Raw genomic sequence first — 57,671 nt, 5'->3', positions numbered from 1 at the left:
AGCTTGAAGCTTCTCACCCAATATCATTAAACTTAGGATAATCATTAAAAAAAGTTGTTGTTTTTATCATTCCGACGATGGAGGACTCTAGGGTTTACCCGAACAGGCGACGCAATCTCTACAAATGAGCGCAACAAACAAAGTTTCTGCCACCGTGAGAATGACAAAGTTGGAGCGCTAAAAGCTTAATTTAATGACATTAACTACTTGCCTAAATTCGACAATAATTTTTAGAGGATTTACTAAAAAATCAATAAGTATTAATTAATAATTCAATGTAGAAAAACCGGTAATTCAATTATCGGAAAGTATTATTTTTTCTAACAGGAATATTTTGAACTTCACGAATTTCTAAAAATTAATCTGTTAAAATTAGTGTCACCGTGTCTAATGACAGCATGTTGATCAATACCTTATTTTTCAACCAAATCACAAAACCAAAATCCGAAATCAAAGACATCGGGAGTATCGCTGTCACAAACTGTGTTTGAAGATTCTTCTTGTTTTGGTCTTTCATATTTTCTATATATAATTTGGCCGATTTCAAATAGTATCGGTTTTGAAAAAATGGGCCCATCAAAAGTAAAAGTATGAAATTCGCCGTTTTCACCGCACACGTCTACGTTTTCTGGTAAATCAGTGATAAATTGGTGGTCTATGATTCTTCCGACAAAACTTTTATCTAAAAACTGTTCGTTTACGCAAACCACAATGGTTTTAAATCCTAAGTCGATAAACTCCTGAATCAACTCTTTTGTGGGCGTTTTCCAGAGTGGAAATATCGCCTTGATTCCAAATTTTTTTAATTGACCTTCTCTATATTCTCGTAAATCTTCCAGAAAAATATCTCCAAAAACAGAATGCGTGTTTCCCTGATTTTTTAGTTTAGTCAAAGTTTCATTCATTACACTTTCATAAGCTTCCATTGAGGGCATTTCAGGAATTTGCATGATTTGAAGTGGCAATCCAATATTTTGAGCTTGTTGTTTTAATAGCGCTACACGCACACCATGCATGGAAACACGCTGAAATTCTTCATTCACGCTAGTTAATAAGCAAGTGATTTCAAATTCTTGATTTTGCTGAATTTTAAATAAAGCTAAAGCAGAATCTTTTCCACTACTCCAGCTAAATAAGGCTTTTGTTTTCAATGGGATTTTATTGTAGTTTTCTCACTGTAAACTTAGACAATTCATTCTGTTTTTAAACTATTGATTGTAACTTTGAGTTTTTAGTATAAAACAATAGCAATGAAATATCTCTTCTTTTTAATTATAACCTCATTCGTATTTGCTCAACAATCAAAATTTGTTGATTTTAAAAGCGTTTATGGAAAAATTAGCGTAAATCCAACTTTTAAAACAGTAACGGGATATGTACATTACGATTTCCAAGTACTCACAAATGTCGATACTATCAAAATTGATGCGCAAAACATGATATTTTCCGATTTGAAATTGAATGGTAAAACAATTAATTTTTTAAATACTCAAAAACAGTTGCAAATCATTTTTCCATTTAAAAAGGGAAAAAACACCTTGACTTTTCAATATTCCTCGACGCCGAAACAAACAATGTATTTTATTGGTTCAACAGAAAAAGACAATTTACAAATTTGGACGCAAGGTCAAGGAAAATACACAAGCCATTGGTTTCCTAGCTTTGATGATGTCAATGAAAAAGTCGTTTTTAATTTGGATATTTCATTCAACAAAGAATACGAAATTATTTCGAATGGAAAATTAGTCTCTAAATCGGAACTCAATGGACAATCCCTTTGGAAGTATCGAATGCAAAAACCCATGAGTTCCTACCTATTGATGATTGCCATTGGGAAATATAAAAAGCAAACTCAATTTTCGACATCAGGAATTCCTTTAGAAATGTATTATGAACCACAAGACGAAGCTAAGTTCGAACCTACTTATCGCTATTCAAAGGTCATGTTTGATTTTTTAGAAAAAGAAATAGGAGTGAAGTATCCATGGGAGATTTATAAGCAAATCCCAGTTCGTGATTTTTTATATGCCGGAATGGAAAACACATCGGCGACAGTATTTTCATCGAGATATATGATTGATTCGGTTGGTTTTGAAGATCGAAGTTACACTAATGTAAATGCACATGAATTGGCGCATCAATGGTTTGGTAATTTAATTACTGCCGAAAGTGGTAAACACCATTGGTTACAAGAAGGTTTTGCGACCTATTATGCATTATTAGCGGAGAAAGAAGTGTATGGTGACGATTACTTTTATTCGAAATTATATGAATCAGCTCAACAACTAAAGTTTGCCTCAAGAACTGATACTGTTCCTGTTTTGAATGCCAAAGCAAGTTCACTGACTTTTTATCAAAAAGGCGCTTGGGCATTATTTGTTTTACAAGAATCAATAGGGGAGAAAAAATTTAAGAAAGCAGTACAATCCTATTTGAAAAAAAATGCTTTTAAGTCTGTGAGTACGCTGGACTTCTTTGCTGAAATTAGAAAAGTTTCTTCTTTTGATTTAGATACATACAGTAAAGTTTGGCTTGAATCAACTGCTTTTAATACGCTAAAAGCGAATGATTTATTAAGTAAAAATAAGTCGATGACTGTGTTTTTAAAAGTTGATCAATTACGTAATAAACCAATTTTAGATAAAAAGGTTTTTTTTATCGAAGTTATGCAAGCAGACGTTTATTATACTGTTAAAGAAGCCATTCTTAATCAAATTAAAAATGAGAAATGGGAGGATAAAAAGCAACTTTTACTGCTTGCTTTACAAATAAATAATTTACAAATTCGCCAAGCAGTTGCTAGTAATTTTAGTAAAATCCCAGCGGATTTTAGAATACAATATGAAAGTTTACTAGATGATAAATCCTATCAAACTCGAGAAATTACTTTGTATAATTTGTGGAATAATTTCCCAGCGAGCCGTTTTGAATATTTAGAAAAAAGTAAAACTTGGATTGGATTTAACGATTATAACTTAAGAAATTTATGGTTGTCTTTAGCGTTGAATACACCACATTACCTTCAAAATAAAGAGCAATACATAAATGAGTTGATTGAATATTCATCAAGTAATTACGAAGCGACTACGCGCCAAAATGCTTTACAAAATTTAATTTCTTTTCAATTAATTGATGATCTAGTTTTAAGAAATTTGGTACATGCTACAACAAGTCATATTTGGCAATTCTCCAAATTTGGACGAGACAACATTAGGAATCTATTGAAAAACGATAAAATGAGACTTTCATTTGAACGAATTAGTGCTGATTTAAATGAAAAGGAAAAATTTCAATTGAATCGTTTATTGAAAGAATAAACTTTTATTCTAAATTTGGATAAAAGTAAACTATAATTAATGAGGGCATTGGTAATTTCAGGTGGTGGCAGTAAAGGAGCATTTGCTGGTGGCGTGGCTCAATATCTTTTAGAAATAGAAAAAAACGAATATGATATTTTTATTGGTACTTCAACGGGAAGCTTACTGATTCCTCATTTGGCATTAGGAAATGTTGTTAAAATTGAAAGTATTTATACTAATGTTGACATGTCAAAAATTTTCGATGTCAATCCGTTTTTGGTAAAAAATAAAAATGGAACTGATATTGTCACCATCAATCACCTTAATGTTATTTGGCAATTTTTAAAGGGGAAACGTACCTTTGGCGAAAGCAAAAAATTACTGTTTTACATCAAAAGAAACTTTACTAAATCTGATTTTGAAAAATTAAAGGCTATGCAAACGGATGTTGTTATTACAGTCACTAATCTTTCCAGAAACGAAGCAGAATACAAATCGATTCACGATTGCACATACGCTGAATTTTGTGAATGGATATGGATTTCAAGTAATTATATTCCATTTATGAGTTTAGTTACTAAAAATAATGATGAGTACGGCGATGGAGGATTTTCAAGTTTAGTACCCATTCGAGAGGCGATTAATCGCGGTGCGACTGAAATTGACGTGGTAATACTTGAGACAGAAATTAATTTAGAGAAAGCAGTCGTAGGAAAAAATCCGTTTTCACTAATGATTGATTTATTTAGGATTGCCATGAATCAAGTCGAAAAACATGATATTGCAATAGGTAAATTAATGGCTAATAATAAAAATGTTAAACTTAATTTGTATTACACGCCAACAAAATTAACGAACAACGCACTTATTTTTAATAAAAAAGAGATGAAAGAATGGTGGCAACAAGGTTATGAATATGCCCTTAATAAGTCGGAAATTATGAGTGATAACCGGTAGGATTTTAATCTAAGTAAATATTAGAAATCAATGTGGTTATTTTTAACCATATAAGCCATTTAAGTTTTTTAGCGAGTTAAGGCAACTTGAGAGTAAACGATAATTCTTTATTGTCAAATAAAGAACAGATAAGTAAATAAGTGATAAAAGATAAAGGCGTCAATAAAATTTTTCCCGTTCTATATAAATAATTACTACTACCTTTTTTTAAAATTTTAACTCTTACCTAAAGCAAATATGAATTCATTTCAAAAAGTAACTATTTTTTTAACCTGCGCATTGCTTTATAATTGTGGTACAAAAAAAGATCTTTTAAAAACTACACTGGCATCAGATAATTCTAATATAAAGAGGGTTATGGACAATGCCGCGCTACACGAAATACAAATTATATACACCCAGATTTTAAGAGATAAAAACGGGAAAGTTTCTTTTAAAGACTACGGTTATAATCTAGATTCTAATAATTATTTTTATCCAGCAAGCACCGTAAAATTTCCAATTGCTATTTTGGCATTAGAAAAATTGAATGCAATTGCTAATACTTCTGTAAATACTGAGTATAAAATAGAAGGCAATGATACTAAACTAAAATTCTCAGAAGAGATTTCAAAAGTTTTTGCGGTAAGCGATAATGAAGCGAGCACTAATTTATTTGAATTCATGGGATTTGACTATATCAATCAAAAAATGGAGGAGAAAGGGTTGTTGCCGTTTCGATTAAGCCACAGACTTTCGGGAGCTGACTCAAGTAATCCATTAGTTAAATCGACAATAATCTTTAAAAATGACAATACAACAGAAGTTTTTCCATCTAAAGCCGATCTAGAACCGAAAAAATTACAGCTGAATAGTCTGCAAAAAGGAACTGGATATTTAGCAGCTGGAAACAAGTTAATAAACGAGCCATTTGATTTTTCTAAAAGAAATTATTATCCATTAGAAACACTTCATAACACATTAAAACGGATTGTATTTCCAGAATATTTCAAAGAAAGTGAAACATTTAAAATAACCGAAAAAGATAGAGAATTCATTCTTTTCTCGATGCAAAATCTTCCTAAAAATGCGGGTTACGACCCTAAAGAATATTATGATGGATATTGCAAATTTTTTATGTTTGGCGACACTAAAGAAAATATTCCTTCATCTGTAAAAATTTATAATAAAGTTGGAAATGCATACGGCACTATGATTGACTGCGCTTATATTGTAGATACGGAAAATAAAGTCGAATTTATGCTATCGGCCACCATTTTAGCTAATAAAAATGGCATTTACAATGATAATATTTACGAATATGATGAAATTAGTCTGCCTTTTTTAGCAGAATTAGGAAGGCAATTATATCTTAAAAACAAAAAATAAAGACTACCACAATTGTCCCACTTCATTCTTAAGAAATGATAAAGCGGCGCTACTTGGAGTTGGCTTTTCTATAAAATCACCAACTATAAATGCTCGTAAACTATCAGCATCGGTAACTTTATCGTTTTGTGTTGCCACGCGAATTAATTGGATTGTAGCATTTTTAGCCGTCATAATTATAGTCCAGCACTCTTCCGAAACGTAAATTTGTTGCGATAAATTATGTTCAAATTCTTGATCTATTTGTGCTATTACTAAATTTTGATAATCAGCTTTATCTGTTGTTAATGGAGTTACTCGCACCATCATTTGAGACGGATTGATTCGCTCCATCAATAATGTCAAACGTTCATACGCTTGCAATCGAAGTGGCAAAATGGCTGGTTGAGAATCTTTTTGTAATAACCAGCGACGAGTGTTTTGCTGATCCTTAAAATAAGAATTAAATAAAAAGAAGGCCACCCCGCCAGTTATAAGAGAAGGCAATGAATAAGCGAGTATTTCAATGATTTTGATAGAATCCATTTTATTGTAAATTTTGAAAAGCAAAAATATACTTTTTTGAGTTCAAATCAGCTTGATTTAATTAGCAATAACTCAATGTGAATAGTATTTTTGCCATTTTACAAAAAAGAATTTAATGTTGATAATTGAAATGGAAACGTATATACTAGTTTTACTTTGTATCGCCGCCTTTGCCGCTGGATTTATAGATGCAATTGTTGGCGGCGGCGGCTTGATACAAACCCCATTGGGATTAATATTACTGCCTAATCTGCCAGTTTCAACAGTGATTGGAACATTAAAAGTTCCCGCATTCAGCGGCACTTCATTCGCCGCGTATCAATACCTTAAAAAAGTAGATATGAACTGGAAACTACTCAGTATCATGATGCTCCTAGCGTTTCCATCGGCATTTTTAGGCTCTACTTTATTGACTTATGTGAGCAACGATTTTATGAAACCGCTATTGTTAGTCGTGCTATCATTTTTAGTTATTTATACCTACGCAAAAAAGAATTTTGGACAGCATATAGAAAAGGATCATTCTGTTAGAACACAAATTTTTAACGCAATAGCAATTAGCTTTATCGTAGGATTATATGATGGATTTATTGGTCCTGGTACTGGTAGTTTCCTTGTTGTAGCATTTATCGCTATAATGGGTTTTGATTTCTTGCACGCTTCCGCAAATGCGAAGATGGTCAATCTGTCAACTAATTTTGGTTCTATTTGCCTATTTATTTTGAAAGGTAAAATAATATGGGCAGTTGCCATTCCGATGGCTTTTAGTAATGCATTTGGTGGTTGGCTTGGCGCCAAATTAGCCATAAATAAAGGAAATAGTTTTATACGCATATTCTTCTTGGTAGTTGTGATAGCTACATTACTTCGTTTTGGTTATGATGTTTTTTATAATTAGACATTTATAATTTCCTTTTTCAAATAGATGCGCTCTAAACTAGTCTATTGTTACTTACAGATGTTTATAACCTCGCTCAAATTCGCTATTTTTGTATTCTTAAAATTTAAAATTTCTTATGCATAAATATATTGATCAACTAAACGAAGCACAACGTGAACCCGTTCTACAAAAAGAGGGGCCTATGATAATTATTGCAGGAGCTGGTTCGGGCAAAACTCGTGTGTTGACTATTAGAATTGCGTATTTGATGCATCAGGGAGTTGATGCATTTAGTATTTTGTCACTAACTTTTACCAATAAAGCGGCACGCGAAATGAAAAAGCGTATCTCTGATATTGTAGGCGCGGGCGAAGCTAAAAATCTTTGGATGGGGACATTTCACTCAGTGTTTGCTCGAATATTACGCTCAGAGGCTGAACATTTAGGCTATCCATCGAACTTTACCATTTATGATTCCCAAGATTCACTTCGTGCAATTTCTGGAATTATCAAAGAGATGCAGTTGGATAGAGATGTTTACAAACCGAAACAGGTTTTAAGCCGAATTTCCAATTTTAAAAATAGTTTGATTACTGTAAAAGCATATTTTAATGATCCTGATTTGCAGGAAGCAGACGCAATGTCTAAGAAACCTCGCATGGGCGAAATCTATCAGAATTACGTAGATCGTTGTTTCAAATCAGGAGCGATGGATTTTGACGATTTGTTATTGAAAACTAACGAACTTCTAACGCGTTTTCCTGAGGTATTGGCTAAATATCAAAACCGTTTTCGCTATATATTAGTAGATGAGTACCAAGATACCAATCACTCTCAGTATTTAATTGTCCGGGCTTTGTCTGATAAGTTCCAAAATATTTGTGTGGTAGGTGATGATGCGCAAAGTATTTATGCTTTCCGTGGTGCTAATATTAATAATATTTTGAATTTTCAGAAGGATTATGAAGGCGTAAAAACATATCGATTAGAACAGAATTACCGTTCGACAAAAAATATTGTGGAAGCGGCAAATACTATTATTGATAAGAATAAAGTAAAACTAGATAAAGTCGTTTGGACAGCCAATGATTTTGGCGCTAAAATTAAAGTGCACCGCAGTATAACAGATAATGAAGAGGGTCGTTTTGTGGCGAGCACTATTTGGGAACAAAAAATGCAAAATCAGTTGCATAATGGCGCTTTTGCTATTTTATATCGCACCAATGCGCAATCTCGTGCAATGGAAGATGCTTTACGCAAACGAGATATTCCGTATCGCATTTATGGTGGACTTTCATTTTATCAAAGAAAAGAAGTTAAGGATGTATTGTGTTATTTGCGATTAGTAATTAATCCAAAAGATGAGGAAGCATTAATGCGCGTCATTAATTATCCGGCTCGTGGAATTGGAAATACAACCATAGAAAAATTAACAATTGCCGCTAATCATTACAAACGATCTATGTTTGAAGTGATGCAAAATATCGAACGTATCGATTTAAAACTGAATGCAGGTACTAAACAGAAACTATTGGATTTTGTAACAATGATTCAAAGTTTTCAAGCAATAAACGAAAATCAAGATGCATTTTATGTTGCTGATCATGTGGCAAAAAAAACAGGATTAGTGCAAGAATTAAAGAAAGATGCCACGCCTGAGGGAATGGGGAAAATTCAAAATATTGAAGAATTACTAAATGGTATAAAGGATTTCACTGAAGGGCAAGTTGAAGTGGATGGCGCAAGAGGAGCGCTATCTGAGTTTATGGAAGATGTGGCATTAGCTACAGATTTAGACAAAGACACCAGTGACGAAGATCGTGTGGCATTGATGACAATTCACCTAGCAAAAGGATTAGAATTCCCTCATGTATTTGTGGTAGGAATGGAAGAAGATCTTTTTCCAAGTGCGATGAGTATGAGTACAAGAAGCGAATTAGAGGAAGAACGTCGCTTGTTTTATGTTGCGCTCACACGTGCAGAACATCAAGCGTATTTGACTTACGCTCAGTCCCGATATCGCTGGGGAAAATTAACAGATAGTGAGCCTTCGCGTTTTATTGAGGAAATAGACAGTCAATATTTAGAATATATTACGCCGCCAGAAAACAACTATCGCTATAAACCAATGATTGATAGTGATATTTTTGGAGATGTCGATAAATCTAAATTACGTTTAGCAAAACCAGTAGGAGGAACACCACCCAGTACCACAACCACTGACGGCGGTTCACAATCTAATGTTTCTATTCGTAAATTAAAACCTGTGTCCACAAATGCAGTTTCTGGTAATGCTAATTTATTTGATAATAACTTAACTGCTGGAAATATTGTCATGCACGAGCGTTTTGGCAAAGGTCAAGTCATAAATCTTGAAGGAGTAGGCGCCGATAAAAAAGCAGAAATCAAATTTGAAGTTGGCGGTATTAAAAAATTATTACTGCGATTTGCAAAATTGGACATCATTGGATAGTACTCAGTAAATAGTGCTTAGTTTACAATTTTAGTTTCAAATCAAGAAATCAAAAATCGTTAATCAAAAATCAAAAATCTTATGGCTCATTTTATAAAAATATACGAGGATAAACCTAACGAAGCGGCTATAGCTAAAGTAGTTAAGGTTTTAAGAGACGGTGGATTAATTATTTACCCAACAGATACTGTTTATGGGTTAGGCTGTGATATAACCAATACAAAAGCGCTGGAACGAATCGCCAAGATAAAAGGAATTAAGCTAGAAAAAGCACATTTCTCTTTTATATGTAATGATCTTAGCAATATATCTGATTATGTAAGACAAATTGATACAACTACTTTTAAGATATTAAAAAGAGCTTTGCCAGGGCCATACACTTTTATTTTGCCAGGAAATAACAATTTACCTAAGGAATTTAAAAAGAAAACAACCGTGGGTATTAGAGTGCCTAATAACGCTATTGCTTTAGAAATTGTCAAAATTTTAGGAAATCCTATTGTTTCTACTTCAATACGTGATGATGATGATGTAATTGAATATACAACTGATCCTGAACTTATTTTCGAAAAATGGCAAAACCTTGTTGACTTAGTTATCGATGGTGGTTATGGTGATAATGTAGCTTCTACTATTATTGATCTATCAGGTGATGAACCTATAGTGGTTAGAGAAGGAAAAGGGAGTTTGGATATATTGTAAAAAATGAAATAAGTTGGCAGGATTTTTGACACTTTAAAAATATTTGTCTATGTTTGTAATGATACTTAGTGAGAAAAAAATAGCATGCTATTCTTAATTATATTTAATTGGTTGTTAAAGAAAAATTGAGAATACATAAAAGCAGGCCAAATGGCCTGCTTTTTTTGTACTTTATGCAAAAAGTTTTGAGCAAATAATTATATCTATATTGCCATTAGTATATATAAGTTTTAATAATAATCCACTATTTGTAAACCAAGTGAATAAAAGCTATAGAATTATAATTTCACAATTTTAATAAATTTAAAAATTATATTTAATTGTGTACATTGTCAAGATCAAAGCTACATTTATCTGATGACATTAATTTAATAAACATCTTAGAAAACAATTTTTGCAATTAAACAAAAAAAGCACCTCATTTCTGAGACGCTTTTTATTTATAAAAACAAAGACTAAGGACTAATCACTTAAAAACTTACTTTGTTTGTTTTTTCATTTCTTTTTCAACCATTTCGTAAAACTGATCGATTTTAGGCAATACAATTATACGTGTTCTTCTGTTACGTGATCTATTTTCAGCTGTATCATTCGCAACTAAAGGTACATAAGAGCTTCTTCCTGCAGCAATCAATTGCTCTGGTTTAACACCTAGTTGATTTGTTAATACACGAATGATAGAAGTAGAACGTTTAACACTTAAATCCCAGTTATCCATAATAATTCCAGAACCATTGTAAGGTACATTATCAGTATGTCCTTCAACCATACATTCAAAATCAGGTTTGTCATTTACTACTTTCGCCACTTTAGCTAAAACACCTTTAGCTTTGTCACTCACATCATAACTTCCAGTTTTAAATAATAATTTGTCTGCAATAGAAATAAAAACTACTCCTTTTTCAACATTTATTTCAATATCTGGATCAGACATTCCAACTGCTCTTTTTAAACTAGTAACAACAGCAAGAGTTACACTATCTTTTTTAGTCAAAGCATCTTGCATTCTGCTTATTTTTAAATCTTTCTCTCTTATTGATTCTAAAGCTTTCTCAACATTTTGAGCTCCTTTAGCTGTCAATATTGTCATATCTTTGGATGTAGTAATCAAGTTTTCATTGTATTCTTTTAAACCGTCAACTCTAGCTAATAGTCCCGCTTTTTCCTCTAAACAAGCATTTAACTTTACCGTAGCAGTATTTAATAAATCTTGAGTTTCTTTGTTTCTAGATTCTAAATCCGTGTATTTCTTTTTAGAAACACATGAAGTAAGAAGAGCCATTACTGATAAGGCCATTACTATTTTTTTCATAATTTTTGTAAATTTAGATTAAAGTGTTAATCGCAAATTTATGATTTAATTCTTATTAATTTCTAAATAAATCGTTAAATACTCTAATTTTGTTAACATAATAAGCGTACACAATACTTTTCACATGATAATAGTTGAGTTTCTGAGCCTTATCTCTTTTTTTATAATAAATTCTAAAAAAACCATAAAATGACCAATGAGCTTTTAAAATAGCTAAAAAATGTTTTGGTTTTCCTTGTACCAAAAATTGTAATGCTGCGACACCATCTAAAATCATTCGAATGAAAAGAATCTTAAATAATTGCCTATCGGGAAGATTTTTGGTGAGCATCAATAATGAATTTCTAAAATTCAAAAATGTCTTTGTCGGATTTCCTTGTTGTAAAGTAGCGCCGCCAACATGGTAAACCACACTGTTTGAATTATACTTTATGCGGTAGCCTTGATTGATGGCACGCCAGCATAAATCTATTTCTTCTTGATGTGCAAAAAATTCACCATCAAAACCATTTAATTTTTTGTACACTTCACTTCTAATAAAAAAACAAGCACCTGAAGCCCAAAATATTGTTGATTCATCATTATATTGGCCTTGATCTTTCTCTAAACTGTCAAATATTCGGCCGCGACAAAAAGGATATCCAAACGCATCGATAAAACCTCCGGCCGCGCCAGCATATTCAAAATAATCTTTGCGATTATAATCTAAAATTTTAGGTTGTATAATCGCCGTTTCTGGTTGGTTTTCAAAAGTTTTTATAATTGGCTGTAGCCAATTTTCTGTCACTTCTATATCTGAATTTACCAATGCATATAGGTCAGCGTTAACACTTTTTAAGGCTTCATTATAACCCCCGGCAAAACCTAAATTACTTTCATTTATTATAACTTTTACAGCAGGAAAAAATGTTTTAAGATAGGAGATAGAATCGTCTGTCGAAGCATTATCAGCAATATAAATGGATGCCTCAGGTGAATATTTAGCTATCGAAGGTAGAAACTTTTCCAGCAATAGCATTCCATTCCAATTTAATATAACAACTGCTATTTTCATGTAAAAATGTAATTAACGGATCTGATAGAGCGGCAAATTAATAAGAAAATTATATTTCTCATTTTCATAATCCATTTGGCAAAAGTAATGATTCAATCCGTTAGTTACCATTAAATATTGAGCTTTCATCGTCATATTGTAACGCGCTATTTGATCAAAAGTGAGTTGAGAAATTTTAATTTCAGGAGCTTTGCATTCCACTAATATGAAAATAGAACCATCAGAATTATATACAACAATATCATATCTTTTGCGTAAGCCATTGACTCTTAAAACTTTTTCAACATTAATCAAAGATTTTGGATATTTTTTTTCCTCTATTAAAAACTGAACCACATGCTGTCTCACCCATTCCTCTGGGGTAAGGATTATAAATTTTTTCCTTATTTCATCAAAAATAGAGACTTTATTTTCGCTATTTTTGAATCGAAATAGATAAGGTGGAAAATTGAGATGCCGCATATAGCAAATGTATTAAATAAGTTTAAAGATTATAGTTTTCAATTTTAAAGTTGAAAATTGTATTTAAAATATCATAAAAATCGATGGACGAATTCTTAAAAATTGTAAATGACATTAAAGCAGGTAATATAAAGCCAATCTATTTTTTGATGGGAGAAGAGCCTTATTACATTGATAAGTTATCTGATTATATTGAGAAAAATATTCTTTCGGAGGAGGAGAAGGGATTTAATCAAACAGTTTTATACGGTCGAGATGTTACAATTGAAGACATAATAGCTACTGCTAAACGTTATCCTATGATGGCCGAGCGCCAAGTTGTAATCGTTAAAGAAGCTCAAGATTTAATAAAAACGATAGAAAAATTGGAAAGTTATGCTGATAATCCTATGCCTTCAACGGTTTTAGTTTTTTGTTACAAATACAAAACGCTTGATAAAAGAAAGAAAGTCACAAAAAACATAGCCAAAAATGGGGTAGTATATGAAAGTAAAAAACTATACGAAAATCAAGTTGGTGAGTGGATCAAGCGAGTTTTAGCTGGAAAGAAATACACTATTGAACCAAAAGCCACTGCAATGTTAGTGGAGTTTTTAGGAACAGATTTGAGCAAAATTAATAATGAACTTGAAAAATTACAAATCGTATTAGCTGTTGGTAGTAGTATAACACCAAAAGATATTGAAGAAAATATAGGATTTAGCAAAGACTTTAATGTTTTTGAATTGCGAAAATCACTTGGTGAACGAAATCAATTAAAAGCATATACCATTGCGGAAAATTTTGCACAAAATCCTAAAGATAATCCTATGGTTGTAACGACAAGTTTAGTGTTTGGTTTTTTTATCCAACTATTAAAATACCATGGATTAAAAGATAAAAATCCTAAAAATGTTGCTTCAGTTTTAGGTATAAATCCATTTTTTCTAAAAGAGTATGACCTTGCTTTAAAAAATTATCCAATGAAAAAAGTAAGTCAAATTATTGCTGCACTTAGAGATATTGATGTAAAAAGTAAAGGTGTGGGTGCCAATGCACTTTCACAATCTGATCTATTACGAGAAATGCTTTATAAAATATTTAATTAAAGGGTAAAAATTACCGACATTTGCATTTACTAAAAAATCCAATAATATGGGAATGAATAAGAATACCATTTTAGGCTGGGCGACATTAATCATGATATTAATGGGATTACTGCTTATTGGCTTAGGTGCTTTCCGATATCGAGATGTTTCTGGTTGGGGTTTTGCCGCTGTTGGTGTTGGCTTTTTAGCCAATGCATGGGTATTTAGTTCGCTCAAGGGCCGACTATAAAATATGAATTCAATTAATAATAGTAAAATTTAAAAACAATAATAATGGCAGACGATAAGAAAGTGATATTCTCAATGTCCAAATTGAGCAAGACATATCAAGGTGCTGATAAACCAGTACTTAAAAATATATATTTGAGTTTCTTTTACGGAGCTAAAATTGGAATTTTGGGTTTAAATGGTTCTGGAAAATCATCTTTACTAAAAATTATAGCGGGTGTTGACAAAAATTATCAAGGTGATGTTGTTTTTGCACCTAATTATACAGTAGGCTATTTAGAGCAAGAACCTATACTAGATGATTCTAAAACAGTTATTGAAATCGTGCGAGAAGGAGTTGCTGAAACGATGGCAGTTTTAGAAGAATATAATAAAATCAACGATTCATTTGGTCTCGAAGAAAACTATTCTGATCCAGATAAAATGGATAAGTTAATGGATCGTCAAGCTACTTTACAGGACAAAATTGACGCTCTTGGTGCTTGGGAAATTGATACTAAATTAGAAATTGCCATGGATGCTTTGCGCACTCCTGAAGGTGATACTCCAATAAAAAACTTATCAGGTGGAGAGCGTCGTCGCGTAGCATTATGTAGATTGCTATTACAACAACCTGATGTTTTATTATTGGATGAGCCTACGAATCACTTGGATGCCGAAAGCGTTTTATGGTTAGAACAGCATTTAGCGCAATACGCTGGAACTGTAATTGCCGTAACGCACGATAGATATTTCTTAGATAATGTGGCTGGCTGGATTCTCGAATTAGACAGAGGTGAAGGTATTCCTTGGAAAGGTAACTACAGTTCTTGGTTAGATCAAAAATCAAGCAGAATGGCACTTGAAGAAAAAGTAGCTTCAAAACGTAGAAAAAACTTAGAACGAGAGCTGGACTGGGTTCGTCAGGGTGCTAAAGGTCGCCAAACCAAACAAAAAGCACGTTTGCAAAATTATGATAAGCTTTTAAACGAAGATCAAAAACAACTAGATGAAAATCTGGAAATTTACATTCCAAATGGTCCACGTTTAGGGACTAATGTAATTGAAGCTAAAAATGTTGCTAAAGGTTTTGGAGATAAATTATTATATGATAATTTAAATTTTACTTTGCCACAAGCGGGAATTGTTGGAATCATCGGGCCTAATGGAGCTGGTAAATCAACTATTTTTAAAATGATAATGGGTGAAGAGAAGCCTGATTCTGGTGAATTTTCAATTGGTGACACTGTAAAAATCGCATACGTCGATCAAGCACATTCCAATATAAATCCTGACAAGTCAATTTGGGAGAATTTTGCTGATGGCCAAGAACTTATTATGATGGGAGGAAAGCAAGTAAACTCAAGAGCTTATTTATCACGATTTAATTTTGGTGGAGGAGAGCAAAACAAGAAAGTATCTGCGCTTTCTGGTGGAGAACGCAATCGCTTGCACCTTGCAATGACTTTGAAAGAAGAAGGAAACGTTTTGTTACTGGATGAGCCTACAAATGATTTAGATATAAATACATTACGCGCGCTGGAGGAAGGCTTAGAGAGTTTTGCTGGTTGTGCGGTGGTAATTTCTCATGATCGATGGTTCTTAGATAGAATATGTACTCATATTTTAGCCTTTGAAGGAAACTCCGAAGTATATTGCTTTGAAGGCGGTTTCTCTGAATACGAAGAAAACAAAAAGAAACGCTTAGGTGGTGATTTAACCCCAAAAAGATTGAAATACAGAAAATTAATTAGAAGTTAATTTTCTATTGCTTTTGAAAAGTAAAAGAGGATGTCCAGTTATGGTCATCCTCTTTTTTTGCGTTATTTTTTTATTTTTTTATCAGTATTCATCATAATAAAAACTGTGGCAACAAGTCCCACAATAACTAATCCAAAAACGACAACCATTATAAAAGTTCCGTTATCCATTGTAAAAAGTGTAGTGTCTTTCATATTTAATTCCATTTTAAGATTGAACAAATATAAACTTGTTACTTTTTATAAGATATGATATTTATCATAAGTCATAGTTTTAGACTAAAAATTTATCTTGTAATTCTGGAGTTGGAATCATACAATTGTCTTTTTTTCCGTACCATTTGTATCTGTTTCGTGCTATATAGTCATATATAGAATTGTTAAAAGAAACGGGTAAAATAGAGAATAAAGACACAAAATAAAAGATACCACCTAAGTCTTTTGTAATTTCTAATGCTGCTTCGGATTTATAAAAGTAGGCAAAACCAGGCTGATAAAGAATAATGCTATCTGTTTTTTGAGTATCAATTCCAAGATGTTTAATTACTCTCTGACCTAAATCAGACTGTAAAGCGACAAATCTAAACATGTCTTTTTTATCGTGCTTAATTATCAACTGAACCGCAGAATCACAAAGATTGCAAACGCCATCAAATAGTATTATTTTTTTGTCCTTTGGTAATTTTTCCATTTTTTTTATTTTACAAACTATTATTAAGTTGTTATCGCTAACAATTTAGCTATTTCACCCCTCTGTCATTGCGAGGAAGAAAGCAATCTTATTATGTTGCTCACTTATGTTGCTTGCGTTACTCGGTCAAAATTGTTGTTCAATGTTCTAACTCAATTTAATTGCTAATTTTTATTGCTCGATTAGCGTTTATCGTACTGCGATTGCTTCGTTGCTCACAAAGACGGTATGAGGTGTTTACAGTAATGCGAATCTTTCCTCCTAATGGCATTAGTGCGTCATTATGTCTTTTATCTCGTCAAACAAATCCTTCCAAATAGGATTCAGCGAACGTATTAAATTATTTTTAGACCCCTTGAAGCTGCTTTTATTTGTTTCTCTCTTGCAATAGCATCACCGATATATTGAAATTGCTCAAAGTAAACTAAAATATTCACATTATCTCGCAAAAAACGATTTTGGATTTCTAGTTTCTTTGTGTTCCATAATTCTTCGCGGCAAGTTGGATGTGACACTTGTGTAAACTACGGTTTAGTATTTATTTATGATGAAGTAAATAAATCCAGATTTCATTATTTTTATTTTAGAGGTTTATTGTGAAGTAATATAATATGTTAGTTAGTTGTGTTATTTATTGATAATGCTTTTTGTTATGTTCATTAGCTGATTTGCTCATCTGGGGTTTATTTTATTGCAATTACTTAGTTCCTCGCCATGACTGCGTGAGGAACTATTAAACGCAATAAATAAAACTACTTCTTACCAGCTTCTACAAACTCTAACGCTTCTAAACTTACTTTGGAAGTAAAAACACCATAATTAACTGTTGCTTTAGTTTTTTCAATACTATCAATAGTTCCAACAGCTTTACCGTCAAACATTCGTACGCGATCGCCAACTTTTAATATTGGTTTTGGTTTTTCAATAACCACTTTTAATTTTTTTTCTTTTTTCTCTTTTCTAATTTCTTCAACCTGGACAGTTACTTCTTCAATTATTTCTTTCTTCTTTTCAATGATTGCTTTTGTTTCTTTTGCCGTAGCTTTTCTACGTTTAGAATTTTCAATTTCAATTATCTTTAAGAATTCGCCTAGCAGTTCTTTTTTATTTTTATTGTTAAAATACTTTTCTGAAATATCTTCAATTTTTTGACCAATGTAAATCGTTTTCTGATTGCTATCGTACAGCTCTTGGTAGCTCTCCAGTTTTTGTTTTATTTTCACATTAATAGTTTCCATTTTCTTGCCTTCTTCACGTGCTTTTGACTCTTCTTCTTTAAGTGTTTGAGATGTTTTTTCAAGTTTTGAACGCTCTTTTTGAAGTGTAGCAATGGTTTTGTCAAATCGCACTTTTCCAACTTCAATTTTCTTTTTGGCGCGGTTAATTAAACTGAACGGAATACCGTTTTTTAAAGCTACTTCAAATGTAAATGAACTTCCTGCTTGACCCAAAACTAATTTATATAAAGGTTCTAATGTTTTCTCATCAAATAACATATTGGCATTAGTAGCAAAAGGGAGTTCGTTTGCTAAAATTTTTAAGTTTGAATAATGCGTTGTTATGATTCCAAAAGCTTCTCTATGATAAAATTCTTCTAAGAAAATTTCAGCAAGAGCACCACCCAATTCAGGATCTGATCCTGTACCGAATTCATCTATTAAAAACATCGTTTTACTATTACACTTTTTTAGAAAATAGTTCATGTTTTTTAACCGGTAACTGTACGTACTTAAATGGTTTTCTATCGATTGGTTGTCACCAATATCAGTAAGAATTCGATCAAATAAGAACGTTTCACTGCGCTCGTGCACTGGAATTAGCATGCCTGACTGTAACATTAATTGCAATAATCCGACGGTTTTTAACGATATAGTTTTTCCTCCTGCATTAGGACCAGAAATCACAATAATGCGGTTTTCTTGATCTAATTCAATTGTTTGTGGGTGCGTAATTTCATTTTTTTCTTTGTTATTTAAAAACAAAATAGGATGAAAGGCATCTCTAAAATAGACACGACGATTTTCAGTTATGGTTGGCAAAATTCCATTAATTTTATTGGCATATTTCGCTTTAGCAGCAATAACGTCAATGTCACTCAAAAAATCTTGATATTGAATAAGTAGAGGTAAAAAAGGTCGAATACTATTGGTCAATTGCTTTAATATTCGTGTAATTTCCTCTTTTTCCTCATATTCTAAATTGCTCAGTTCTCGTGAATAATTTAACGTAGCTTCGGGCTCGATATAAGCAATGCTGCCCGTTTTAGAACTTCCCATTATGGATCCTTTAACTTTCCTGCGGTACATTGATAGCACTGCTAATACTCGACGGTTTTGTACAAAACTTTCCTTGATATCATCTAAATATCCCAAGGCATTGTACTGCGTAAGCGCAGTTCCAAAGCTTTGATTCACTTTTCCTCGTACGCTATTCATATTCCTACGAGTATTTAATAAATCAGGCGATGCATTGTCTTTTATCTCTCCATATTTATCAACAATATCGTCAATCATTAATACAATATCTTTGGTAAATTCAACTTTTAAAGCTCTATAATAAAGATTTGGATAATAATCTTCAAATTTTTTAAAATAAGTTAAGAGAAAATTTACAGAGGAAGAAAGTGATGCGATTTTCCTAAAACTTCCCACTTCAAGAAAGCTGTCTTCAATTGCTAAAAATCGAATCTCGTGACTTATTGCATCAAAGCCATGATTAGGAATAGCATTATTATTTTGAAATGAAGACAAATATTCTGATGTTTGCATCAGTGCTTTCATCAAAGTTTCTTTATCTTTAAACGGAATTATTTCTAATGCTTTTTGTTTTCCAATGTCAGTATTGCAAATTGTCGAAAGTGTTTCGAGAACGGTTGGAAATTGTAAATCTTGTAGCGTCTTTTCGGTAATGGATATCATTTATCTTTGTAAATCTTTTTGTAGCAAAAATAGTTAATAGTTAAGACTATTTAACAGTCCTTCACAAAGAATTACGGATTGTTTATTTGGTAGATTATAGTTTTTAATAGAACGGACAATAAAGATTAAATAAATTCTTGTCTAACTTTGTAAGAAAAAGAAAATTATGCAATTAAACCTCAATCTCACTTGGAAAACAGTTTTATCAGATGAAATTGAAAAGCCCTATTTCCAAAATTTGATGGAACAAATTGAGCAAGAATATAATGCTAACATTTGCTATCCTGCTAAAGAGCTTATTTTTGCTGCATTGAATTCTTGTAATTTTGCTGATATTAAAGTTGTTATTATCGGACAAGATCCATATCACGGCGCTGATGAAGCTAATGGTTTGTGTTTTTCTGTGAATAATGGAATTAAAATCCCACCGTCGTTGCGTAATATATTTCGAGAAATAGGTGCGGATTTAAACACTACTTTTTCACCAACATCCGGAAATTTAGACACTTGGGCACAGCAAGGAGTATTGTTATTAAATGCATCTCTTACGGTTAAGAAAGATGCTGCCAATAGTCACAAACATATAAAATGGAATATTTTTACAGACGCTATAATTCAAAAAATTTCAAATGAAAAAGAAAATATTGTTTTTTTACTTTGGGGAAATTTTGCACATAAAAAAGGATTAAAGATCGATCGTAGAAAACATTTAATACTTGAAAGTGGTCATCCTTCGCCATTAAGTGCTAATCAAGGAAAGTGGTTTGGAAACAAGCACTTTAGTAAAACAAATGATTATTTGCATCAAAATAATATTGAAACTATTGATTGGGAATCCGTAAAATGAGTTGGGTTTAAATAGTTTTTTTACTCGAAGGTTTTGGGTGAGTAATTCAAGTGGAGCTCTTTTTTTAGAGGCTGAAAAGCCTTTAAAAAAAAGCGGTAACGGATAGCACGACCCGACCCCGATAGCTATCGGGGTTTTGGAGGGTCACGCCCGACATAAATTAAATCTGATTTTAAGCTATTATTTTTTAATAATATCTTCTAATACCGCTCTGTCAGAATAGTTGATAACTTTCAATACAATCTCTTGGTCTTTGATTGTTTTGCCTTCTATGATATAAAGTTTGCCTTTTTTAAATTCAGTATTACTTTTATCAAAATCAACATCCCCATATTGTAAAGAGTTTTTTATATCAGCAGTATCAATCCATTTTTCTGCTAAAATTAATGATGCTTTATCAGAGTAATAAAAAGGTTTATTTCTTAAATCATTTAAAACTCTTGAGTTTGGAAAATAATTACAGCGAGTATCTTTTCCGCTAAAAATCATTGCTACAAAGAATAGTCCAATAACTAAACCCACTAAATAATAAGCAAAACGATGGAAAAATTTCATGAATTTAATTTTTTGCAAAGGTAGCAGAAAGTTTTCTTAAAAAACTAATAAATTAATATCGTTGTTGGGTAAATCAAACCATTCGCCAATTGCGCTATTAGTAAGAATTCCATGATACATATAGATTCCATTTTTTAAACCTTTGTCAAATCGTATTGCAGTTTCAATTCCTCCTTGGTTAGCAATATGCATCAAGTAAGGAGAAATGATATTACTTATAGACAGTGAAGCTGTTTTTGAATAACGCGAGGGAATATTAGGAACGCAATAATGCACCACATTATTTTTAATAAATGTTGGATTTTCATGTGAAGTCACCTCTGATGTTTCAAAACAACCTCCGGTATCGATACTCACATCCACGATTACGGCGCCATGTTTCATGTGTTCCACCATGGTTTCTGTGACAATAACTGGACATCGATCTACACCACGCATTGCCCCAATGGCAACATCGCAGCGTCTCAACGCTTTTAATAATGCTTTAGGTTGAATGGTGGAAGTAAAAATTCGCTGGTTTAAATTATTTTGTAAGCGACGCAGTTTAGTAATTGAATTGTCAAAAACTTTTACACTTGCGCCAAGTCCGATAGCAGTTTTTGCGGCAAACTCGCCCACAGTTCCCGCTCCTAATATTACAACATCAGTAGGAGGAACTCCTGTGATATTTCCAAATAATAGACCTTTTCCAAAATCATTTGTTATCATCAACTCAGCAGCAATAAGAACAGAGGCTGTTCCTGCAATTTCACTTAGTGATTTTACTGCTGGATAAGAACCATCTTCATCTTTTATATATTCAAAAGCTATAGCTGTAATTTTCTTTTTAGCTAAAGCTTCAAAATAACATTTTTTGCGTGTTTTTATCTGAATTGCTGAAATTAAAATGGTTTTGGAATTCATCATTTCAATTTCAGCTGTTGTTGCTGGTTCCACTTTTAAAATCATTGGACAACTAAAAACTTTTTTAGTATCATTTGTTATTTCCGCTCCAGCTTCAGTATATTCTTTATCTGAATAGCTCGAACTTAAACCTGCGCCAGCCTCAATCATTACCCGATGTCCGTGATAAGTTAAAGAATTTACAGCATCGGGAGTCAGGCATATTCTGCGTTCTTGATGACTAATTTCCTTGGGAATTCCAATGAATAGATCACTTTTTTTTCTAGCTACTTCAAGTTTTTCTTCCTGAGGTAATAGTTGTTGCTTGGTAAAAGGAGTATTAGTTATAGACATTAGGTTCTAATTTAAGGCACAATTTACATAAAAGTTTTTAATAATAGGAAATGAGATTTTATGCTGGGAAGCTTTCTATATACATTGTATTTAATTCAAGCTCCATTTTGATATCGGCTCTTTCATAAACGCCTGATTCAAGCTGTACTTCAACAAAGCCAAATTTCTCATATAGATATAGTGCCGTTTTTAAACTTCTATTGGAATATAATAGCAGCTTTTTTATTTTTTTCTCTGTGGCGAAAGCCAAACAATGAAGTAACATATTTCTAGCAATTCCCTTTCCTTGAGCGGAAGCAGTAACAGCCATTTTGTTTAGTTCAAATGTGGATTCATCAATTTTTAATAATGAATATGTTCCTACTATTTCTTCTTCATATTTTGCATAAAAAATAAAACCTCCTTTATCTATAATTTCGTTTTGCGGATTTGATAAAACAATTTTATCTTTAGGTTCTACTTTAAAATACTTTTCTAGCCATTCTAAATTCAATATTTTAATGTGATCTTTCAGTTCAATTGTGAAAGGAATAATCTCGACTTTCTTTTCTATGCTCATAAACACTAATAACTAATTTAATTTTAAAAGACGATTACCATCTGCTAGTAACGAAATTTTAACCACTGAATGAGATTCAGGAATCAAGTTTGGAATTTTTTCTGCCCATTCAATAAAACACCAATTTGCAGAGTATAAATATTCGTCAATTCCCATATCTAATGCTTCACTTTCTTTGTTTAACCTATAAAAATCAAAGTGGTAAATGATTTGATTTGATGCAGTTTCATATTCATTTACTAATGAAAAAGTTGGACTACTTGTAGAACCCACAACGCCAAGACTTTTGCATAATTGCTTTATCAAAGTTGTTTTACCAACTCCCATTTCGCCATGAAAAAGAATTACTTTATGCGGATTATTAGCCAATATGTTTTGTGCAACTTCTTCTATTTGTTGCAATGAAAAATTGATTTCCATGTTTTATTATTCTTGATGCTTTTGTATTTTACTGTTTTGAAAATCTACCCTGTTTGGACTTTAAATTTTTAATTTACTTTGGACTAAAAACAAGAAATGGAATAATCATTTCCTCTAATGAGATTCCGCCATGTTGGTATGTATTTTTATAATAACTTGCGTAATGATTGTAGTTATTAACGTAAGCCAGAAATAGATCATTTTTTGCAAAAATAAAAGAACTACTCATATTTATAGAGGGTAACCCAATTTTTTTTGGATCTTTTTCAGCATAGACATCCTTTTGTTCATAAGTTAGACTACGCCCTGTTTTATAACGCAAATTTAAACTAGTGTTTTTATCACCAACAACTTTTGATGGGTTTTTTACATTAATTGTTCCATGATCAGTGGTCAAAATCAACTTGAATCCCATTTTTTGAGCTTGTTGAATAATTTCTAATAGTGGTGAATTTTTAAACCAACTCAGCGTTAACGAGCGATAGGCTTTATCATCAGATGCTAATTCTTTGACTACGTCCATTTCAGTTTTAGCATGTGATAGCATGTCAACAAAATTATACACAACAGTAACTAAATCATTATTTTTTAGTGCTTTGAAACCTTCTACCAGCTTTTTTCCTCCCGCAAGATTTGTGATTTTAAAGTAGTCTTGTACAATGTTAAGCCCTAATCGTTTTAACTGAGCCGTTAAAAATTCAGCTTCATATAAATTTTTACCGCCTTCCTCGGGATCATTTTTCCAATATTGTGGAAACTGCTTTTCCATTTCAACAGGCAATAAACCAGAGAATATCGCATTTCTAGCATATTGCGTAGCCGTTGGTAAGATAGAATAATAAGGCACTTCTTTTTCAAGTTTATAATAATTGCCTACAACATTTTCAAAAGCCTTCCATTGATCGTACCTTAGATTATCAATTACTACAAATAAAATAGGCTTGTCTTTTTTCTTGAGTTCAGGAACTACTAATTCTTTAAATAGAGTGTGAGATTGAACGGGTTTATCTGCCTTTGGTGCAAACCAGTCTTCATAATTGCGTTCTATAAATTTACCAAATTGTGAATTTGCTTCTGCTTTTTGAGATTCGAGAATCTCAACCATGCTTTGATCGTCAATATTTTCTAATTCCAATTCCCAAAAAATCAATTTTTTATACATTTCAATCCAGTCTTCGTATGAGTTGACCTGAGCCATTTCCATCGTGATTTTTCGAAATTCTTTTTGGTAATCTAAAGTTGTTTTTTGTGAAATTAATCTAGAATGATCTAAATTTTTCTTTAGACTCAATAAAATCTGATTGGGGTTTACAGGTTTTATTAAATAGTCAGCGATTTTCGAACCTATGGCTTCTTCCATAATTAATTCCTCCTCGCTTTTTGTAATCATTATCATAGGAATTGAAGATTTCTTTTCCTTCATTTCTGATAAAGTTTCCAAGCCACTCATTCCTGGCATATTTTCATCCAAGAAAACAACATCAAAATTATTTTCTTCAAAGATAGCAATGGCATCGAGACCGTTATTACAAGTCGTAACTTCATAATTTTTCTTCTCTAAAAACAGTATATGAGGTTTTAAAAGATCAATTTCATCATCAACCCAAAGTATTTTTATTTTATCCATAATTAAAAGGAAATCGTTTATATTGCAGATTTAAAGTGCCAAATTACATTTTTTTGCTGCTTTTATCTACTAATATTATTATAATTTTTCACTTAGGTAAAATGATAAAAGTAAATAATTTAAATAGTTTTCATGAAGATTTTTAAAGTGTCTTTAACTAATTATGCAACATTAGAAACCTTAAAAATTAATAAAAATCTTAAATTTTAGTCAATATTTTGTAGCAATGCATTTACTTTAAAAATTATATAATTTACATCCAAAGAATAATAATTTAAATATTCATATTTAAGGGATTATTTGATATTCAATAGTGCCTTTAAACAAATCAGCAGTTTAGCAAAGAATTCTTATATTTGTTAATCTAAATAAAAATGTAGTGACTCAAATTAATAAGCTCAAGATATTTAATGATCCTATTTATGGTTTTATATCCATACCTAACGCCTTAATTTATGATTTAATTCAGCATCCTTATTTTCAGCGTTTGCGTCGAATTTCGCAAATGGGATTGTCCTATTTGGTTTATCCGGGCGCAAATCATACTCGTTTTCATCATGCATTAGGTTGCATGCATTTAATGCAAAAAGCAGTTGATGTATTGCGTTTTAAAGGAATATTAATTTCCTCAGAGGAGGAAAACGCATTATATATTGCCATTTTACTTCATGATATAGGTCATGGTCCGTTTTCACATGCGATGGAAAGAAGCATTGTTGAGGATGTTCATCATGAGGAAATATCACTTTTGTTTATGAATCAACTGAATATTGAATTCCAAGGACAATTAAGTTTAGCCATTCAAGTTTTTAAAGGTGATTATAATAGAAAATTCATGTTGCAGTTAATATCTAGTCAATTAGATATGGATCGAATGGATTATTTAAAACGAGATAGTTTTTACTCTGGAGTTGCTGAAGGAAATGTTAATTCAGAACGACTGATTCAAATGATGAATGTTGTGGATGACTATTTAGTAATTGAAGAAAAGGGCATTTACTCAGTAGAAAAGTTTTTGATGTCCCGCCGTTTGATGTATTGGCAAGTATATTTGCACAAAACAAATTTAGTAGCTGAATTGATTTTGATGAAAATCTTAAAACGTGCTAAAGAACTAACCTTAAAAGGAGTACTTCTTCCATGCAGTGAGCCATTATTATTTTTTATGCAAAATAAAGTAACTATCGAAACTTTTGATCCAAAAACTTTAGACCTTTTTGCACAGCTGGATGATTTTGATATCATTGGAGCATTAAAATCTTGGCAACGAAATGAAGATTTCATTTTATCGTCGTTAAGCAAAATGATTGTTAATAGAGATTTACTTAAAATTAAATTAACTAGCAAAAAAGTCGCTAGTGAAGAGTTACAACCATTAAAAGAGCGTTTTGCTGAGGAAAATCATATTTCATTAGTAGATGCAGGTTATTTTATTTTTAAAGGTAAAATTAAGAATCAAGCTTATAGCAAAGAAGTAGAGCCGATACGAATTTTAAGAAAAGACAACACAGTTGAAGATGTAATAGAGTCGTCAGATCAGCTGAATTTAAAATCATTATCTAAATCAGTAACGAAGTATTATATCTGTTTTCCAAAACAACTGTTAGAAATCGCTGTTTAAAATCTATTTTTTTATATTTTTGTCAAAATGAAACAAGTTAAAACTTTTTTTTTGAATAGCTACAGGATATTATTTATCAATACTCATCTTATATCTATGAAAAATACAATTCGATAAGATGAAATTTACAGCCGAGCAAATAGCGGGGATTTTAGCAGGAGAAGTTGTTGGTAATCCAATGGTGGAAGTTTTTAGATTGTCAAAAATCGAAGAAGGTGCTGCTGGTTCTCTTACTTTCTTATCAAATCCTAAATATTTAAACTACATATATACTACACAAGCGTCAGTTACAATAGTTAATGACACATTTTTCCCAGAAAACGCTGTCCACACCACACTAATAAAAGTACCTGATGCCTACGCGGCATTTTCAAAACTATTGGAATTTTATAACGAAGTCAAAAATAATAAAAGCGGAATTGAGCAGCCTTCATTCCTCTCTGCCACCGTGCAATATGGTGAGAATTTGTATTTAGGAAGCTTTAGTTATATCGGAGAGAATGTTATTATAGGTAACAATGTAAAAATTTATCCCAATTGCTTTGTAGGTGATAATGTTGTGATAGGCGATAACGTTACTTTTTTCGCTGGTGCAAAAATATATTCAGAATCAATTATAGGAAATAATTGTGTAATTCATTCCGGGTCAGTAGTCGGATCTGATGGTTTTGGCTTTGCGCCAAATCCAGATGGAACTTACACTAAAATACCCCAAATAGGAAATGTAATTATTGAAGATAATGTAGACATAGGTTCTTGCACTACAATTGATAGAGCAACAATGGGATCTACTATTATTAGGCAAGGAGTAAAGCTCGATAATCAGATTCAAATTGCTCACAATGTTGAAATTGGTGAAAATACCGTTATTGCTGCGCAAACTGGTATTGCTGGCTCGACTAAAATTGGTAAAAATGGAATGATTGGCGGACAAGTTGGAATTTCAGGACATTTAACTATTGGAAATAATGTTCGTATTCAAGCGCAATCAGGCGTAGGAAGAAATATAAAAGATAATGAAATCATACAAGGAAGTCCCGCATTTGGATATAATGATTTTAGCAAGTCATTTATTCATTTTAAAAACTTACCAAAGCTTGTAACAGAAATTACAGAATTAAAAAAACAAATATTAAACCAAAAAAATGGAAACAATGGTTAAACAGAAGACCATCAAAGCAGAAATCTCGTTAACTGGTGTTGGACTGCATACGGGTAAAGAAGTGAAAATGACCTTTAAGCCAGCTCCGGTAAACAATGGTTTTACTTTTGTTCGAGTCGATCTTGAAGGACATCCTATTATTGAAGCAGATGCAAATTATGTAGTCAATACACAAAGAGGAACTAATTTAGAAAAATTAGGAGTAAAAATTCAAACTCCTGAACATGTTTTAGCTGCCTTAGTAGGTTGTGATATTGATAATATAACAATTGAACTAAATGCTTCAGAACTTCCCATAATGGATGGTTCATCAAAATATTTTGTTGAAGCATTAGAAACGGCGGGAATTCAAGAACAAAATGCTAAGAGAAATGTGTATGTTGTAAAAGAAGTTATTTCATTTACAGATGAAGCTTCTGGAAGCGAAATTTTAGTGATGCCAAGTGATCATTTTTGTGTTACTACAATGGTAGATTTTGGTACAAAAATTTTAGGTACCCAAAATGCAAATATGAAGAGCATTGCTGATTTTAAAACTGAAATTGCTCAATCTAGAACATTTAGCTTTTTGCATGAATTAGAATTTCTTTTAGAAGAGGGTTTAATAAAAGGCGGTGATTTAAACAATGCTATTGTCTATGTTGATAAGGAAATATCCCCAGCAACAATGGAAAATTTAAAAGTTGCTTTTGGTAAGGATGAAATTACGGTAAAACCAAATGGAATATTAGACAATCTTACTTTACATTATCCTAATGAAGCTGCTCGACATAAACTGCTAGACGTGGTGGGAGATTTAGCATTAATTGGTACAAAAATACAAGGTAAAATAATAGCTAATAAACCGGGACATTTTGTAAATACACAATTTGCAAAGAAAATGGCTAAAATCATCAAAATTGAGCAAAGAAATTTTGTTCCTGTTTATGATTTAAATCTTGAACCATTGATGGATATTCATAAGATAATGTCGGTTCTTCCGCATAGACCTCCATTTTTATTCATTGATAGAATTATTGAAATGTCAGAAAGTCATGTGGTAGGGATGAAAAATGTTACTATGAATGAAAATTTCTTTGTAGGACATTTCCCTGAAGCGCCAGTTATGCCAGGAGTTTTAATAGTGGAAGCGATGGCTCAAACAGGAGGAATTTTAGTATTAAGCACCGTTCCAGATCCAGAAAATTATTTGACATACTTTATGAAAATAGATAATGTGAAGTTTAAGCAAAAGGTTTTACCTGGAGACACATTAATTTTTAAATGTGATCTAATAACTCCAATTAGAAGAGGAATTTGTCACATGCAAGCGAATGCTTACGCAAATGGAAGATTAGTTGCCGAAGCGGAATTAATGGCTCAAATTGCAAAAAAATAATAATTTTTGTTGATTTGATTAATCGATTATTCGATTAATCGGTTAAACATTTAATCGATTAAACAAAAAAAAATGAATCAACCACTTGCCTATGTGCATCCAGGCGCTAAAATAGCTAAAAACGTAGTTATTGAACCATTTACAACTATTCATAACAATGTAATTATTGGAGATGGAACGTGGATAGGTTCTAATGTAACCATAATGGAAGGCGCGCGAATTGGAAAAAATTGCAATATATTTCCAGGTGCAGTAATAGCAGCAGTTCCTCAGGATTTAAAATTTGGTGGCGAAGATTCTCTGGCTATCATTGGTGATAATTGTACTATTAGAGAATGCGTTACCATCAATAGAGGTACAGTAGCATCTGGTCAAACGACATTAGGAGACAATTGTCTTGTTATGGCTACGGCACATATTGCACACGATTGCCACATTGGTAACAATGTAATTATAGTAAATGGAGTGCTTTTAGGAGGTCATGTTACTGTGGGGAATTATGCAATCATTGGTGGATTATCAGCGGTTCATCAGTTTATAAGCATAGGCGATCACGCCATGATTTCTGGCGGTTCACTGTTGAGAAAAGATGTTCCTCCTTACACTAAAGCAGCAAAAGAGCCATTGTCGTATGTAGGTATTAATTCAGTGGGATTAAGAAGACGAGGTTTTACATTAGAAAAAATTAGAGAAATTCAGGGTATATACCGAATTTTATATCAAAAAAATTACAACACAACACAAGCTTTAGGAATTATTGAAGCAGAGATGGAAGCAACTCCAGAAAGAGATGAAATTATTGATTTCATTAGGAATTCATCGCGAGGTGTAATGAAAGGATACTCAGGTAATTACTAGAAAAAGTAATTGGCTACTGACACTTCTTTGTAAGCTAAAAAAAAAATAAAGAAATATAAATCGCTAGAAGTTTAAAGCTAATAGCCAAAACCAAATCATAAATGGCATCAACATCAGACATTAAAAACGGATTGTGTATTAAGTTCAATAATGACATATATAAAATTGTAGAATTCCTTCATGTAAAACCAGGAAAAGGACCTGCTTTTGTGAGAACAAAATTAAGAAGTCTAACTAATGGAAGAGTGTTAGACAATACCTTTTCTGCAGGACATAAAATTGAAGAGGTAAGAGTTGAAAACCATAAATTTCAGTTTTTATATCCTGAAGGTGATGAATTTCATTTTATGAATACAGAAACTTTCGAACAAATTACATTAAATAAAAATATTTTAGATTCGCCAGGATTATTAAAAGAAGGAGAAAATGTAATGATAAGTATTAATACAGAAACTGATTTGCCTCTTTCTGTAGATATGCCAGCTTCAGTAGTTCTTGAGGTCACTTATGCAGAGCCAGGAATTAAAGGAAACACGGCAACAAATGCAACAAAATCAGCAACAGTTGAAACCGGTGCAACTGTAAATGTTCCTTTATTTATAAATGAAGGTGACAAAATTAAAATTGACACTACTTCTGGAAATTATATGGAACGCGTAAAAGAGTAAGTAATTTGATAATTAGAAAATGTGATAATTTGATAATTTTCATATTTTCTAATTAAAACATTTTCTAATTAATATTATGAAATTTCCCAAAGTTTATTCTTTAGAACAAATTGCGATTATTATCGGATGTGATTATAGCGGTGATCGTAATTTCCCAGTAACAGGAATGAATGAAATTCATGTTGTTGAAGCAGGTGATATAGTTTTTGTAGATCATCCTAAGTACTATGATAAAGCCTTGCAATCAGCGGCTACCATTGTTTTAATAAATAAACAAGTCGATCGTCCTGAGGGTAAAGCTTTATTGATTTCAGATGATCCATTTAGAGATTTTAATAAGTTGACACAGTTTTTTAGACCGTTTCAATTTTCAAATGTTTCGATTGCTGCTTCTGCAAAAATAGGTGAGGGAACAATTATTCAGCCAAATTCTTTTATTGGAAATGAAGTTGTAATTGGCAAAAACTGTTTGATACATGCTAACGTATCCATTTACGACCATACCGTAATAGGTGATAATGTAGTTATTCATGCCGGTACAGTTTTAGGCGCCGACGCTTTTTACTATAAAAAAAGAGCAGAAGGTTATGATCAGTTACTTTCTGGAGGAAGGGTAATAATTAAGGATAATGTTGGAATAGGAGCACTTTGTACTATTGATAAAGGAGTTACAGGAGACACTATCATTGGCGAAGGTACAAAGATTGACAATCAAGTACATGTAGGACACGACACGGTGATAGGTAAGAAATGTTTGATCGCTTCTCAAACGGGTATTGCTGGTTGTGTGATAATTGAGGATGAAGTTACCATTTGGGGACAAGTGGGAACAACAAGTGGAATTACGATAGGCGCTAAGGCAGTAATCTTAGGTCAAACAGGAGTTACTAAATCTGTAGAAGGAGGAAAGTCTTATTTTGGTACACCAATTGAGGAATCAAGAGAAAAATTAAAACAGTTGGCCAATATCAAGAAAATACCAGAAATCTTAAATAAAATAAAATAATATGTCTGCTAAAGAAATTGTTAAAAAATTTTATAAGTCGGATGCCTTAATTGACGGTGAGGTATTAAAGGAATTTTTACATCCTGAAATAATTGTCGAATGGAACAGCAGTCGAGGATTTGTTGAACTTGATTACAAGGCTGTTTTAGAGTTATCAGGTGAATTAAGTAAAGCGTATGTTCGATCGAAAGTTCGCATTAGTCATATTGTTTGTGAAAATGATATGGTTTCTTTGCGATATTCACATTATGTCAAAACTATTGAAAATCCAAGAGAAGAGATGTTGTTAGCTCATTTTATGGTTATTTGGCAAATAAAAGACAATAAATTATTCCGAGGTTACCAAATGAGTCAATTGTCTTAATTTTATATCAAAAAACTAAATAGTGCATACCCATTTAGTGCTTACAATTTTATACTTTTGCGTGACGATTTAAAAACTACATAAAATAATATATCATGAGTGTTTTAGTTAATAAAGATTCCAAAATAATTGTTCAAGGTTTTACAGGAAGTGAAGGTACGTTTCATGCTTCTCAAATGATTGAGTATGGAACAAATGTTGTAGGTGGTGTAACTCCAGGAAAAGGAGGATCAACTCACCTTGACCGACCTGTTTTTAACACTGTAAAAGATGCTGTTGAGCAAGCGGGAGCTGATACAACTATTATATTTGTTCCACCAGCTTTTGCTGCTGATGCAATTATGGAAGCTGCAGATGCAGGTATTAAAGTGATTATCGCAATTACTGAGGGAATTCCTGTTGCTGATATGATAAAAGCAAACAGTTATGTTAAAGAAAGAAATGCAAGATTGATTGGACCAAACTGTCCAGGAATCATAACTCCAGGTGAAGCTAAAGTTGGAATTATGCCAGGTTTTGTTTTCAAGAAAGGTACAATTGGAATCGTTTCTAAATCAGGGACTTTGACATATGAAGCTGCTGATCAAGTAGTAAAACAAGGATTAGGAATTACAACAGCTATTGGTATTGGTGGCGATCCAATCATTGGAACAACTACTAAAGAAGCTGTTGAATTATTGATGAATGACCCTGAAACAGAGTGTATAGTTATGATCGGTGAAATAGGTGGGCAATTAGAAGCCGATGCTGCACATTGGATAAAAGCTGACGGAAACCGTAAGCCAGTTGTAGGTTTTATTGCAGGTGTTACCGCGCCTCCAGGACGTACAATGGGTCACGCAGGTGCAATTGTAGGTGGATCTGACGATACTGCTGAAGCTAAAAAACAAATCATGAGAGAATGTGGAATCCATGTTGTAGATTCTCCAGCTGAAATTGGTAAGAAAGTAAAAGAAGTATTGGGTTAAACCAAAATAGAGTAATTGAAAAAATACCTCGCGCTCTTGTGGGGTATTTTTATTAAAATACATTGTTAGATTATTCTTTCGAATAGTAAATAATTAATAAAACACTTTAAGCCTGTGCGCTTTTGTGATAAAATATAAAAAATATGTATAAGGAATTAAAAAAATTTAAAGTATCTAATCAGTTTTCATTTTCAACTGAAGACAGTTTAGCTGAAGTTTGTAACGCTTCTGAAGGATCAGGAGTATTTCTAGTTTATGCTGTTAGAGAGGAGAAGGAGTTAATCATGGTAGGTTCAACTGGCACGATTCAAAATGATGGAACTTTAAAAATTAAAAATGGTGGCTTGAAAGATAAAATTGTTGAAGGACATCAGTTTGCTAAAACAGCTAGAAAATTTTCGTGGCCAGCACAAATGAAAATTGAAGATATTTCTACTCTTGAGGTGGTGTGGTATGAAACTTTTAATGATCAAACTAAAGTAATTCCAACATTTATTGAAGGTCAAGTTTTACAAAATTTCTTAGATGAAAACGGTAGATTACCAAAATGGAACGTAGCATTTTAAATTATATTTACCTAAATTTAATACTTAAAAGGCTTTACTTTAGTAAAGCCTTTTTTTATGATATAAAGCGAAATTTTAAATTGTTTTACTGAAAAAAACATTACTTTTGTCGCCGTTATCACGAATCTCTTTGATGGAGATAGCAACCTGCAACAACAAGCAAGGTGCTAAAACGATAAGCCAAATCCTTTGGAAAAAATGTTGTTTTTATTCCTGTTTTGCTTTTTTGTTATTTGTGGTACTAAATTAATTTAGAAATTGATTATGACAACTAATGCAAAAAATAATGGTAATCCATTTGCTTTAATTCCATTACTTATTTTTATTGCCACTTTCTTAGGAATAGGTATTTGGCTCGATGATTTTTATGCCCTTCCTTCACCAATTGCCGTTTTAGTGGGTATCATTACTGCCTTTATACTTTTTAAATTTCCTATGGAGGAAAAAGTTAGCCTTTTGATAGCAGGTTGTGGAGAAAGTAAAATCATTACAATGTGTCTTATTTATTTACTAGCGGGAGCTTTTGCAGTAGTTAGTAAAGCTACTGGCGGGGTAGATGCTGTTGTTAGTCTAGGAATAAATAATATAGATGTAGCTTATTTTCCTCTAGGTATATTTTTAATTGCTGCATTTCTTTCTACAGCCACAGGTACTTCAGTGGGAGCAATAGTCGCTATTGGACCTATAGCCGTAAGTTTATCCGAAAGGAGTGGCCTTTCTTTACCTTTAATTTCTGGTGCGTTGTTAGGAGGATCTATGTTAGGCGATAATCTATCGATGATTTCCGATACGACAATTGCAGCCACGCAATCATTAGGCTGTAAATTAAAAGATAAATTCAAGATCAATTTGTTTATTGCATTGCCTGCTTCATTAATTACAATTATGGTGTTTTTTTATTTAGGCCTAAACTCTGAAATTGTAACGGTTGCTATTCCCACAACTTCTTTCAATTGGATTACTATAATTCCATATATATTAGTGATTGTATTAGCGGTGTCTGGCGTTAATGTTTTTTCAACTTTAATAATTGGAACTTTATTTGCAGGATTTATCGGGTTTTATCAAAATAATTTTAGTCTTTTGGAATTTACGCAAAAAATTTATGAAGGTTTTACCAGTATGACCGATATTTTTCTACTTTCTATGCTTACGGGCGGATTGGCTGCTATGGTTGATAAAGCTGGCGGGATTGATTATGTTTTAAATCAGATAAAAAAACGGATTAAAACTAAGAAATCTGCCCAAATGGGTATAGGTGCATTAGTTGGTTTAACTAATCTAGCAATTGCTAATAATACGGTATCCATTGTAGTTACAGGTTCAATTGCGAAAGAAATTAACGATGAATACAACCTAGATTCAAGAAAAACCGCTACAATTCTTGATATTTTTTCGTGTGTAATTCAGGGTATTCTGCCGTATGGAGCCCAAGTGCTTTTGATCTTAAGCTTTGCAAATGGTAAACTGACTTTTTTTGATTTACTTAACAATGCATGGTATCATTTATTCCTTCTTATTTTTACGTTAGTTGCGATTTACGCTAATTTTTGGGATAAATGGTTTGCTCGCATTTTTAAGAACTAAAGTGATTATGTCTGGCAATGTTAATAATTTCAAATTTTTTTTAAAAGGTATTTATTATATATTTGACAGTTGGTAGCAAGCTGGGATAAAAGTGAAAATCCTTTTATTATTATAGAAAAAAATATAAAGGATTGTAGCCTTCCCAAGCGTGGGGATGGGAACAGATTCAAATAAAAAATAAACAAAGTCTTATAATATGAAATTACTAGAAGGAAAAGTTGCAATAATTACAGGTGCAAGTCGTGGAATAGGTAAAGGAGTTGCAGAAATTTTTGCAAAACACGGTGCAAATATTGCTTTTACATATAGTTCATCTGTCGAATCAGCTAATGCGTTAGAAAACGAATTGAATGCACTTGGAATTAAAGCAAAAGGATATCAATCTGATGCAGCCGATTTCAATCAAGCTCAAATTTTTGTTGATGCAGTACTAGCTGAATTTGGAACGGTAGATATTTTAATTAATAATGCTGGAATTACTAAAGACAACTTACTAATGCGTATGTCTGAAGAAGACTTTGATAAAGTGATTGACGTTAATTTGAAGTCGGTTTTTAACATGACCAAGGCTATTCAGCGCACTTTTTTAAAACAACGTTCTGGTTCTATTATCAATATGAGTTCAGTGGTAGGCGTAAAAGGCAATGCAGGACAAACGAATTATGCGGCTTCAAAAGCGGGTGTCATTGGTTTTTCTAAATCAGTAGCTTTAGAACTCGGCTCGCGAAACATTCGTTGTAATGTAATTGCGCCAGGATTTATCGAAACTGAAATGACAGCTAAACTAAATGAAGATGTGGTGAAAGGATGGAGAGACGGAATCCCATTGAAACGCGGCGGAACTACAGAAGATGTAGCTAACGCTTGTTTGTTTTTCGCATCTGATATGAGTGCTTATGTGACTGGTCAAGTAATGAATGTTTGCGGAGGAATGCTGACATAATATTCAATTCAAAGATTGTAAAATTTAAAGATTTTAATATTTTTAAATAGATGATTGGTTAATTATCTCTATAATCTTATACTTTTTATTCTTAAAATATGACAACAAACAGCATTCTATTATTATTGGTTTCTTTATTAATAGCAGCCGTATTGTCTTATTTTCAATACCTTTATAAAGCCAAAAACAAATCTAACATAGGTTTGTTTTTGGCTTTTTTACGTTTTTTATCCATTTTCTGTATTCTACTATTATTGATTAATCCAATAATTACCAAGAAAACATTAGAGATCGTCAAAACACCTTTGCCCATTGTTATAGATAATTCCAGTTCTATTCCTTTTTTAAAGGCGGATGCCAAAGTTCGTGAACTCTATAAAAAAATAAAAGCTAATCCTGATTTACAAGAGAAATTTGAAGTGCAATCCTATCAATTTTCAGATGGTTTTGAAGCTTCGGAATTATTTAATTTTAAAGGGAATCAGTCCAATTTAGAGCTTGTTGCAAAAAATCTAAAAAGTATTTATAAAAACAAAAATTATCCAACGGTATTGTTATCTGATGGAAATCAAACTTCGGGTAATGATTACGTTTATAGTTTTGGAGATGTAAATAAAGTTTATCCTATTATCCTCGGCGATACTACTACTTTTTTAGATTTTAAAATAAATCAGCTTAATGTTAACAAATATGCTTTTCATAAGAATAAATTTCCTGTAGAAGCTTTTTTAAATTACTCAGGAACTAAAACTGTAACAGCTGATTTTGTTATTTCTCAAGGAAATTCTATTATTAGTAAGCAATCCATTTCCTTTACTTCTTTAAAAAAAACTGCAAGTGTAAATATTCTTTTACCGGCTGATAATATAGGAATACAAGTTTTTAAAGCGAGTATCTCGTCATCAGAAAAAGAAATAAACACGTACAACAATACGAAGAATTTTGCTGTTGAAATAATTGATCAGAAAACAAACATCGCTATTGTTTCGGCAATAAATCATCCTGATTTAGGAGCTTTAAAAAGAGCAATTGAATCCAATGCGCAACGTAAGGTTACAATCCTAAAGCCCAATGATGTTAAAGCAGCACAGGATTATAATGTGGTGATTTTATACCAACCTACCACAGCATTTAAAACGGTATTTGAAAACAATAAAGTAGCTGGAGTAAATACTTTTATAATTACTGGTAATAGTACTGATTTCAATTTTTTAAATCAGCAACAAAACGATTTGGAATTTAAAATGAGCGGTGGGAAAGAAGATTACCTGACGGTTTTTAATTCTCAGTTTAATTTATTTGCGACAGAAAATATTGGGTTTGAAAATTTGCCACCATTGCAAAATGCTTTTGGATCAATTTCTATAAATGGTATTGTATCTATTATGCTTTCGTCTAAAATTAGAAATATAGAAACTAATTCTCCTTTGCTTGCTTTTACAGAAAATCAAAGTAAAAGAGCTGCTTACTTGCTGGGTGAAAATAGCTGGAAATGGCGATTACAAACGCATATCAACCATCAATCTTTTGAAAAGTATGATATTTTTATTGATAAAATTATTCAATTTTTAGCTTCAAATACCACAAAAAAATCGCTAGTAGTGGAGCATGAACGTTTTTATAATTTTGGTGATGCGTTAGAAATTACGGCTCAATATTTTAATAAAAATTATGAATTTGATGAAAAAGCGCGTTTAACTATTGCAGTAACTAATAGCAAAACGAAACAAACTAAAAATTACGATCTACTAAAAGGAAATAACTTTTACAAAGTAAATCTTGACGGACTTAAAGCAGGAGCTTATAACTTTACAGTGAAGGAATTAGTTTCCAACTCTACTTATTCCAGCAGTTTTGAAATTCTTGATTTTGACATTGAAAAACAATTTGTAAATCCCGATGTAGAAAAGCTAACGCAATTAGCTTCACAAACACATGGCAAAGAATTTTATCCTGACCAAATAGATGTATTAATTAAAACACTTTTAGAAAATGATGAATACAAAGCAATCCAAAAAGATATTGTAACTAAAACACCGTTGATTGATTGGATTTGGTTACTAATTATTATCGCCAGTTTACTTGCAACAGAGTGGTTTGTTCGTAAATACAATGGCTTACTTTAAGCAATTTTAATTATTAATTTACCTCAGTATTACATTTATTACACTAAAATACATTCCTAAAATTGTAATACTATCGAAAAAAGCAGATAAGCAAATTTAGGGGATTTCTATGTGCCAATGCTTTTTGCTTTTACGATTTTTCCTAATATTTAGGTAATCATGCAGTATAATTAAGTTCAGTTGCTATTAAAACCACTATTAATAATAGAAATTAGTATTAAAAAATATAACTAATTTACGTTACTAACGCTTAAGCTTATTTTTTCTTAGTGGTTTAAAAAAAAATGATAGGGTCTGCTTTAAAAAATTACCTAGGAACAGAATAAATGTTCAAATCTATATTTGAATTGTTATAATTGCCTTCAAAAAGTAAGATTAATAACATTTTTTTAATGCCTTAAAGTTCGGCGCTTTATAACATGAAATTGCAAACGAATATAATCGTATAAAAGTGCCAACAAAAGGAATGCAACTGCAATAAAAAGCGTTTTGATCTGTAATTTATGAAAGGCGAAACCACCTAAAAAGCAACCAAGAAAAAAGAAGGTAATAATAGAGATTCTAAGGTAAATGCTCTTTTGTAATTTTTTATTTTCAACTGGTTTTTTGTAGAAAAATAATTGTGATAATTCAATTCCTAAATCGGTAAAAAGACCAGTTAAATGTGTAGTTCTAACAATCGATTGCGAAATTTTTGTTACCATAGCATTTTGCATTCCCATTGCAAAAAGCATTGAGAAAGCGATCCATTTTCCTTCAAAACTCGTTAAGTCGGTTTTTGATCCAAAAAAACCAACGCTCATTAATATTAACATTTCAAGCGAAATAGGAATTACGTGAGATAAATCGGGATTATTTTTAGAAGAAAGTTCAGCTAATAAACTGGAAATAAAAGCACCTAATAAAAAGAATAGAGTCAAAATAAAAAACGTTATGGCCGCTTTGTAATCTCGTTTCATTATTTCCTCGGCAAAAAAGGCAAAATGACCTGTTACGTTCGTAGTTAAGGTTTGTATCGATAATACTCCGGTAATATTCACTATTCCAGCAACAAATGACAATAAGGTGGCTAAACGTAGATTATGGATAAAAGTTCTGTTTTTTCCTTGATGTCGAAACATAGTAATTATTTTCTATTTATTTAACAGAATCTTAAATGGTTTTTTTTCATGTAATGATTTAAAGAAATACATTTGTGTCTCAAAAAAATAAATTTAATGAAAAATTTTAGACTTAGACCTACGTTTATTGCATTATCTGCGATATCTGTTGCGTTTTTATTTTTATCATGGGGCGTTATTGGACATGAACGCATCAATAGGGCAGCGGTTTTAGCATTGCCTAAACCATTACAAACTTTTTTTTATAATCATATCGATTATATCACACAGGAATCGACAGTGCCAGATTTAAGGCGAAATGTATTAAATGACAAAGCCGAGCCTCCACGTCATTATTTTGATATGGAAAACTTCGGTGATGTTAGTACTTTCCCAAAAACAATGGATGAAGCCAGAAAAAAATACGATGATAAGTTTTTAGATAAAAGCGGAGTTTTGCCATGGCATATTCAAGATTTGATGACTAAATTGACAAAAGCGTTTAAAGATAAAAGAAAGAATGAGATCTTATTTATCGCAGCAGATTTAGGACATTATATCGCAGATGCGCACATGCCTTTGCATACTTCTGATAATCACGATGGACAGAACACCAATCAAAAAGGAATTCATTCTTTATGGGAAAGTCGTTTGCCAGAATTATTTGTTAAAGAATACAAATTAAATGTCTCACAAGGTATTTACTTAGAGAATGTAGACAAAGCCATTTGGGAATTAATGTTTGATACACACAGTTTAGTTGATCCACTTCTAGCGGCTGATAAAAAATTAAGAACTTCTACTCCTGAAAATAAAATATTTGTTACCGATGCTAATGGCACAATAGTTAAAAATAGATATGGCGGTACATTGTATTCTGATGAATATGCTGCTCGATTTCATACTGAATTAAACGGAATGGTAGAAAAGCAAATGAAAAAGGCAATTACGGTTACGGCTAGTTTTTGGTACACCGCTTGGGTAAATGCTGGTAAACCAGATCTAAGCAAGCTAGACGCTAACGAGCTTACACAACGCAATAAAAAGTTCTTGAAGAAAGATTTAAAATCATTTGAGCATGGTAAACTTTTTGGTTTAATAAATGAAAAGGAATAATATTTAATTTCGCACAAATAAAAACGGGTAATATTTGAATCTTACCCGTTTTTTTTATATCAATCTATTTTTTGATATTTTTTGTTTTTCAAAATATCCGAGGCTGTTTGATAGTAAGCAATTGTCTCCTGCACGAGATCGGTTCTTTCTTTCTTTAATGGTATTTGATCGTAGAAAATCTGAAATTCTGGCGCTACCTTTTGGTCTGATCTTAAAGTCAATTGAAATTGTTTTACTTTTTGCTTAGGAGAAATGATAGTAAGAATATCATCTTTTATCAGTCCTAAATCCTGATAAGTTGCAATAAGTGCTCGCGGTTTATAACCTGATTTTAAAACATCTTGGCCATAAAATTTACTTTGATAATTAAAATTTAATAATCCTAACACTGTAGGCATAACATCAATTTGAGACATCAAGTTATTATAATATTGAGGCGCTACAAAACCTGGACTATAGATCATAGCTGGAATCCTATATTTATCAGCCGGTAACTCGGTTTTTCCTGCACTTGAAGCACAATGGTCAGCAACAATTACAAAAACAGTGTTGTTAAACCAAGGCTGTTTCCTGGCCATTTCAAAGAATTTTTTCATCGCAAAATCTGTATATTTTACGCCACCGTCTCGAGATTTTGCATCGCCTGGAATATCAATTTTTCCATTAGGATACGTAAAAGGCCTATGATTACTAACAGTCATTATATGATTAAAAAAAGGCTTTCCTGATTGTCCTTCTTGATTCATTATTTTTATCGCTTTATTGTACATATCTTCATCACAAACTCCCCAAATATTATCAAATGTAATTTCGTTTGCTGCAAATGTTTTTTTATCAACAATATCATAATTATTTCCAGTGAAAAAGTCTTCCATATTGTCAAAAAACGCATCGCCTCCATACATATATTTTACATCATAACCTTTTTTTCTAAAAATAGATGCTGTTGAAAATTTATTTTTGTTGTCCTTTCTCTTCACTACGCTTTCTCCTGCCGTTGGAGGAAAACACAAGGTTACCGCCTCGAGACCACGTACTGTTCTATTTCCCACAGCGTATAAATTAGTAAAAACTAAGCTTTGTTTGGCTAAACTGTCGAGAAAAGGAGTGATTTTTTGTTCGTTTCCATACATTTCCATGAATTCAGCACTATAACTTTCTATAGTTATCAATACTACGTTCTTTTTAATTTCAGCTGCATTGCTTGTTATTTGACGCAAAGTAGTTTCTCCTGAAATTGATGGTATTTGTGTTTTTAATTGCGCAAATGCTTCGCTATTTGGAACTGTTTTGTAAAATTTGAAATAATCTAATTCACTATTCATAAATGCTAGATAGAACTTATAAAGTCCATTAGCTTGTAATTCATTAGCAAAAATATTTTGAGAATTTTCTTTAATCGATAACGACGGAATTAGCAGTAAAGACAAACCAAAAAGTAAAAAGTAAACCCCAGAAATTTTTATTTTTTCGATAAAAGTTGGAATATATTCAATATAATTTTTTGACTTTTTTACAATGAAGTATGTAACTGAGCCAGCAATAATAAACAATGCAGAGAATATAGGAATTACTGGATAAGACTCCATTATATTTCCTATTACTTCATTCGTATAAATGAGATAGTTTACTGCAATAAAATTGTATTTGACTCCAAATTCATTCCAAAAAAAGTATTCGCTAATCCCGTTTTGTAAAATCAAAACTACGTAAAGAAAAATAACAAATGAAAATAGCCAAAACCGAATCTGATTCCGAAATTTTGGTAAAAATAGAAGTAATCCAAAAAGTAATGTTTTTAAACCAACGAATAGCAGACCAATCTTTGGCAATGCACCACCGTACTCATTAAGTATGGATTGTCCAGATAGTACATAAAGAAAGAGAGCGATAAAAAAACCAAAAATAATATATCCGTAAGGTTTGTAATATTTTGAGTTAGAAATAAAAATAAGATAGAGCCACAAAAAGCCACTTATCAATACAAAAATAAAAAAATCCGATAAAAGCCCGAATAGAAATAATGAAAATGTATCTACAGCTGAAAATGTAGATTGAGTTATAGGATGAAAGAAAAGAATTGTTCTAACTGTCCAACTCACAATAATATAGAATAGCAATAAATAATAAAATGGGGTTGTTTTCTTTAATAAATTCATCTTGATTTTGTTAAACTTTAGGGGAAAGCATAATTGCAAACCAAATGTACTTATTTAACAGCCTTTTAGATCTTGGCAAAAATTAATATTAGCTTAAGATGAAAAATGACAATTTATTCTATAATTAAATGGCTAAATTTGATTTTATTAAAATGTTTAATTTGTAAAATTGTTTAATAGAATAAAACAAAACACAACTAATGCACATATTAATAGTAGAGGATGAGGCGGGAATTGTACAATTTCTTAAACAAGGATTAGAAGAGGAAGGCTATCAAATAAGTAGTGCAGCTGATGGATTTCAAGGATTTGAAATCACTCAGAAGCAAAATTTTGATTTGATTTTAATGGATTGGATGCTTCCAAAAATGACCGGATTAGAACTTTGTAAAGCAATACGATTTAAAAATAGTACTACACCAATTATTTTTCTAACAGCTAAAGATACTGTTCAAGAAACTATTGAAGGACTAAAAGCTGGAGCTAATGATTATATTAAAAAACCATTTAGTTTTGATGAATTAGTGGAGCGTATCAAAATTCATTTTAGAAATCAAAAAGAGAAGGAAATATTATCATTAGGAACAATTGAAATTGACTTATTAAAACACAAGATTTTAGTTAAAAAAAATGAAGTAGCTTTGACGCAACGTGAATTTGAGCTTTTGACTTATTTAGTAAAAAATAAAGGTAAAGTATGCACTCGAACTCAAATTATAGAAGATGTTTGGGATATTCATTTCGAATATGATACTGGCGTTATTGATGTTTTTATTAATGCAATACGTAAAAAATTGAATTTAAAAATAGAAGAAGATTATATAAAAACCGTGCGTGGAGTGGGCTATATTGCCAATGACTAAATATTATGCAACAACTTTCCTTCAAAAACAGAATTGCTTCTAATTACATTATTACTACAGCATTATTAATTTTTGTAGTGTTTTTTGTCATTTTTTCTATTGTTAAATTAAGTGTCTACAATCATTTAAATAGCGATATTTCGAAAGAAGTTGAAAATCATTTAAACGAAATAGAGATTAAAAACTATACTTTTTCATTAATTCACATAGAAGAATGGGAAGAGCGCGAGCACAATACGGTCGATGTAAATCCTGTTTTTATTCAGTTTTTAGATAAAGATGAAAAAGTGATTGAAAAATCACCCAATCTTAAAAACGAGAAACTTTATTTTGATAAAAAAATTGGTAATAATGTTTTCTTTGATACTACTATTTTAGGAAATAAGATTCGGCAAATTCAGGTTCCTATTTATGAAGGTCCCGAGCTAGTAGGGTATTTAATGATTGCAATGTCACTGGAAGGCGCTGCATTGGTTTTGCAAAATCTATCAGAAATTTTGATTATCGCATATCCTTTAATATTACTTCTACTTTTTTTAATCGCAAGATTTATTGCTGGCCGGAGCATCAGACCAATAAATTCGATCATAAATACCTCTAATAGTATTACAAAAGACAATTTAATCTCTAGAATTCCGCTTCCGCAAAATAAGGATGAGCTATTTGTTTTGTCAGCGACTATTAATAGCTTACTAGATCGAATCGAATCTGCGGTTGAGAGAGAGAAACAATTTACCTCAGATGCTTCACATGAATTACGAACGCCATTAACGGTTATAAAAGGAACGCTTGAAGTTTTAATTCGCAAACCACGCAATGCTGCTGAATATGAAGATAAGATCAATTTTTGTGTAAGCGAAGTGAATCGTCTCAATTATTTAGTAGATCAATTGCTTCTACTAGCTCGTTTTGAAAATCAAAAACAATCGCTCAAGTCCGAAAAGGTATATTTGAGTGCGTTATTTTTAGATATAATTGCACGTTATTCTGCATCCATAAAACTAAAAAATATAACTGTTGTTACTGATTTTTCCAACGATTTTTATTTTGAAACGGACGGCTATTTATTTTCAATTATAATTAATAATCTCATTTCTAATGCTGTAAAGTATTCTAAAGAAAATGGAAACTTGACAATTATTGTCAAAGAAATCAGTTCTAAAATTGAATGTCACATCAGCGATTCAGGAATTGGTATTCCAAAAGAAGATTTAGAACGAGTTTTTAATCCTTTTTACCGCTCAAAATCAAATCAGCATCCAGAAATTAAAGGAACAGGTTTAGGTCTTTCAATAGTACAACGATTGTGCTCTTTACTTTCTATTAAAATCAACGTAAACAGTCAAGAAAATATAGGTACAAAGGTAATTTTAAGTTTACCCAAAGCGGAACTTAAGTAGTTCTTAAGCTAAATGGTATCTTTAAAGATTACTTTTGAACTGTAAATAAAATAAAATGCTCGAAAAAATTATTGCTTTCAGTTTAAAAAACAAACTTATTATTTTGCTTTTCACGGCGGGAATTTTTGGATTTGGATTGTTTTCTGTTTTCCAAATTTCGATTGGCGCCGTTCCAGATGTAACTAACAATCAAGTTCAAGTTATTACAACTTCTGGAAATCTTTCTACTCAGGATATTGAACAATATATTACCTATCCAGTTGAGATTGAAATGGCAAATTTGCCAGGAGTAACTGAAATCCGTTCGATTTCTAAGTTTGGTTTATCGGTTGTTACCATCGTTTTTGAAGATGGTTTAGGAACTTATTTACCAAGACAACTTATCGCTGAAAAAATTAAGGCTGCCTCTGAAAAAATCCCTGCAGGTTTTGGTACACCTGAAATGGGACCAATTACCACCGGTCTTGGCGAAGTATACCAGTACATATTAGAAGTAAAACCTGAATTTAAAGATAATTATTCAGTTAGTGATTTAAGAACTATTCAGGATTGGGTAGTAAAACGCCAATTATCAGGTATAAAAGGAGTGGTAGAAATCAACACTTGGGGTGGTTATTTAAAACAGTATGAAATAGCGATTGATCCAGCGCGATTAAAAGCAATGAATATTACAACTAGCGCTATTTTTACAGCATTAGAGAAAAATAATAGTATTGCTGGTGGCGCTTATATCGAAAAAGTAAATCAAAGTTTTTTTATTCGAGGAGAAGGAAAAGTTAAATCGTTGGAGGACATTGGAAATATCGTTGTCAATAATAACACCGGTGTTCCAATTTATATTAAAAACGTAGCAGAAATACGTTTTGGTCATGCCAATCGTTTTGGAGCAATTACCGGAAACGGAGAGGGCGAGAAGGTTTTGGGACAAGTAATGATGCTAAAAGGAGCAAATTCTAAACAAGTTATTGATGATGTAAAAAGCAGAGTTGCTGAAATTCAGAAATCATTACCAGAAGGTGTTTTTATCAACGGTTTTTTAGAAAGAAGCGAACTTGTTGGAAAAACAACTTTTACAGTGGCAGAGAATTTAATTTTAGGTTGTTTAATTGTGATTTTTGTAGTTGTTTTATTATTAGGAAACTGGCGATCAGGATTGGTGGTTGCATCAGTAATCCCACTATGCTTATTATTTGCCATTACTTTTATGAATATTTTTGGCATTGACGCTAATTTAATGAGCCTAGGAGCAATTGATTTCGGAATTATAATCGACGGTGCAGTTATCATTGTTGAGTTTATTGCCTTTCAAATAGCAAGTAAATCATCCCATTTAGTGGGTCTTGAAAAAAAGGAACGTCAATTACAAATAGATCAAATTACTTTTAAAAGCGCTTCTAAAATGATGAATTCGGCTGTATTTGGTCAGTTAATCATTTTGATTGTTTTTATTCCAATTTTATCACTTTCAGGAATTGAAGGAAAAATGTTTAGACCAATGGCGATAACTTTTAGTTTTGCTTTACTTGGCGCCATGATCCTATGTTTTACTTACGTTCCTGTGGTTTCCTCTTTATTTTTAAAACCAGTTGCCGAAAATCCAGATTCTATTTCCAGTAAATTGCTTCGAAAACTTAATTCTTGGTATTTACCTATAATTACTTGGGCAATAGGTAATACTAAGAAAGTACTTTATGGTGCTTTAGGATTATTATTGCTGGCAGTTGGACTATTTTCAACGATGGGAGGAGAGTTTATCCCAACATTGGACGAGGGTGATTTCGTAATACAGCCCGTTTTAAAAACGGGAACTTCGCTATCAAAAACGATTGCTACAACAACACAAATTGAGAAAATAATCCTTAAAAACTTTCCTGAAGTAGATCAGGTGGTGAGTAGAATAGGTGCTGCTGAAGTACCCACTGACCCAATGTCTATGGAAGAAAGTGATATAATTGTCAAATTAAAACCCAAGTCAGAATGGACATCTGCATCCAGTAAAGATGAATTGGCCGATAAAATTAAAGGAGCGTTAGAAAAAGAAATTCCGAATATGGAAATTGAATTTACGCAACCTATTGAAATGCGTTTCAACGAGTTAATTTCTGGATCTCGTTCCGATGTTGCAGTAAAGATTTTTGGTAATGATTTAGATGTTTTGGCTCGAAAAGCACACGAAATAAAAGAAGCAATTGCAAAAGTTGAAGGAGCATCAGACATTATTATCGAAAAGACAGAAGGTCTTCCTCAAATGTCTGTGGTTTACGATCGATCTAAAATTGCTCGCTACGGACTAAACATTTCAGATTTAAATGAAATGATTGCCCTTGGCTTTGCTGGAAAAACAGTTGGAGATATATTTGAGGGTGAAAAACGTTTTGATATGGTTGTTCGTTTAGCACAAGCTAATCGCCATGATATCGAGGATTTACGCAGTTTGTATATAGCAACACCTGCTGGAGAACAAATTCCGTTGAGTGAAATGGCTTCAATTGAATACACCGAAGGTCCAGCAAAAATTTCACGAGAAAACACAAACCGATTAATTGTAGTAGGAATCAATGTTAGAAATCGAGATTTACAAAGCGTTGTGGCTGACGTTCAAAAAATAGTAGATAATAAAATTAAATTACCAGCTGGATATTATGTGAAATATGGAGGTCAGTTTGAAAACCTTCAAAGTGCTAAAGCCCGATTAATGCTCGCTGTTCCTATTGCTTTATTATTAATTTTTGTTCTTTTATATTTTGCTTTTGGATCTGTAAAAGAAGCACTAATGGTTTATTCGGCAATTCCTTTATCCGCTGTTGGTGGTGTTTTATTTTTATGGATTCGCGATTTGCCATTTAGTATTTCAGCAGGAGTTGGATTCATTGCGTTATTTGGTATTGCCGTATTAAATGGAATTGTATTGATTGAACATTTTAAAGAACTTAAACAACAAGGAATGAAAGATATCGATGAATTAATTGTAAAAGGCACAACTGATAGATTACGCGCTGTTTTATTAACCGCATCAGCTGCCGCTTTAGGTTTTTTACCAATGGCAATTTCATCATCAGCTGGAGCAGAAGTGCAGCGTCCTTTAGCAACCGTAGTAATTGGTGGGTTATTGACAGCAACTATATTAACAATGATCGTATTACCTATTTTATATAAAGTTCTTGATCGCACGGAGCATAAAAAAGCAAAGTTTAAAATACCTCAAAGTGGAACTTATATTATTTTATTCTTATTATCTTCTTCTGTAGGTTTTGCACAAAATTCTAATTCAGAATTAGATGCTTTACTTTCGAAAGCAATTCAGAATAATAAAGGAATTAAGGCCGCACAATTGCAAGTCGATAAAGCAAGAGCTACCATAAAAACAGCTTACACCTTTGATAAAACTAATGTTTATTATAACTATGATCAAAGCAATTTAGCTTTTAATGATGAGCCTTTGCGTGTTTTTGGAGTTCAACAAAGCTTTGCATTTCCAAGTGTTTATGGAGCGCAAAAAAAAGTGTATAAGTCCGAATATGAAATGGAAAAAGCGCATTTTCAAATTCAAAAAAATAAGCTCTCTCTTGATGTATCTAAATCATATCAACATATTGTTTATTTACAAAATCAGGAAAAACTGTATCGTTACTTGGATAGTTTATATCAAAATTTTTCCAAAGCAAGTGACAGACGTTTTGAGCTAGGTGAAACTAATTATTTAGAAAAGATTACCGCTCAAGCAAAATTCAGACAAATAAGAACTAAACTTTCTCAGATAGAAAATGATAAAAAGGCGCAATACGAATTGCTACGATCACTACTACAAACGGATGAAGAAATACTTGTAATAAACAATTTGATTAGTCCGTTGAGTCTTTCAACAGATGAGACAAGTAAGATAGTTCATATCGCTTACTTAGAAAGTTTTAGTGCGATATATAAAAATCAAATTAATTTACAAAAACAGCACTGGTTACCCAATATTAATGTCGATTATTTCCAAGGAAAAAATAGGGGTTTATCACAGTCATTGTATGGCTTTCAAGTTGGCGTTGCTATTCCCTTGTTATTTTCTGGAAATACTTCAAAAACTAAAGTAGTGCAGTTGGAATTGCAAAGTTGGGAACAGCAAAAACAAAATGAGGAATTGAAAATTGATCAATACCTAAAACAAAAAACGAGCGAATTAGCAAAATATCAAGAGGCAATTAATTACTATAATTCATTTGGAAAAAAATTATCTGATGAGATTATAAAAGTGGCCAATAGTAGTTATAAAAATGGAGAAATTGATTTTTTTCAGTACATCCAAAGTCTTGAAAATGCGACAAACATTCAAGTTGATTATTTAGACACTATTTTACAATTCAACCAAACCCAATTAGATTTCCAATATTTAAATTTTTAAGATAACGATAATGAAAAAAATACTTTACATAGCTACTTTATCACTTATTTTATTCTCTTGTAAAGAATCAAAAACAGAGGAAGAAGCGCCAAAAGACGATGGTTTTACAACAGTAACTGCAGCTCAATTTAAAGCATCAGCAATGGAAATAGGTAATCCCAGCGAACAAGATTTTGATGTGATAGTAAAAACTTCTGGCAAAATTGATGTTCCACCGCAAAACAGAGCAAAAGTAACGACGTTCGTAGGCGGTTATGTTAAAGCTACCATACTTCTTGTAGGCGATAAAGTGAAGAAAGGGCAAGCGCTATTAACATTGCAAAGCACTGAGTTTTTAGATATCCAAAAAGAATATATGGAAGTTACTGAGCAACTTACCTTCCTAAAATCAGAGTATGACCGCCAGAAAACACTGTTTGATGAAAATATAACTTCACAAAAAAATTATTTAAAAGCAGAGAGTGATTTTCGAAGAGCAAAAGCGATGTCACAAAGCTTACGCGCTAAATTAGTATTGCTAAATATTAATCCGAGAAATGTAGAGAACGGAAAACTTACTTCGTTAATTACTATTTATTCTCCAATTTCTGGCGATATAGTTATTATGAATGCAAATGTGGGAATGTTTGCTGCACCCTCAGATGTCATTTTGGAAATTGTGGATACGGATCACTTACATTTAGAATTAGCTGTTTTTGAAAAAGATATTTTAAAGGTAAAAATGGGACAAAAAATAGTATTTAAAGTGCCAGAAGCTTCAAGAGAAATGTTTAATGCAGAGGTTCATTTGGTAGGGAAATCAATTGAAGGTACTGATAGAACGATAAATGTTCATGCGCACTTAGATGGGTCTATAAAACAAAAATTGTTAACTGGGATGTTTGTTGAGGCAAATATAATTGTAGAGTCAAAAAAAGGATTAGCCATTCCTGCCGATGCATTGATTAATGAAGACAATAAAAGTTATCTGCTTTTACTGCAGAATGAGAAAGACGGCTATTCATTTAAAAAAGTTGCAGTAACTGTGGGTGAAAAATCAGAAAAATTTATACAAATACTTCCAAACGGAACTATAAGTGTTGCTTCAAAAATTTTAACAAAAGGTGTTTTCGAATTAACAAATTAAAAATTTAATATCATGAATGATGCACATTGGCACTTAGTAGTAAATCATTTCCCAATAATTGGGACCATTTTTGCCCTCGGGATTTTAGTAGTAGGACTATTTTTAAAAAATAATTCGGTCAAAAATACAGCTTATGTAATATTTATCTTCTCCGCAATTTTTGCCTTAATTAGCGTGCAAACAGGTGAAGGTGCCGAAGAAATAGTGGAGGACTTCCCCGGAATTGGGAAAGCTATAATTCATGAACACGAGGAACTAGCAGAAAAACTAGCAATCGTATTATATTTGTTAGGTGGAATTTCTGTATTGGGAATAATTCTCAATGTAAAAAATCACGCTAAAGCAAAGTTTATTTCAATAGTGACAGTGATTATTGCAATTCCAACTGTTTACTTGTCCACTTTAGTAGGAACATCAGGTGGAGAGATTCGGCATACTGAAATTAGAGAAAATTATTTGAATACTAATGGCAGTGCGGAGAAAACAACTCCAAGGAATTCTGAAGTTAAAGATGAAAATCGTTAATATTCACAATTATGTAGAAATAAGTTATATTTAGAATAGGATTTTAAATAATTTATATCTTATATTTGCACAAGATTAAAAAATCATAAAAATGTTTACAAATCAATTAAATCATCATCATTTCCATTATTGCTCTCAAGCGATGTGTTAATGATATGGTTGTAAATCATCATATTCTAAAACCCGTTTGAGTACATCAAGCGGGTTTTTTTATTACCTAATTTTTGTACTCATCTATTTATTAAAACAAAAAACAAAACAAAATGAGTACATTAAAAATTGCAATTCAAAAATCAGGTCGTTTAAATGAAGAAAGTATTCAAATTCTAAAAGATGCTGGTATTTCAATAGATAACGGAATAGACCAACTAAAAGCCGAAGCTTCAAATTTTCCTTTAGAAGTTCTATATTTAAGAAATTCAGATATTCCGCAATATTTGATGGATGGAGTTGTGGATATTGCTATTGTAGGCGACAATTTATTGGTTGAAAAAGGAGGCGATATTGAAGTGATTCAAAAACTTGGTTTTTCAAAATGCAAAGTCTCGGTTGCAGTTCCCAAAACATTTGAATACAACTCGGTTCAAGATCTGGACGGCATGCGCATTGCGACTTCCTATCCTAAAACAGTTCTTGATTTTTTCAATTCGAAAGGAGTTACAGTTGATATTCACCAAATTTCAGGTTCAGTAGAAATTGCACCTAATATTGGTCTTGCAGATGCAATTGTTGATATTGTATCTAGCGGGAGCACCTTGTTTAAAAACAATTTGAAAGAGGTTGAAGTTATTTTTAAAAGCGAAGCTGTCTTAGCGGTTTCTCCAAAAGTAAGTCCAGAATCTCAAAAAATAATAGACACTTTAAAATTCAGAATTGAATCTGTATTGAGAGCTCGAAAATCAAAATATATCTTGATGAATGTTCCCAATGACAAAATTGATGCCGTGGGAAAAATTCTTTCGGTATTGCGAAGTCTAACCGTAATTCCATTAGCACAAGAAGGATGGAGTAGCGTTCATTCAGTTATAGAAAAAGATACTTTTTGGGATGTTATTGACCAACTGAAAGAGGCTGGAGCCGAAGGTATTTTAGTTTGCCCAATTGAGAAAATGGTGCTTTAAAGTACGATTTACGAGGTTAGAGGTACGAAATAAAAAAATAAAGTTTTAAACTTATAAATTTTCAATAAAAAAACTTAAATTCTAAAACTTGCGAGAATTGGAATTTGGAATTTAAAAAATTGGATTTTAAATCTAGATAAAATGAATAAAATATACAATCCAAAACCAGAAACTTGGTCAAGTATTTTAGAAAGACCTACAAAAACAGTAGATGACATAGAAGCTATTGTGAAAGAAATTTTTCATGAAGTTCAGAAAGAAGGTGATGCGGCTGTGGCCAAATATACGTTGCTTTTTGATGGTGTTGCTTTTCAAAATATTGAAGTTTCTTCTGCTGAAATTACAGAAGCTATCCATAATGTTTCAGAAGAACTGAAAGCAGCAATTCAACTAGCTAAAACCAATATTGAAAAATTTCACGTTGCGCAAAAAACAGAAAGAGTTCAAGTAGAAACCACTGAAGGAGTTAATTGCTGGCAGGAAAAACGACCAATTCAAAAAGTTGGTTTGTATATTCCAGGCGGAACTGCACCCTTGTTTTCAACGGTTTTAATGCTTGCCGTCCCAGCAACTATTGCAGGATGCAAGGAAATTGTACTTTGTTCGCCACCAGATAAAAATGGAAATATAAATCCTGCTATTTTATATGCCGCTAATTTATGTGGCGTTACTAAAATTTTAAAAGTAGGAGGAATTCAAGCTATAGGTGGTTTAACTTTTGGTACAGAAACAATTCCGAAAGTGTACAAAATATTTGGACCTGGAAATCAATTTGTAACCGTTGCAAAGCAATTAGCAACGCAATTTGGAGTTGCAATTGATATGCCCGCTGGACCATCAGAGTTGTTGATTGTTGCTGATGATACTGCTGTTGCTGCCTTTGTCGCATCCGATTTATTGTCGCAGGCAGAACACGGAGTAGACAGCCAAGTAATCTTAGTTTCTACTTCTAAAAATTTAATCGATGCCGTTGAGATCGAGATTCAAAAACAAATTGAAGTTTTACCAAGAAAAGATATCGCCGAGAAAGCGATTGCAAATTCTAAATTAATTTTTGTAGAAAATCATGCGATTGCTCTTGATTTGATTAATGAATACGGTCCAGAACATTTTATAGTTTGTACAGCTTGTGATGATTTTTATGTCGATAAAATTGAAAATGCAGGTTCTATCTTCATAGGAAATTACACTCCAGAAAGCGCTGGCGATTATGCTTCTGGAACTAATCACACGTTACCAACAAATGGTTATGCTAAGAATTATAGTGGTGTAAACCTCGATAGTTTCTTAAAAGCGATGACTTTTCAAAAAATATCTGAGAAAGGAATACTGAATATTGGTGAAGCAATTGAAATAATGGCTGACGCTGAAGGATTGCAGGCGCACAAAAATGCAGTTACATTACGACTTAAAGCTATCAATAATGAAAAGTAATTTTGACATAAATAATTTAGTAAGATTAAATGTAAAAACGATGAAACCTTACTCTTCTGCAAGAGATGAGTTTAAGGATTTTGACACTGCTAATATGATTTTTTTGGATGCCAATGAAAATCCGTTCGAGAATGGTGTGAATCGCTATCCTGATCCACAGCAAACAAGCTTAAAATCAGTTTTAGCAAAGAAAAAAAATATTGAAACCAATCAAATTCTATTAGGAAATGGTAGTGATGAAGTGTTGGATTTATTATTTAGAGCTTTTTGTGAACCAAAAATTGACAATGTAATTACTTTGCCGCCAACATATGGAATGTATGGCGTTCTAGCTAATATCAATGCAGTGGAAAACAAAGAAATTGTACTTTCAGATGATTTTCAGCCACAAATCGAAAAAATTATGGCTGCTGTGAATGAAAACACGAAGATGATCTTTTTATGTTCTCCAAATAATCCAACCGGAAACTCATTTTCTGATGAAAGTGTGGCTTACCTTTTACAGAATTTCAAAGGTTTAATTGTAATTGACGAGGCTTATATTGATTTCTCGAAAAAGGAAAGTTGGATCAACGAGTTAGACGAATATCCTAATTTAGTCATCACTCAAACACTATCAAAAGCCTATGGTTTGGCAGGAATCCGATTGGGAATTTGCTATGGTTCGAGTGAAGTAATTGCGGTTTTAAATAAAATAAAACCACCGTATAATGTTAATGAATTAAGTCAAAAAAGAGCTTTGGATAGGTTAGCTAGTCCTGATCAAATAAAATCTGAAATAAACTCAATTATAGCACAAAGAATAGATTTACTTAATGCTTTACTTGATGTAAAATTTGTTGAAAAAATCTATCCATCAGAAGCTAATTTTATATTAGTTAAAGTGGATGACGCGAATAAAAGATATGCTGATTTGATTGTCAGAGGAATTGTTATTCGTAACCGAACAACGCAACCGCTTTGTAATAATACGTTGCGTTTAACTGTTGGAACAGAAGTCGAAAATCAAAAATTAATTGCAGCTTTAAAGGAAATTAATTAATATTAATAAACGACGAAAAAAAATAGTCTATACATTGATGTAACTTTTCTAGTTACAAGATTTTGTTTAGATCTTGTGAAGAAGTTACTGAGGATACTGCTCCAAAGAAAATACAAAGGATGGTCGAAGACGATAAATGTCTATAAATATGATTCGATTTGCGTGAGGGATAGCAGTGGAGCTCTTTTTATGGTGAGGAACGAAACCATAAAAAAGCGGGAACGAATAGCCCGACCCGCAGGGGCACGCCCTACTATAAAAACAAACACAGCTAGCCATAGCACAAAAACTGGCAGCTAAAAGCACAAATAAATGAAAAAAATACTTTTTATAGATCGTGATGGAACGATGGTTTTAGAACCAGAAGGATATCAGCTAGATAGTTTAGAGAAACTGGAGTTTTATCCAAAAGCATTTCAGTATTTAGCTAAAATCGCTATAGAGTTAGATTTTGAATTGGTTATGGTTACCAATCAGGACGGATTAGGAACAAATAGTTTTCCTGAAGATACTTTCTGGCCCACTCAAAATTTCATTTTAAGAGCTTTCGAAAATGAAGGTGTTTTTTTTGATGATATTTTTATAGATCATTCTTTTCCGGAGGATAACGCACCAACGCGTAAGCCAAGAACTGGAATGTTAACAAAATACATTGATAATCCAGCTTATGATTTGGCTAACTCTTTTGTATTAGGAGATCGCTTAACAGATGTAGAATTAGCTAAAAATCTTGGTGCTAAATCCATTTTTATAAATAATGCTGATGGTGCGGGAAGTATTGAAATTGCATCAAAACGAGAAGAATTAGATTCAGTTATTAGTTTACAAACCACGGACTGGAAAACAATCTATGAGTTTTTAAAATTAGAAGAACGTTCTGCTTCAATTAAAAGAAAAACCAACGAAACTGATATTTACATCAACCTAAACCTTGACGGAACGGGAAAAAGTAAAATAGAAACCGGAATAGCTTTTTTTGATCACATGTTAGACCAAATCGCGCGCCACGGTCAAATGGACTTAGAAATTCTTGTTAAAGGAGATCTAGAAGTTGATGAACATCACACTATCGAAGATACTGCCATTGCACTGGGAGAAGTTTTTGCAAAAGCGTTGGGAAATAAATTAGGTATTGAGCGTTACGGTTTTTGTTTGCCAATGGACGATTGTTTAGCGCAAGTTGCAATTGATTTCGGAGGCAGAAACTGGTTAGTTTGGGAAACAGAATTCAAACGTGAAATGGTTGGTAAAATGCCAACAGAGATGTTTCTGCACTTTTTTAAATCATTTTCAGATGGTGCAAAAGCTAACATAAACATCAAAGCTGAAGGTACAAACGAACATCACAAAATAGAAGCTATTTTTAAGGCTTTTGCCAAAGCAATAAAAGTTGCCGTAAAACGGGATACAGAAAAAATGATTTTGCCAAGTACAAAAGGGATGTTGTAAAAAGGCTTTTAGCCATTAGCTTTTGCTATTGGCAAAACGAGAATATTAAATTGAGGTATTGTGCTTGCTAAAAGTGAAGAGCCAATAGCCAAAAGCTTAACAAAAATGAAAATAGTAATTATAAATTACGGAGCAGGAAACATACAAAGTATCATGTTTGCCATCGAAAGATTGGGTTTTAAAGCAGTTTTAAGTGATAATCCTGATGAAATAAAAGCTGCGGATAAAGTAATTTTCCCTGGTGTAGGAGAAGCAAGTTCTGCTATGAAAATGCTTGTTGAAAGCGGCTTAGACAGCTTGATTCCAACTTTAAAACAGCCAGTTTTAGGAATTTGCTTAGGGATGCAACTTATGTGTAAATCATCGGAGGAAGGTAATACTAAAGGATTAGGAATTTTTGATGTTGATGTTGTAAAATTTTCAAATAAGGTGAAGGTTCCACAAATGGGTTGGAACCAAATTTATAACTTAAAATCAGATTTATTTACTGGAATTACTGAAAATGAATACATGTATTTAGTTCATAGTTTTTATGCACCGCTTTGCATTGAGGCAATTGCTACAACTAATTATAAAGTAGAATATGCATCAGCGCTTCAAAATAATAATTTTTACGGAACGCAATTTCACCCCGAGAAAAGCGGTGATGTAGGAGAACAAATTTTAGCTAATTTTTTAAAATTAAAACTTTAAGACTTTAGACTTTTAAACTTTAAGACTATTTATAAATGAGAATAATACCAGCAATAGATATAATAGACGGGAAATGTGTTCGCTTGTCGAAAGGCGATTACAACACCAAAATTATTTACAATGAAAATCCGCTTGAAGTAGCCAAAGAATTTGAGGCGCACGGAATAGAATATTTACATTTAGTGGATTTAGACGGAGCTAAATCAAGCCAAATCGTAAATTATAAAATACTCGAACAAATTGCTTCGAAAACAAAACTAAAAATTGATTTTGGTGGAGGATTAAAATCCGATGCCGATTTAAAGATTGCTTTTGAAAGTGGTGCAAATCAAATTACAGGGGGAAGTATAGCGGTAAAAAACAGAGCGGTATTTGAAAAATGGATTGCTGAATATGGCGCTGATAAAATTATTTTAGGAGCTGATGCCAACAATGAAAAAGTGGCAGTTTCCGGTTGGTTAGAAGATTCTGATGAAGATTTGATTCCCTTTATTCAGGAATACCAAAATAAAGGAATTCAATACGTAATATGTACTGATATTGCCAAAGACGGGATGCTTGAAGGTCCTAGTTTTGATTTGTATAAAAAAATACTTGATGAATGTGATTTTGATTCAAGTCTGTCCCCTCGAGCGCAGTCGAGAGGCGGGATTAAACTAATCGCTTCTGGCGGAATATCGACTTTTGATGAATTACCCAAACTAGCCGAATTAGGTTGCGAAGGTACAATCATTGGAAAAGCAATTTATGAAGGACGAATTTCGATGAAACAATTGGAAAACTATGTTTTAAGTCATAAGTATTAAGTCATAAGTATTAAGTCATAAGTATTAAGTCATAAGTATTAAGTCATAAGTATTAAGTATTATGTATTAAGTCATGAGTATTAAGTCATAAGTATTAAGTCATAAGTATTAAGTATTAAGTCATAAGTCATAAGTATTAAGTCATAAGTATTAAGTATTAAGTCATAAGTATTAAGTCATAAGTATTAAGTCATAAGTATTAAGTCATAAGTATTAAGTCATAAGTATTAAGTCATAAGTATTAAGTCATAAGTATTAAG

The 57,671-nt window shown here is 32.1% G+C and carries 50 protein-coding genes and 1 riboswitch; of the genes, 34 read left to right on the top strand and 16 right to left on the bottom strand.

The features are described 5' to 3' along the window. Positions 1-413 precede the first annotated feature (413 nt). Entirely contained in the window at positions 414-1,151 is a 738-nt protein-coding gene (locus RCH18_RS11125) for a diphthine--ammonia ligase (protein WP_326936832.1), read from the bottom strand. A 99-nt stretch (positions 1,152-1,250) separates the two neighbouring features. On the opposite strand from RCH18_RS11125, the gene RCH18_RS11120 reads away from it, so the two are divergent. The 3 genes from RCH18_RS11120 to RCH18_RS11110 all read left to right on the top strand — a co-directional run bounded on the left by RCH18_RS11120 (position 1,251) and on the right by RCH18_RS11110 (position 5,624). Beyond that, on the top strand, positions 1,251-3,317 hold the full coding sequence (locus tag RCH18_RS11120) for a M1 family metallopeptidase (RefSeq protein WP_326936831.1): 2,067 nt from the start codon (positions 1,251-1,253) through the stop codon (positions 3,315-3,317). 39 nt (positions 3,318-3,356) lie between these two features. Further along, positions 3,357-4,256, top strand: a complete 900-nt coding sequence (locus tag RCH18_RS11115; protein WP_326936830.1) for a patatin-like phospholipase family protein — start codon at positions 3,357-3,359, stop codon at positions 4,254-4,256. 237 nt (positions 4,257-4,493) lie between these two features. Beyond that, complete coding sequence (locus tag RCH18_RS11110) at positions 4,494-5,624, top strand: serine hydrolase (protein ID WP_326936829.1); 1,131 nt, start codon at positions 4,494-4,496, stop codon at positions 5,622-5,624. 3 nt (positions 5,625-5,627) lie between these two features. Here RCH18_RS11110 and RCH18_RS11105 read toward each other — a convergent pair whose 3' ends face one another. Then, positions 5,628-6,149 (bottom strand): DUF7935 family protein, encoded by a 522-nt coding sequence (locus RCH18_RS11105; protein WP_326936828.1) that lies wholly within the window; start codon positions 6,147-6,149, stop codon positions 5,628-5,630. 130 nt (positions 6,150-6,279) lie between these two features. Here RCH18_RS11105 and RCH18_RS11100 point away from each other — a divergent pair, with 130 nt between their 5' ends. The 3 genes from RCH18_RS11100 to RCH18_RS11090 all read left to right on the top strand — a co-directional run bounded on the left by RCH18_RS11100 (position 6,280) and on the right by RCH18_RS11090 (position 10,204). Continuing rightward, the gene (locus tag RCH18_RS11100; RefSeq protein WP_326936849.1) at positions 6,280-7,047 is read left to right on the top strand and encodes a sulfite exporter TauE/SafE family protein; all 768 of its coding nucleotides are present in this window, start codon (positions 6,280-6,282) and stop codon (positions 7,045-7,047) included. A 118-nt stretch (positions 7,048-7,165) separates the two neighbouring features. Beyond that, complete coding sequence (locus RCH18_RS11095; protein ID WP_326936827.1) at positions 7,166-9,502, top strand: ATP-dependent helicase; 2,337 nt, start codon at positions 7,166-7,168, stop codon at positions 9,500-9,502. A gap of 81 nt (positions 9,503-9,583) precedes the next feature. After that, positions 9,584-10,204, top strand: coding sequence for an L-threonylcarbamoyladenylate synthase (locus RCH18_RS11090; protein ID WP_326936826.1), 621 nt, complete (start codon positions 9,584-9,586; stop codon positions 10,202-10,204). A 478-nt stretch (positions 10,205-10,682) separates the two neighbouring features. Here RCH18_RS11090 and RCH18_RS11085 read toward each other — a convergent pair whose 3' ends face one another. Genes RCH18_RS11085 through RCH18_RS11075 form a run of 3 tightly spaced genes read right to left on the bottom strand, consistent with a single transcriptional unit; the run spans position 10,683 to position 13,032 of the window. Next, positions 10,683-11,516 (bottom strand): OmpA/MotB family protein, encoded by an 834-nt coding sequence (locus RCH18_RS11085; RefSeq protein ID WP_326936825.1) that lies wholly within the window; start codon positions 11,514-11,516, stop codon positions 10,683-10,685. Positions 11,517-11,571: 55 nt separating this feature from the next. After that, positions 11,572-12,570, bottom strand: coding sequence for a glycosyltransferase family 2 protein (locus RCH18_RS11080; RefSeq protein ID WP_326936824.1), 999 nt, complete (start codon positions 12,568-12,570; stop codon positions 11,572-11,574). Positions 12,571-12,582: 12 nt separating this feature from the next. Next, positions 12,583-13,032 carry a type I restriction enzyme HsdR N-terminal domain-containing protein gene (locus tag RCH18_RS11075; RefSeq protein ID WP_326936823.1) on the bottom strand — a complete coding sequence of 150 codons (450 nt, stop codon included), beginning with the start codon at positions 13,030-13,032 and terminating at the stop codon, positions 12,583-12,585. An 83-nt stretch (positions 13,033-13,115) separates the two neighbouring features. Between RCH18_RS11075 and holA the strand changes: the two genes are divergently transcribed. Genes holA through ettA form a run of 3 tightly spaced genes read left to right on the top strand, consistent with a single transcriptional unit; the run spans position 13,116 to position 16,088 of the window. Further along, positions 13,116-14,120 carry a DNA polymerase III subunit delta gene (gene holA, locus RCH18_RS11070; RefSeq protein WP_326936822.1) on the top strand — a complete coding sequence of 335 codons (1,005 nt, stop codon included), beginning with the start codon at positions 13,116-13,118 and terminating at the stop codon, positions 14,118-14,120. A 46-nt stretch (positions 14,121-14,166) separates the two neighbouring features. Continuing rightward, a complete protein-coding gene (locus RCH18_RS11065) occupies positions 14,167-14,349 on the top strand; it encodes a CAL67264 family membrane protein (RefSeq protein WP_072992083.1) in 183 nt (60 codons plus the stop codon). 44 nt (positions 14,350-14,393) lie between these two features. Beyond that, positions 14,394-16,088, top strand: coding sequence for an energy-dependent translational throttle protein EttA (gene ettA, locus RCH18_RS11060; RefSeq protein WP_326936821.1), 1,695 nt, complete (start codon positions 14,394-14,396; stop codon positions 16,086-16,088). Between the two features lie 62 nt (positions 16,089-16,150). Here the strand turns inward: ettA and RCH18_RS11055 are convergent, their stop codons facing one another. The 4 genes from RCH18_RS11055 to RCH18_RS11040 all read right to left on the bottom strand — a co-directional run bounded on the left by RCH18_RS11055 (position 16,151) and on the right by RCH18_RS11040 (position 19,696). Next, positions 16,151-16,282, bottom strand: coding sequence for a hypothetical protein (locus tag RCH18_RS11055; protein WP_326936820.1), 132 nt, complete (start codon positions 16,280-16,282; stop codon positions 16,151-16,153). 79 nt (positions 16,283-16,361) lie between these two features. Then, positions 16,362-16,778, bottom strand: coding sequence for a thiol-disulfide oxidoreductase DCC family protein (locus RCH18_RS11050; RefSeq protein ID WP_326936819.1), 417 nt, complete (start codon positions 16,776-16,778; stop codon positions 16,362-16,364). 335 nt (positions 16,779-17,113) lie between these two features. Then, on the bottom strand, positions 17,114-17,293 hold the full coding sequence (locus RCH18_RS11045) for a hypothetical protein (RefSeq protein WP_326936818.1): 180 nt from the start codon (positions 17,291-17,293) through the stop codon (positions 17,114-17,116). A gap of 237 nt (positions 17,294-17,530) precedes the next feature. Then, positions 17,531-19,696 carry an endonuclease MutS2 gene (locus RCH18_RS11040; protein WP_326936817.1) on the bottom strand — a complete coding sequence of 722 codons (2,166 nt, stop codon included), beginning with the start codon at positions 19,694-19,696 and terminating at the stop codon, positions 17,531-17,533. A 166-nt stretch (positions 19,697-19,862) separates the two neighbouring features. Here RCH18_RS11040 and ung point away from each other — a divergent pair, with 166 nt between their 5' ends. Beyond that, the gene (gene ung / locus RCH18_RS11035; protein ID WP_326936816.1) at positions 19,863-20,543 is read left to right on the top strand and encodes a uracil-DNA glycosylase; all 681 of its coding nucleotides are present in this window, start codon (positions 19,863-19,865) and stop codon (positions 20,541-20,543) included. Between the two features lie 180 nt (positions 20,544-20,723). Here ung and RCH18_RS11030 read toward each other — a convergent pair whose 3' ends face one another. From RCH18_RS11030 to RCH18_RS11010, 5 genes are all read right to left on the bottom strand, one after another. Further along, entirely contained in the window at positions 20,724-21,098 is a 375-nt protein-coding gene (locus RCH18_RS11030; RefSeq protein WP_326936815.1) for a DUF4258 domain-containing protein, read from the bottom strand. 36 nt (positions 21,099-21,134) lie between these two features. Then, positions 21,135-22,334, bottom strand: coding sequence for an alanine dehydrogenase (locus RCH18_RS11025; protein ID WP_326936814.1), 1,200 nt, complete (start codon positions 22,332-22,334; stop codon positions 21,135-21,137). A 58-nt stretch (positions 22,335-22,392) separates the two neighbouring features. Continuing rightward, on the bottom strand, positions 22,393-22,893 hold the full coding sequence (locus RCH18_RS11020; protein WP_326936813.1) for a GNAT family N-acetyltransferase: 501 nt from the start codon (positions 22,891-22,893) through the stop codon (positions 22,393-22,395). Positions 22,894-22,905: 12 nt separating this feature from the next. Beyond that, positions 22,906-23,313, bottom strand: coding sequence for a tRNA (adenosine(37)-N6)-threonylcarbamoyltransferase complex ATPase subunit type 1 TsaE (gene tsaE / locus RCH18_RS11015; protein ID WP_326936812.1), 408 nt, complete (start codon positions 23,311-23,313; stop codon positions 22,906-22,908). A gap of 73 nt (positions 23,314-23,386) precedes the next feature. Continuing rightward, positions 23,387-24,940, bottom strand: a complete 1,554-nt coding sequence (locus tag RCH18_RS11010) for a T9SS response regulator signal transducer PorX (RefSeq protein WP_326936811.1) — start codon at positions 24,938-24,940, stop codon at positions 23,387-23,389. A gap of 379 nt (positions 24,941-25,319) precedes the next feature. Here RCH18_RS11010 and RCH18_RS11005 point away from each other — a divergent pair, with 379 nt between their 5' ends. From RCH18_RS11005 to RCH18_RS10950, 12 genes are all read left to right on the top strand, one after another. Beyond that, the gene (locus RCH18_RS11005; RefSeq protein WP_326936810.1) at positions 25,320-26,561 is read left to right on the top strand and encodes an HD domain-containing protein; all 1,242 of its coding nucleotides are present in this window, start codon (positions 25,320-25,322) and stop codon (positions 26,559-26,561) included. Between the two features lie 118 nt (positions 26,562-26,679). Continuing rightward, on the top strand, positions 26,680-27,723 hold the full coding sequence (gene lpxD, locus RCH18_RS11000) for a UDP-3-O-(3-hydroxymyristoyl)glucosamine N-acyltransferase (protein ID WP_326936809.1): 1,044 nt from the start codon (positions 26,680-26,682) through the stop codon (positions 27,721-27,723). After that, positions 27,716-29,101: a bifunctional UDP-3-O-[3-hydroxymyristoyl] N-acetylglucosamine deacetylase/3-hydroxyacyl-ACP dehydratase gene (locus RCH18_RS10995; protein WP_326936808.1), complete on the top strand. Its 1,386-nt coding sequence runs from the start codon at positions 27,716-27,718 to the stop codon at positions 29,099-29,101. Before lpxD ends, RCH18_RS10995 begins: the two co-directional genes overlap by 8 nt. Positions 29,102-29,173: 72 nt before the next feature. Further along, a complete protein-coding gene (gene lpxA / locus RCH18_RS10990; RefSeq protein ID WP_326936807.1) occupies positions 29,174-29,959 on the top strand; it encodes an acyl-ACP--UDP-N-acetylglucosamine O-acyltransferase in 786 nt (261 codons plus the stop codon). A 101-nt stretch (positions 29,960-30,060) separates the two neighbouring features. Further along, on the top strand, positions 30,061-30,627 hold the full coding sequence (gene efp / locus RCH18_RS10985; protein WP_326936806.1) for an elongation factor P: 567 nt from the start codon (positions 30,061-30,063) through the stop codon (positions 30,625-30,627). A gap of 76 nt (positions 30,628-30,703) precedes the next feature. Next, positions 30,704-31,633, top strand: coding sequence for a UDP-3-O-(3-hydroxymyristoyl)glucosamine N-acyltransferase (locus tag RCH18_RS10980; protein ID WP_326936805.1), 930 nt, complete (start codon positions 30,704-30,706; stop codon positions 31,631-31,633). 1 nt (position 31,634) lies between these two features. After that, entirely contained in the window at positions 31,635-31,997 is a 363-nt protein-coding gene (locus tag RCH18_RS10975) for a nuclear transport factor 2 family protein (RefSeq protein ID WP_326936804.1), read from the top strand. Between the two features lie 95 nt (positions 31,998-32,092). Then, positions 32,093-32,965 carry a succinate--CoA ligase subunit alpha gene (gene sucD, locus RCH18_RS10970; RefSeq protein WP_326936803.1) on the top strand — a complete coding sequence of 291 codons (873 nt, stop codon included), beginning with the start codon at positions 32,093-32,095 and terminating at the stop codon, positions 32,963-32,965. Between the two features lie 143 nt (positions 32,966-33,108). Next, complete coding sequence (locus RCH18_RS10965) at positions 33,109-33,531, top strand: hypothetical protein (RefSeq protein ID WP_326936802.1); 423 nt, start codon at positions 33,109-33,111, stop codon at positions 33,529-33,531. Positions 33,532-33,641: 110 nt separating this feature from the next. After that, a riboswitch (SAM-I-IV-variant riboswitch) is annotated at positions 33,642-33,740 on the top strand. Positions 33,741-33,795: 55 nt separating this feature from the next. Beyond that, positions 33,796-35,118, top strand: a complete 1,323-nt coding sequence (locus RCH18_RS10960) for a Na+/H+ antiporter NhaC family protein (RefSeq protein WP_326936801.1) — start codon at positions 33,796-33,798, stop codon at positions 35,116-35,118. 196 nt (positions 35,119-35,314) lie between these two features. Then, positions 35,315-36,061 (top strand): 3-oxoacyl-[acyl-carrier-protein] reductase, encoded by a 747-nt coding sequence (gene fabG, locus RCH18_RS10955; RefSeq protein ID WP_326936800.1) that lies wholly within the window; start codon positions 35,315-35,317, stop codon positions 36,059-36,061. Between the two features lie 98 nt (positions 36,062-36,159). Next, positions 36,160-38,187: a hypothetical protein gene (locus tag RCH18_RS10950; protein WP_326936799.1), complete on the top strand. Its 2,028-nt coding sequence runs from the start codon at positions 36,160-36,162 to the stop codon at positions 38,185-38,187. Positions 38,188-38,576: 389 nt separating this feature from the next. Here RCH18_RS10950 and RCH18_RS10945 read toward each other — a convergent pair whose 3' ends face one another. Then, positions 38,577-39,308 carry a YoaK family protein gene (locus tag RCH18_RS10945; protein WP_326936798.1) on the bottom strand — a complete coding sequence of 244 codons (732 nt, stop codon included), beginning with the start codon at positions 39,306-39,308 and terminating at the stop codon, positions 38,577-38,579. 96 nt (positions 39,309-39,404) lie between these two features. Between RCH18_RS10945 and RCH18_RS10940 the strand changes: the two genes are divergently transcribed. Beyond that, positions 39,405-40,403 carry a zinc dependent phospholipase C family protein gene (locus RCH18_RS10940; RefSeq protein WP_326936797.1) on the top strand — a complete coding sequence of 333 codons (999 nt, stop codon included), beginning with the start codon at positions 39,405-39,407 and terminating at the stop codon, positions 40,401-40,403. Positions 40,404-40,462: 59 nt separating this feature from the next. Here the strand turns inward: RCH18_RS10940 and RCH18_RS10935 are convergent, their stop codons facing one another. Then, complete coding sequence (locus RCH18_RS10935) at positions 40,463-42,562, bottom strand: LTA synthase family protein (protein ID WP_326936796.1); 2,100 nt, start codon at positions 42,560-42,562, stop codon at positions 40,463-40,465. Between the two features lie 200 nt (positions 42,563-42,762). Here RCH18_RS10935 and RCH18_RS10930 point away from each other — a divergent pair, with 200 nt between their 5' ends. The 11 genes from RCH18_RS10930 to hisA all read left to right on the top strand — a co-directional run bounded on the left by RCH18_RS10930 (position 42,763) and on the right by hisA (position 57,411). Further along, positions 42,763-43,425 (top strand): response regulator transcription factor, encoded by a 663-nt coding sequence (locus RCH18_RS10930; protein WP_326936795.1) that lies wholly within the window; start codon positions 42,763-42,765, stop codon positions 43,423-43,425. A gap of 5 nt (positions 43,426-43,430) precedes the next feature. Next, a complete protein-coding gene (locus RCH18_RS10925; protein ID WP_326936794.1) occupies positions 43,431-44,825 on the top strand; it encodes a sensor histidine kinase in 1,395 nt (464 codons plus the stop codon). A gap of 55 nt (positions 44,826-44,880) precedes the next feature. Continuing rightward, entirely contained in the window at positions 44,881-49,215 is a 4,335-nt protein-coding gene (locus tag RCH18_RS10920) for a CusA/CzcA family heavy metal efflux RND transporter (RefSeq protein WP_326936793.1), read from the top strand. Positions 49,216-49,225: 10 nt separating this feature from the next. After that, entirely contained in the window at positions 49,226-50,341 is a 1,116-nt protein-coding gene (locus RCH18_RS10915; RefSeq protein ID WP_326936792.1) for an efflux RND transporter periplasmic adaptor subunit, read from the top strand. A 12-nt stretch (positions 50,342-50,353) separates the two neighbouring features. Then, on the top strand, positions 50,354-50,866 hold the full coding sequence (locus RCH18_RS10910; protein ID WP_326936791.1) for a hypothetical protein: 513 nt from the start codon (positions 50,354-50,356) through the stop codon (positions 50,864-50,866). A gap of 263 nt (positions 50,867-51,129) precedes the next feature. Continuing rightward, the gene (gene hisG, locus RCH18_RS10905; RefSeq protein WP_326936790.1) at positions 51,130-51,987 is read left to right on the top strand and encodes an ATP phosphoribosyltransferase; all 858 of its coding nucleotides are present in this window, start codon (positions 51,130-51,132) and stop codon (positions 51,985-51,987) included. 141 nt (positions 51,988-52,128) lie between these two features. Continuing rightward, on the top strand, positions 52,129-53,421 hold the full coding sequence (hisD, locus tag RCH18_RS10900) for a histidinol dehydrogenase (RefSeq protein ID WP_326936789.1): 1,293 nt from the start codon (positions 52,129-52,131) through the stop codon (positions 53,419-53,421). Next, complete coding sequence (gene hisC / locus RCH18_RS10895; protein WP_326936788.1) at positions 53,411-54,463, top strand: histidinol-phosphate transaminase; 1,053 nt, start codon at positions 53,411-53,413, stop codon at positions 54,461-54,463. The genes hisD and hisC overlap by 11 nt, the downstream gene beginning before the upstream one ends. Positions 54,464-54,775: 312 nt before the next feature. Next, the gene (gene hisB, locus RCH18_RS10890; protein WP_326936787.1) at positions 54,776-55,912 is read left to right on the top strand and encodes a bifunctional histidinol-phosphatase/imidazoleglycerol-phosphate dehydratase HisB; all 1,137 of its coding nucleotides are present in this window, start codon (positions 54,776-54,778) and stop codon (positions 55,910-55,912) included. Positions 55,913-56,017: 105 nt separating this feature from the next. Further along, complete coding sequence (gene hisH / locus RCH18_RS10885) at positions 56,018-56,605, top strand: imidazole glycerol phosphate synthase subunit HisH (RefSeq protein ID WP_326936786.1); 588 nt, start codon at positions 56,018-56,020, stop codon at positions 56,603-56,605. Between the two features lie 35 nt (positions 56,606-56,640). Further along, a complete protein-coding gene (hisA, locus tag RCH18_RS10880) occupies positions 56,641-57,411 on the top strand; it encodes a 1-(5-phosphoribosyl)-5-[(5-phosphoribosylamino)methylideneamino]imidazole-4-carboxamide isomerase (RefSeq protein WP_326936785.1) in 771 nt (256 codons plus the stop codon). Positions 57,412-57,671 lie beyond the last annotated feature (260 nt).

Origin of the sequence: Flavobacterium sp. PL11, assembly GCF_035985025.1 — a bacterium.
Classification (GTDB): domain Bacteria; phylum Bacteroidota; class Bacteroidia; order Flavobacteriales; family Flavobacteriaceae; genus Flavobacterium.
This window is presented reverse-complemented; position numbering and strand designations above follow the sequence as displayed.

What these genes read in the sequence shown, in the direction of transcription:
- RCH18_RS10940 (WP_326936797.1), top strand. Translation starts at nt 39,405, where the DNA reads ATGAAAAATTTTAGACTTAGACCTACGTTTATTGCATTATCTGCGATA.
- holA (WP_326936822.1), top strand. Translation starts at nt 13,116, where the DNA reads ATGGACGAATTCTTAAAAATTGTAAATGACATTAAAGCAGGTAATATA.
- RCH18_RS11095 (WP_326936827.1), top strand. Translation starts at nt 7,166, where the DNA reads ATGCATAAATATATTGATCAACTAAACGAAGCACAACGTGAACCCGTT.
- RCH18_RS10960 (WP_326936801.1), top strand. Translation starts at nt 33,796, where the DNA reads ATGACAACTAATGCAAAAAATAATGGTAATCCATTTGCTTTAATTCCA.
- hisB (WP_326936787.1), top strand. Translation starts at nt 54,776, where the DNA reads ATGAAAAAAATACTTTTTATAGATCGTGATGGAACGATGGTTTTAGAA.
- ung (WP_326936816.1), top strand. Translation starts at nt 19,863, where the DNA reads ATGCAATTAAACCTCAATCTCACTTGGAAAACAGTTTTATCAGATGAA.
- RCH18_RS10910 (WP_326936791.1), top strand. Translation starts at nt 50,354, where the DNA reads ATGAATGATGCACATTGGCACTTAGTAGTAAATCATTTCCCAATAATT.
- RCH18_RS10965 (WP_326936802.1), top strand. Translation starts at nt 33,109, where the DNA reads ATGTATAAGGAATTAAAAAAATTTAAAGTATCTAATCAGTTTTCATTT.
- efp (WP_326936806.1), top strand. Translation starts at nt 30,061, where the DNA reads ATGGCATCAACATCAGACATTAAAAACGGATTGTGTATTAAGTTCAAT.
- RCH18_RS11040 (WP_326936817.1), bottom strand. Translation starts at nt 19,696, where the DNA reads ATGATATCCATTACCGAAAAGACGCTACAAGATTTACAATTTCCAACC.
- hisC (WP_326936788.1), top strand. Translation starts at nt 53,411, where the DNA reads ATGAAAAGTAATTTTGACATAAATAATTTAGTAAGATTAAATGTAAAA.
- RCH18_RS11085 (WP_326936825.1), bottom strand. Translation starts at nt 11,516, where the DNA reads ATGAAAAAAATAGTAATGGCCTTATCAGTAATGGCTCTTCTTACTTCA.
- lpxD (WP_326936809.1), top strand. Translation starts at nt 26,680, where the DNA reads ATGAAATTTACAGCCGAGCAAATAGCGGGGATTTTAGCAGGAGAAGTT.
- RCH18_RS10995 (WP_326936808.1), top strand. Translation starts at nt 27,716, where the DNA reads ATGGTTAAACAGAAGACCATCAAAGCAGAAATCTCGTTAACTGGTGTT.
- RCH18_RS11090 (WP_326936826.1), top strand. Translation starts at nt 9,584, where the DNA reads ATGGCTCATTTTATAAAAATATACGAGGATAAACCTAACGAAGCGGCT.
- RCH18_RS11025 (WP_326936814.1), bottom strand. Translation starts at nt 22,334, where the DNA reads ATGTCTATAACTAATACTCCTTTTACCAAGCAACAACTATTACCTCAG.
- hisH (WP_326936786.1), top strand. Translation starts at nt 56,018, where the DNA reads ATGAAAATAGTAATTATAAATTACGGAGCAGGAAACATACAAAGTATC.
- RCH18_RS10975 (WP_326936804.1), top strand. Translation starts at nt 31,635, where the DNA reads ATGTCTGCTAAAGAAATTGTTAAAAAATTTTATAAGTCGGATGCCTTA.
- RCH18_RS10935 (WP_326936796.1), bottom strand. Translation starts at nt 42,562, where the DNA reads ATGAATTTATTAAAGAAAACAACCCCATTTTATTATTTATTGCTATTC.
- RCH18_RS11105 (WP_326936828.1), bottom strand. Translation starts at nt 6,149, where the DNA reads ATGGATTCTATCAAAATCATTGAAATACTCGCTTATTCATTGCCTTCT.
- RCH18_RS11110 (WP_326936829.1), top strand. Translation starts at nt 4,494, where the DNA reads ATGAATTCATTTCAAAAAGTAACTATTTTTTTAACCTGCGCATTGCTT.
- hisD (WP_326936789.1), top strand. Translation starts at nt 52,129, where the DNA reads ATGAATAAAATATACAATCCAAAACCAGAAACTTGGTCAAGTATTTTA.
- RCH18_RS11120 (WP_326936831.1), top strand. Translation starts at nt 1,251, where the DNA reads ATGAAATATCTCTTCTTTTTAATTATAACCTCATTCGTATTTGCTCAA.
- hisA (WP_326936785.1), top strand. Translation starts at nt 56,641, where the DNA reads ATGAGAATAATACCAGCAATAGATATAATAGACGGGAAATGTGTTCGC.
- RCH18_RS11100 (WP_326936849.1), top strand. Translation starts at nt 6,280, where the DNA reads ATGGAAACGTATATACTAGTTTTACTTTGTATCGCCGCCTTTGCCGCT.
- RCH18_RS11065 (WP_072992083.1), top strand. Translation starts at nt 14,167, where the DNA reads ATGGGAATGAATAAGAATACCATTTTAGGCTGGGCGACATTAATCATG.
- RCH18_RS10980 (WP_326936805.1), top strand. Translation starts at nt 30,704, where the DNA reads ATGAAATTTCCCAAAGTTTATTCTTTAGAACAAATTGCGATTATTATC.
- lpxA (WP_326936807.1), top strand. Translation starts at nt 29,174, where the DNA reads ATGAATCAACCACTTGCCTATGTGCATCCAGGCGCTAAAATAGCTAAA.
- RCH18_RS11010 (WP_326936811.1), bottom strand. Translation starts at nt 24,940, where the DNA reads ATGGATAAAATAAAAATACTTTGGGTTGATGATGAAATTGATCTTTTA.
- RCH18_RS11020 (WP_326936813.1), bottom strand. Translation starts at nt 22,893, where the DNA reads ATGAGCATAGAAAAGAAAGTCGAGATTATTCCTTTCACAATTGAACTG.
- RCH18_RS10920 (WP_326936793.1), top strand. Translation starts at nt 44,881, where the DNA reads ATGCTCGAAAAAATTATTGCTTTCAGTTTAAAAAACAAACTTATTATT.
- RCH18_RS11080 (WP_326936824.1), bottom strand. Translation starts at nt 12,570, where the DNA reads ATGAAAATAGCAGTTGTTATATTAAATTGGAATGGAATGCTATTGCTG.
- tsaE (WP_326936812.1), bottom strand. Translation starts at nt 23,313, where the DNA reads ATGGAAATCAATTTTTCATTGCAACAAATAGAAGAAGTTGCACAAAAC.
- RCH18_RS10950 (WP_326936799.1), top strand. Translation starts at nt 36,160, where the DNA reads ATGACAACAAACAGCATTCTATTATTATTGGTTTCTTTATTAATAGCA.
- RCH18_RS11055 (WP_326936820.1), bottom strand. Translation starts at nt 16,282, where the DNA reads ATGAAAGACACTACACTTTTTACAATGGATAACGGAACTTTTATAATG.
- RCH18_RS11050 (WP_326936819.1), bottom strand. Translation starts at nt 16,778, where the DNA reads ATGGAAAAATTACCAAAGGACAAAAAAATAATACTATTTGATGGCGTT.
- RCH18_RS10925 (WP_326936794.1), top strand. Translation starts at nt 43,431, where the DNA reads ATGCAACAACTTTCCTTCAAAAACAGAATTGCTTCTAATTACATTATT.
- hisG (WP_326936790.1), top strand. Translation starts at nt 51,130, where the DNA reads ATGAGTACATTAAAAATTGCAATTCAAAAATCAGGTCGTTTAAATGAA.
- fabG (WP_326936800.1), top strand. Translation starts at nt 35,315, where the DNA reads ATGAAATTACTAGAAGGAAAAGTTGCAATAATTACAGGTGCAAGTCGT.
- RCH18_RS10945 (WP_326936798.1), bottom strand. Translation starts at nt 39,308, where the DNA reads ATGTTTCGACATCAAGGAAAAAACAGAACTTTTATCCATAATCTACGT.
- RCH18_RS10915 (WP_326936792.1), top strand. Translation starts at nt 49,226, where the DNA reads ATGAAAAAAATACTTTACATAGCTACTTTATCACTTATTTTATTCTCT.
- RCH18_RS11075 (WP_326936823.1), bottom strand. Translation starts at nt 13,032, where the DNA reads ATGCGGCATCTCAATTTTCCACCTTATCTATTTCGATTCAAAAATAGC.
- RCH18_RS11115 (WP_326936830.1), top strand. Translation starts at nt 3,357, where the DNA reads ATGAGGGCATTGGTAATTTCAGGTGGTGGCAGTAAAGGAGCATTTGCT.
- RCH18_RS10930 (WP_326936795.1), top strand. Translation starts at nt 42,763, where the DNA reads ATGCACATATTAATAGTAGAGGATGAGGCGGGAATTGTACAATTTCTT.
- ettA (WP_326936821.1), top strand. Translation starts at nt 14,394, where the DNA reads ATGGCAGACGATAAGAAAGTGATATTCTCAATGTCCAAATTGAGCAAG.
- RCH18_RS11030 (WP_326936815.1), bottom strand. Translation starts at nt 21,098, where the DNA reads ATGAAATTTTTCCATCGTTTTGCTTATTATTTAGTGGGTTTAGTTATT.
- sucD (WP_326936803.1), top strand. Translation starts at nt 32,093, where the DNA reads ATGAGTGTTTTAGTTAATAAAGATTCCAAAATAATTGTTCAAGGTTTT.